Origin of the sequence: Streptomyces milbemycinicus (assembly GCF_002154605.1) — a bacterium.
Lineage (GTDB): Bacteria > Actinomycetota > Actinomycetes > Streptomycetales > Streptomycetaceae > Streptomyces > Streptomyces milbemycinicus.
On sequence record NZ_MUNE01000369.1, the window covers coordinates 1 to 43879 of the forward strand.

The window sequence follows — 43879 nt, forward strand, 5'->3', positions numbered from 1 at the left end:
TGCGCGGCGGCTAGGGCCGCCCGGCGGTCGCCCTTCCGCAACTGCTCGGCGAACACCGCGAACGCCGCCCGATGCGCTTGGTAGCCGCTGTCCACCCCCGACGAACCGTCCACCACTGCCCCTACCTTCGTGATCCTGGTTGTGTGCTGCGCAGAGCGTAGGCGACAGGTCCGACGGCGGGGTTGCGGCGGCGATCAGAGGTCATTCCCAAACCCCGAAACAGCAGGTCAAGCAGTGGCAGCCCGATAGGTGGGGCTCGTGAAAGCGTTCGTGGATCGGTCATGGGGACCGTTCCACGAAGGGAAGTCATGGAGCGGGTGAGGCACCTGAGAATGAGGTGACAGGCACAGTGGTGCCCTCGGCCGGCGGCTCACGAGGTCTGCTCACCTCCGGTGAACATGTTGATCAGGCCGTGGGGTGCGTCGTCTCCGTAGAACAACTCGTGGACGTAGGTGCCTCGGTGGCGGCCGCAGCGCTGCGGGGGAACATGGCCTGCTCGTATTCGGTGAGCGCGGTCTCGACGTCGTCGGGGTGTGCGGCGAGGGCCTTGCCGAGTTCGGCGGCGTCGTACATGGCCAGGTTGGCGCCCTCGCCGTTCGGGAGCGAGAGGTGGGCGGCGTCGTCCGCGAACCAGTCCCGTGGTCGGGCGAGCATCACGTAGGTGTGCAGGGTGCCGCCCTGCTCCCGGTGAGCCAGGAATCCCTTGCCCGGCGCGAGCGCGAACAGCGACCCGCCGCCGACCGCTTTCGCGCCAGCCGGGTGGTGGGTGTCGGCGTCGAACAGGTAGGTCTCGACGCCCGACATGCCGATGTACTCGGGGGTGGTGTCGGACAGCAGCGGCCGAACTCGGGACCACGCGCCGTCCGCACCGACCAGCAGGCCGGTGGTGGCGGTGGTGCCGTCGGCGAAGGTCACCTGGTGGCGGCCCTCGCCGACGGCACGGGTGCCGCTGACCTTGTGCCCCCACCGGACGGTGTTGGCCGGGAGCGAGTCGAGGAGCATCTGCCGCAGCTCGCCGCGCAGCACCTCGGGGCTGCCGCCCGTTCCGTCGTCGGCCTGGTCGAGCAGAATGCTCCCGGCCCGGTCGAGGACCCGCATCGCCTGGCGGCCCTCCAGGACGAGGCCGCGGAACTCGTCCGTCAGGCCGGCCGCCTGCAAAGCCGACGGTCCGCTGTCCTCGTGGATGTCGAGCATCCCGCCCTGCGTGCGCGCTGTCGCAGAGGCCTCCGCCTCGTAGACGGTGGCCGGGATGCCGTGAACGTGCAGAACGCGGGCGGGCGTGCGGCCGCCGAGTCCGGCACCGATGACTGTGACGTCAGTGGTCATGGTGGTTCCTTGCCGTCGCACGCCTGCCGGATGGACACCTGGCAGGATCTGTTTGAAAGGTTCCAGGCCCCGCCGAAAAACCACCGACAACGGGCAGACAGCCACCGGTATGTGACCGACACCGCGGCTTTCCGTCCGATCACCGCAGTTCAAAGTACTGACCAGCAAGGAAGGCTCAGCGCTTCATCGGCGTCGGTCGGCTCGACGTTCACCATCTACGGCTCCTGTTTGGTGGGGGCCAGCAGGGTGGCGTTCGCTCCAACCGGAAGAGGTCAATCAGGGCATGTGTCAAAAGTAGATCTTGGTCGTGAGATGATCTTCATTCGTGGCGCGTGGAGACCTGACGGACAAACAATGGGCGGCGCTGGAGCCGCTGTTGCCGAGGGTCAAGAAGCCCGGCCGGCCGCCGATTGGACCCGGCCGCAACTGATGGACGGGACGGCACCCGATTCCGGGTCCGCACCGGCGTTCCCTGGCGGGACGTGCCCGCCGAGTACGGGCCGTGGGGTCGGGTGTACGACCTGTTCCGTCGCCGACAGCGGGACGGAATGTGGCACCAGATCTTCATCGCCCTCCAGGCCCGGGCGGATACGAAGGACCTGATCACCTGGGCCATCAACGTCGACTCGACGATCGTACGGGCCCACCAGCACGCCGCTGGGGCACGCAAAGGGGGGCTTCAGAAGGAGCCGCCCGGCGGCTCGCCGCCGAGCCGGACAACCACGGGCTCGGACGCTCGGCTGACCACCAAGTTGCGCTTGGGCGTCGAGCAGGGGCAGAAACCCATGTCCATCGTGATCACCGCCGGGCAGCGTGGAGACTCCCCGCAGTTCGAGGTCGTCCTGGGCCGTATCAGGGTGCCCCGCCTGGGGTCGGGCAGGCCGTGCGCCCGGCCGAGGCGGGTGCACGCGGACAAGGCGTACGCCTTCCGGAAGAACTGCGCTTACCTGCGGCGGCGTGGGATCCGCTGCACCATCCCGGAAAGGGCCGACCAGGCCCGCAACCGCAAAAAGCGCGGCTCGCTCGGCGGCCGTCCGCCGAAGTTCCACCCCGAGGACTACAAGGCTCGGCACGCGGTCGAGTGCGGCATTAATCGGATCAAAAGGCACCGTGCCGTGGCCACGAGGTACGACTGTGAGGATGATCGGGTGCCGTCTCGGGCAGTGGTCTGGCCCGAGGTACGACTGGCCCTGATGCCCTGAGTTTGATCTGCCGACCACCGCTGGGGGCGGCACGTGCTGCCACCGGACCGGTGGGCGTGTCCCGACAGGGGCCTTCGCGACAGGCACCGTACCGTCACAGTCCTGACCGACACACCTGGCCCGGCGTCGGCCACCGGTGTTCCCGAAGCGCTCAGGAGACAGGCAACCGTGCCCAGCATGACCCAGTCCACCCGCCCCCGTCACCACACGCCCGAACCGCTCGAAGATGTCGTGCTCGGCGTGGATACCCACAAGGACATCCACGTGGCTGCAGTGATCACCACAACAACAGGAGCCCTGCTGGACACCCGCAGCTTTCCGACCACCGAGGACGGCTACCGACAGCTTGCCGGCCTGGGCATGCGCCTTCGGCCGCCTGCAGCGGGCCGGCGTGGAGTGCACCGGCTCCTACGGCGCGGCACTGACGCCCTACCTGCACCGCGAGGGAATCGCGGTTACCGAGGTCAACCAACCGGACAAGGCCACCCGGCGGCGACGCGGCAAGACCGACGCGATCGACGCCGCAGCTGCTGCCCAGGCGGTGCTCTCCGGACGTGCCACCGCCACCGCCAAGACCAGCGACGGTCCGGTGGAGGCCATCCGCATGTTCAAAATGGCCAAGGTTTCCGCGACGAAATCCCGTTCGCAGGCGATCAACCAACTCAAGGCCGTCCTGGTCGCCGCCGACCCCACCCTGCGCGAGGCACTGAGTGGCCCGAGCAATCCGAAACTCATCCGGAAGTACTCCGAGCTGGAGGCCGCCGCCGACACTTCCCCGGCAGCGGCTGCCCGCCACACACTTCGGCTGCCGGCCAGGCGCATCCAGCATCTCACCGAGGAGATCAACGACCTCACCACGCGGATTACCAGGGCAATCGCCGACTGCGCACCACGTCTCCTGGACCGCTACGACGTCGGTCCGGACACCGCTGCCGCCCTGCCGATAGCGGCCGGCGACAACCCGGACCGGATGGGCAGCGAGTCATCCTTCGCCGCACTCTGCGGTGTCAGCCCGGTCGAAGCGTCCTCGGGTAAGACCCAGCGACGCACGCTCAACCGAGGCGGCGACCGCCAGGCCAACTCCGCTCTCTACACCATCGTTCTGGCCCGCTTGCGCTGGGATGCCCGTACCCGCGACTACGTGGAGCGTCGTGTTGCCCAGGGCAAGACCCGCCGTGAAGCCATCCGCTGCCTCAAACGCTACGTCGCACCGAGTGCACTGCGGCGTCAGCATGTTGACATCCATAGGGGCATCAAACTCGCGGTCCGCTACGAGGCTACCGTCCTCGTAGCGGCCATCAATGAATGGCTGTGACCAGCGTCGTTGAGAGTGATCCAGTAGCGGCGCTTGACCCCGCTTTCGGTGCTGCGCACATCTTCGAGGACGCCGCCGTTGCTTTCGATGGTGCGCGCCGAGCCGACGTTGCCGTCGTCACAGGTGAGGAGGACCCGGTCCAGACCGAGCGCCGGCGCCTTGAGTAGAACCTCTCCCAGCGCCCACGAGGCCAGTCCGCGTCTCCTGGCGGAAGGCCGAACGCTGTAGCCGATGTGTCCGCCGCCTTCCAACAGAAAGGCGTTCAGATAGTGCCGAAGGTCGATGGCCCCGAGGTACGTCTCGCCGTCGACAATCCACCAGTGGGTAGCGTGGACGCGTCCTTCCCCGACAGGCAGCGACCGGTCCGATTGCTGTCGCAGTCGCTCGACCCATGAGGCGAACCCTTCCGGGCTGTCGAGCTCATCGTCACCAACCAGACGCAGGCCAGCCCCGTCCTGGTGAGCACCAGGCTGCCACTCGTCACGCGCCGTGAGCCACGAGGAATGCAGCCGTCCCGTGGGAGCGATCAGTTCAGCCATGCGAGGGACCATAACACCCGCGCCCCCTGTGTGATCAGGCGCTTTCTGCCAGATCGGGAGCCTGGCCCGTCGGATGGAGTGCAGGTGAGCCAGATCGAGGCGAGATCGCCTCATTTCGCCGCGATTGCTCAGCCACTGCCTTGATTCACTTTCGGCACACGCCCTGGCCTCAGCGTTTCGCTTCGTATGACTGGGCTGGTCTGCCGGTGCTGGGCCTTGGGTTTGGGGGCTCTTTTGCCGAGCCGGCATGCGTGGGGCCCGACGCGCGGGCCGGGTGCTCCAGGTTTCCTTGTCGTGGGCGGGCAGGGACGGCGTTGTTGTCAGGTAGCCGGGCGAGGCAGGGCCGCCAGGCGGGTGAATGCGCTGGTCAGCTCGTGTCGCCAGGACCAGGTCGCAGAGATGTGTAAGCGGAGGCGGTGTCCGCCGCGGGTGATGCGGGCGGCGGCGTGCAGGAGCCTGTAGCGGATCTTCTTCGGCTCGGCGGTGGCCAGTTCACCTTCCAGTAGCAGGGTGCGGGCCCAGGCGAGCAGGTCGATGGCGGCGAGTGCGAGTTCGAGCCATGCGGCGTTGACGTGGAAGTGGCGGGAGAGAAAGCGGCCGAAGCCGGTGGTCTTCTCGCTGCGGCTGCAGTCTTCGACGCCGCCCGCACTATCGCGTTCCCGCCCAAGATCCGGATGCCTCTCAAGCGAAACGGCGAGGCTAAGCCCGGGTGATCTCGAGCGGGGAGGATGCCGGAACCAGCAGGACTCCGGTCGGCAGCTCCCAGCGTGCCTTCGGGTCCGCGGCCCACTGCGGCTCGTCCGGCCAGCCGCTCAGGTAACGCCGTCCGAAATAGACCATCGCGAGCGGCTGTCCCAGATGGACCGGCGGATCCTCCTCCATGAAGGACAGATCGTCATCGTCGTCGGCGGTGACGAACCCGAGGTACGTGCCCGCGTACTCGGTGACGATGCCGATCAGCTTCGCCAGGGCGTCGGTGTTGCCCCGGTACTCGTCGAAGTCCTCGGCGAGCCGGCGCTCGTCGACGGCGATCTGCACCATCCAGCTGTCACCGAGGTGGACCGAGGCCGCGAACTCCGACGGGTCCGGCAGCCACACCTCCAGCGACGGCCCGAAGTCGGCGGGCGCCGTCCGGAAGCCCTGCCCCTCCAGGACCTCGGCGAGACACTGCTGGTCGGCTGGGGCAGACGCGTCACGATCGTCGTCGTAGGGCAGACCGATGAACCAGATCTTGTCGTCCATGGTGGCAGCCTGTCATGTGCGGGGCGGACATCAGCAGGGCGCCCCGTTGACCGTGCTGTGCTTCTTGTCGATGTCCCACAGCTCCTGCGGAACTTCGAAGAGCGCTGATTTGAAGACGAGTTCGAGTTCCGCATCCGGCCACCGAGTGCCACCGCGAGCGCGATATCGACAGAGACCAGGTCCAGGTACTCGATGGTGTGCTCAATCTTCCGCACAGCCGGAGTGCGTTCGCGGATCCGGTCCTGGACCTGCTCGGAGTTGTCGAACTGAGCCCAGTTGACCAGCAATCCTGGCGGTGTCATCCCGCATGGCCTCCCGCGCGACGGCCGGCCGCCGCACAGCAGCTCGGCGGTGGCCTGCCGGACGACGTTCTCGCCCCGGGTCAGCTCGCCCACAACCCGCAGCTTGTCCTGCGGGCTGACCTGGTCGGTCACCGTAGGCCGCCGCAGCAGATTGGCACTGTCCTGGGTCCAACGACGCTGACCGGTGCGCTGGTTGAACGGACGGTTATCAATCGCCGCTCGCCGTTCCTCCTCGTCGTTGATCGGGGCCAGGATCCGGTGAACCCCGAAGGCACGGCGCCCTTGCGCTTATCGATCGGCCACCTGGAGGCGGTCCACCGTCAGTCCTTCACCGTGGACGGGGCCACTTCAATGTCTTCGGCAAACAGCGCGAACGACTCCTCGACCGTGAACAGGTCCTCGGTGCCGTTCGGCATCGCCCCGCCCACTGGCCGCATCGGCTCGATCTCCAGGGTCTTGTCTCCCAGCGTGAACTGGGTCCGCGTGATCTGCGCGACCAACTGCCGGGCCGCGGCAACGATCTGCTCGTAACGCTCCCGCGTGACATTCCCGACGCGCTCCGGCACGGTTCCCACCACCTCACCCCGGCCGGGCACCGCCGCCGGGCAGCGGTCGGATAACCGGACGGCCCGACCAAGCTCGGGCCACCGTGATGCGAACGCGTCATTACGCGCAGGGCGCGAACCTGGGGCGGTCGAAGCACCCGGGCGCGAGCCCGCGAAACCCGTGCGCAACGGGAGTGTCTTGTGGTGCTGAAGTGGCGTTCCGCTACGGCGTTTCCCCAACGACGTCGACGAATTCGTCTGTCGTGAGGATGGCGTGGGCGTACAGGGGCGCGTTCAGCTCGAATGTCGCTGTCATCTCCTCCCAACTGAAGGAGGCGATGGCGTCGCGGATGAGGGTCACGTGGTAGCCCAGCTCCTGACCGAAGCGTGCGGTGGTGTCCACACAAGTGTTTGCCCGCATACCGATCAGCACGATCTTGCGGATGTGGTGCTGCTTGAGCATGAAGTCGAGGTCGGTGTTCGCGAAGCCGCTCGAAGCCCAGTGCTGGCGCATGACCAGTTCGTCCTCGCGAGGGTGGAGGTCGGGGTGCCACTCGGCCCCCCAGCTGCCCTCGGCGAAGGTCTGCTGGGTCACGATGCGCTGCTGGGTCGGGGACAAGTGGTCCCACGTGATGTAGTCGTTCGGCGTCGTCTGGTGGTGGGGCACGATGAAGACGCGAAACCCCTGGCTGCGGGCCGTGGCGAGCATGGTGCGCATGTGGTCGAGCAGGCCGACGCCTTCCGCCACTTCCTTCGCCCGGGGCCACAGCTTGCCGCCCTCGGAGAGGAAGTCGTTGTACGGGTCGACGAGCAGAAGAGCGGTTTCATCCGGGGAATACGGCGCTACAGAAGTCATGAACAGTTCCCATCTGGTCAGCGAACGGATCGATCGCTGCCGGGATGCGAGACGGAGTGGACGCCCAGGGCAGCCCCCAGCTCCTCTGGTGCAGGCCGCCGACTCGACCTTCAGTCTGTCACTCGTCCGGCCGAACGGCATCCGCGCCGGTGGACCCGGACGCGCCGGGATGGGTCCACCTGGACGGCAGGCGCATCCTCTCGTGTCTGGCACTCGCCGACCGGTGCGACGGGCGAGAGGTGACAACCATCAAGGGGGTGGGCGATGACGTGCGAGCCCGCCAGGTCTCCGAAGCGCTGCCCGAGGCGGAGGCGGACAGCCGATTATCTCGCCGGCGGCACCACGCAGCTCGACTTGATGAAGGACGGCGTGTGGCTGACGCGGTAGCCCTTCATCGCAGCCTCGGTGCCCAGCACGATGAGCATGTGGGACTTGCCGGTGCCGGAGTCGCCGACGGCCTGGATACGCCGTCGCCGCTGCGCAAGGAACACGCCTGGCCGCCCCTCCTCGCCCCGCACCTTCCTCTCCAGAATCCCCGTCCCACAGCGTCCTGGCGAGCCCGCCGACCGCACCCCCGGCTGCGCGCCCCGCGGAGGCGGCCGTCGCCCTGGCCGCATTCCTTCCCCCGACTGCCCGCCCCGACGGAGCGCACGCAGGCCGAGACCGCGGTGGCCCCCTGGCCGACACCGCCGAACACTTCACCCACGAGCTCGTCTCAGCCACCGAACCGGGGCTGATTCGCGACCCGGCCTGCGACCCCGCCGCCGCTTGGATCCTGCTGCCGGCCGGCGCCGTCGACCGCGCTCCACGAGACCGACCAGCCACGCCCGGACGCCGCGACCCCACGCCGCACCCGCGACCGGGCGGTGCTGCGCGCCTCGCCGGCATCCACATCGAAGACGCCGGCGTCCATGGCCGCCCCTAAGGCAAGCCCATCTTGGTTCCTGCTTCTGAACCTCGAAGAGGCAGGTCAAACCACAGCTGCCCAAAGAGCGAGGCTGCTCGCAGAGCGGTCGCCGTGACCATTCCGCGAGATGCCGGCCAAGACGGGCCACGCACTGCGGCCAAGCTCAGGCGGGCAGCTTCGTGTCGATGACGAAGCTGATCTCGATGACCTGGCCGGGGAAGGTCAGTTCGGTGACGCCGAAGACCGTGCTGGCCGGACGGTGGTGGCCGAAGTACGCCAGGTTGCCCTCTGCCGTCGCCGCGGCATTCTGGCGCAGGTTCACCACGTACAAGGTCTGCGAGACGACCTGGTTCCGGGTGACGCCGTAGTGGTCCAGGACCTTGTCCAGGTTGACGTAGGTCTGCTTGAGCTGGGCGTCGAAATCGTCCGCGTAGAGGAACTCGCCCGCCTCGTCGAGTGAGAGCTGTCCGGAGACGTGGATCAGATCCCCGGACTTGATCGCCTGCGAGTAGCCGAAGTCACTCTCGGCAGGCACATTGTGGTTGAAGACATCGATGGTGGCCAACGGTGCTCGCCCTTCTGTCTACTATCTCTTGTGGTTACTCAGGAACTGTAAGAGAGTGATAGCGGACCTGGAAGAACGCACTTTTCGGTGACTGAGGAACCTTATGGTGACCAAGCAGCTACTCAGGGGCCTGCCCGAGAATGCAGACCTGAGGCGCGCGGATTCCCTGGCGCGGGAGATCTTCTCGGACGTCGCCAACAAGTGGGCGCTCCTGATCATCGAGATGCTCGGTGAGCGCACCCTGCGCTTCAGCGAGCTGCGGGACGAGGTGGAGGGCATCAGCCACAAGATGCTCACCCAGAACCTGCGCATGCTGGAGCACAACGGCTTGGTCGAGCGGACGGTGTACCCCACCGTGCCGCCGCGGGTCGAGTACACCCTCACCGAACCGGGCCGCGCACTGCGCACCACGGTCGACGCCATATGCGGCTGGACCCACCAATACCTCGGTCACATCGAGGACGCACGCCGTCGCTTCGGCGACTGACGGCCGCACAGCGCCACGCCCCCGTTGTGCGGCGGCGCTGGGCACGCCGGTCGACCGATCGGAGCCGACCCCTCCTGCTGCAGACCGCCGTGCCGGGACAGCGACCAGGGGGCATGCAGTGGGGGTTCGCCCACCCTCGTGGTGGATCAGGACAGGTCGAGCGGGCCGTGAGCCACGTACCGCGGACCACCACTGTCAGTGAGGACGAGCGGCCCGGCCGGCTCGTACCCTGTTTCCCGTGCCGTCCTCCCGCCTGCGCCGAGTCGCCGTCCTCGTACTCGAGGGTGCGAAGCCGCTCGATGTCGGCATCCCCGCACAGGTGTTCACGACCCGTGCCAGCATGCCGTACGAGGTGCGGGTGTGCGGCGCGGCGCCCGGGCTCGTGACCGGCGGCGACGGCCTGGCCTACCACGTCACCCACGGTCTCGACGCGCTTGGGTGGGCCGACATTGTCTTCGTCCCCGGCTATCGGTTCCCGGACCGCGACGACCCGCCACGGGCCGTCGTCGACGCGCTGATCGCCGCACACGACCGAGGTGCACGGCTTGCCGCCATCTCGACGGGCGCCTTCGCGCTCGCCGCCACGGGCCGGCTCGACGGCAAGCGCGCCACGACGCACTGGCACTACACGCGGGCGCTTGCACAGAAGCATCCGCTCATCCGGGTCGACGAAAACGTCCTGTTCGTCGACGAGGGCAGCGTGCTGACATCGGCCGGCGCCGCCTCGGGCATCGACCTGTGCCTGCACATCCTGCGCGGCGACCTCGGGGTGGCCGCGTCGAACCACGCGGCCCGGCGCCTGGTCGCGGCCCCCTACCGCAGCGGCGGCCAGGCGCAGTACGTGCCGCGCAGCGTGCCCGAGCCGCTCGGTGAACGGTTCGCCGCCACCCGCGAATGGGCCCTGCACCGGCTCGACGAACCCCTCAGCCTCGAATCCCTCGCCCAGCATGCGGCGGTCTCACCGCGCACGTTCTCGCGGCGCTTCGTCGAGGACACCGGGTACACGCCGATGCAGTGGGTCATGCGCGCCCGCATCGACCTGGCCCGTGAACTGCTCGAGCGTTCAAAACGCAGTGTCGAGCAGATCGCGAACGACGTCGGTCTCGGCACCGGCGCAAATCTGCGGATGCACTTCCAGCACATCCTCGGCACCACCCCCAGCGAGTATCGACGTACCTTCACCCGGGGCGAGTAGCCCGCCGCCCGGCGTCTGGCGCGATCCTTGCGAACCATGGCGCTCACGCCACGGCCATGGCCGGATCACGCACGCGAAACTGGTGACGAACCGAAGGGACACCACGACACATGACTCGCATCGCCATCAACGGATTCGGCCGCATCGGACGCAACGTGCTGCGCGCCCTGCTGGAACGCGGCAGCGACTTGGAGATCGTCGCCGTCAACGACCTCACCGAGCCCGTCACCCTCGCCCGGCTCCTCGCCTACGACACCACAGCCGGACGGCTCGGCCGTCCGGTGACCGCCGACGGGGACGCCCTTGTCGTCGACGGCCGACGCATCACGGTGCTCGCCGAGCGGGAGCCGGCGCGGCTGCCGTGGGGCGAGCTCGGCGTCGACATCGTGCTGGAGGCGACAGGCCGCTTCACCTCCGCCAAGGCCGCCCGCGCCCACCTGGACGCGGGAGCGAAGAAGGTGCTGGTCAGCGCGCCGTCGGACGGCGCCGACGTGACGCTCGCGTACGGGGTCAACACCGACGCGTACGACCCGGACGTGCACACGATCGTCTCGAACGCCTCGTGCACGACCAACGCGCTTGCGCCGCTGGCCGCGGTGCTCGACGAACTCGCCGACATCGAGCACGGCTTCATGACCACGGTGCACGCCTACACGCAGGAGCAGAACCTGCAGGACGGTCCGCACCGCGACGCCCGCCGCGCCCGTGCCGCCGCCGTCAACATCGTGCCGACCACGACGGGCGCCGCCAAGGCGATCGGCCTCGTGCTGCCGAACCTCGACGGCAAGCTGTCGGGCGATTCGATCCGCGTGCCGGTTCCGGTCGGCTCGATCGTCGAACTCAACAGCACCGTGGCCCGCGACGTGACCCGCGACGACGTGCTGGCCGCGTACCGCGCCGCCGCACAGGGCCCGCTCGCCGGCGTCCTCGAGTACTCCGACGACCCGCTCGTATCGTCCGATATCGTCGGCAACCCGGCCTCGGCGATCTTCGATGCGGCCCTCACCCGCGTCGACGGCCGCCACGTCAAGGTGGTCGCCTGGTACGACAACGAATGGGGTTTCTCCAACCGCGTGATCGACACCCTGGAACTCCTCGCCACACGCTGACCGGATCGAGTGACTTCTCGACCGGAGCGGTGCCGGTGGGAGTGTCCGCAGGGAAGTAGAGCCGGGTGACCGTAGGGCCAGCCCTTCACCCGCGCCGCGGAGGCGATTGATCGGGTGTGCGTTGAAGACGAGCCGGTAGTTCGTCACGTGCAGTCGCCCGCCGATCGCCTCCATGCCTTGCATGCGGATCGTCCGCATCAACTGGTCGTGGGGGTAGCGTTTCAGCCCGGCTGCGGCCACCCTCACGACGGTATGCGCGTTCTTGGTGACGTGCGGCAATCTCGCCAGGTAGAAGGCCGTTCGAGCTCAATGCCATGGCCCCCACCCCTGGTCAGCGCGGCACGGCGCATGGGGCACCAGTCCGGCCCTCGGCCCTTGTCCTGCCCTGGAACCGGGATCCAAAACAGCTACGAGGATGCCCGGCTCTTGGGGACGGGCATGATCAGCATCGGCCGACAGGGGGTGCTGTCCAGCGTTCTTGCCGGTCTTGATGGTCCGCTTCTTCGCGATCTCGGGGACGGGGACGCCGCGGTCCTTCAGCGCGGGCCAGCAGGAGGGAGTCGTCGTCGATGGCCTTCGGCCGTCCGCCGTGGTTGCCCTTCGCAGACGGTGAGTGACACGGCGACGGTGCCCATGCGTTGAGCCGGTTCTCCGGAACGTTTCCCGCAGAAAACCTGGCTGCTCAGCGAGCGGCGTTCTCCCGACCGGGATCCGTACGCCCCGCCCTAGCGCCACGGCTCGTCGGGTTTCGGGAGCGGGCCGTTGTTCGGTGTGGATCCACCCAGGTCGTAGTGTTTGACCGAACTGGACCCCGACACGCTGAACTCCTGGGCGAGACCTGTCGTGTGCAGCCGCGACGGCTGTCCGTCCGGGATGTGGATCTTGCCGATGTCCACGCCCTTGCCCTTGTCCCAGTTGTAGCGGTCCCAGGCGTTGGTCTGGTAGTCGAGGCCGACCTTGGGCTTGCCGCTGGCGTCCGGCTCCACTGTGACCACGCCAGTCACGTTCGAGCCGGTGGATCCGACGGCGAAGAACCAGTTGGGGTTCTTCTCCCGGTCGAAGGTGTAGCCCCTGTTCCCGGTCTGCACCGGGATGGCGACCGGCCTGCCGCCGTTCCTCCAGAACTCCGCGAGCGCCTTCTTGCGCCACTCGTTCTGGTTGTCCCTGATCTGTTTTTCGATGTGGGCCTGGAACCCTTTGTCGTCGGACAGCATCTTGTCGACAGGCAGGAACATGGGGCTGCCGGAGTTGCTGAGGTAGTGCGCCATGTGGCGGCCCGCGTCGGTCATGCCCAACGCGTCGGCCCTCTCGGCCAGCAGCTGCATCTTCGCCCCGGTCATCACCTCCGTCATGCCGGGAGTCTCCGCACCGTGCGGACCCGAACCGGCGTCCGGGGAGAGTCGCTTGATCGTGGTTTCCAGCAGACCCGCCGCCAGCAGGTCCTTCTTGTGCTCCTTCCACAGCTGAGCACGCGCCTCCGGACTCAGCGACTGCCACAGGCGACCCAGTTCGGCGCGCTGCCTCGGGTTCGCGTCGCCGCCGAGCGCGGCCAGCTTCACGGCTCGCGGCAACTGGTCCTCGTCCAGCGAGGTGTACTTGGCGTGGCCGGGGTTCAAGGGTTCGCCACCGTGGCTGTTCTTCAGGGCGCGAGAGACGGCGGCGTCGATCTCCGAGGCGTGGGCGACCAGCCCGGTGAGGGTGTCCGCGTACCACTGCTCCAGGTCCTTGCTCCGCTGCGAATAGAGCGGGAATTTCTTGGAGCACAGCGCGCGCACGGTCACCGTGCCGTTGCCGTTGTCCGACACGGACATGCCGGGGTCCACTTTGCCGCCCTTGCGCGCCTCCTCGTCGAGCTGCTTCGCCCGCTTCTGGACCGCCGACAGCTCGGTGTGGGCGTCCTGGAGCACGTTGTGGATGGACTCGGCCTCCAGGTGCAGATCGCCGAACTCCTTTGCCGTGCTGCGTACGAACTCCCGGGTGACGGTGGCGTTCACCCCCTCCCACCGTGCCGCCTCGGATTTCGCCACCAGTCCCCTGGAGACCTCGGTCTTGAGCTTCGCCAGGTTGCCGACCATGGTCTTCCAGTCGGTGACCGCGGTGCCCAGCTTGCCGAGGTCCATCGTGAGGAGGTTGGTGTATGTGAAGGTCGCCACCCTCGCTCGCCCCCCGTCTGTTTCACGTACTTGCTATTTGACGTACTTGCTACTTCACGTACTGGGAGATCTCCGAGACCGAGACCGCTGCGCCGTCGCGATGGCGCAGCGATGCCGCGAGGTACTCGTCGTCCTTCGTATGTGCCTTCTTCGAGTAGTCCAGGTGGTTCGAGATGTGGGCACACATTTGGAGGACCGTCTTGACCTGCGTGTCCCAGACCGAGACCGTGGTCGAGAGCTCGTTCCCCATGGTCATGTTCTGCGCGGACAGCTCCCTGGCGGCCTGCAGAGTGGAACCCGACCCGCTCTTGTCCATGCCGGCGCCCTCGATGTCGGCCTTCTTCCGCAGCACATCGTGCAGCTCGTACGCCTCGTGGCCGACGGCTCCCAGGTCGTCCTGATGGACGACCAGGTCGTGGTTGGCTCCGCCACCCGGGCCGGGGCCGGGCAGGGCCTGGTTGAGCCGCATCCCGGCCGACTGCCGCTCCTTGGCCGCGGAGACAAGCTCCGCCCACTCCTGGTCGAACGTCACCTTCACCACCATCCCCCGGATATCGCTTTCGGTGGTCTGATGTGCATCCTGCCTCGAAGTGGCGCGAAAGTCCTTTGCATGGAGTGCCAACTCCTTGACTGTGAGCGCAACGTCGGCTCGGCCCGCAAAGGGAGGCGAACACACAGGTCCGAGCCCCGTGGCTTTCCGGATACCGCAGGCTCAGCCCGCGCTACGAGCGTCATCCCCGCAACTACCTGGCCCCTCTCGGACTCGCCGCAGCCATGTGCTGCTACAAACGCCTCGTCCGCCTCACCACACAGGACAGGGTCTTGGTAGTGGCAACGTGTCTCCGGCATGCCCCTTTCGGCCACCTCGCGCACCCTGAGCCTCGGTCCACCGGTCGGACGTCCAGCATTCCCGATGTGTCAATGACCTGACGGATCGCCCGGCCCGAGGCCAGCTCCTCCATCGCCGTGCTGATGCCGGTCAGCGGCAGGATGCCGGTGTGCATCCGCTCCACCGGCATCTGGCCCGCCCGCCACAGGTCCAGGAACCGGGGAATGTCGCGGCACGGTACCGCGTCGCCCATGTACTAGCCCGGCAGGGACTTTGCCTCGCCCGCGAACGTCAGCGCCGGGACCTGCAGACCCGGTCGAGGGCGGGCAGGCCCACCGAGACGGCCGTGCCGCCCCGGGCCACGGCCGTCAGGCATACGGCCATCACCTTCGGGCTGCCCACTGCCTCGACCGCCAGCTCGGCACCACCGGAAGTGAGGTCATGAATCGCCTCGACCGCCTCGCCGGGGGTGTACGCGTGGGTCGCGCCCAGCTGGAGGGCCCGCTCGCGCTTCTCCGGTACCGGGTCGACCGCGATGACCGGGTACGCGCCTGCCGCGCGGGCACCCAGCACCGCGGCCAGGCCCACGCCGCCCAGGCCGTGGGCCACCGTCGACTGGCCGGGGCGCAGGGACGCCGTGTTGATGACGGCTCCGTCGCCGGTCAGGACCGCGCAGCCGAACGTCGACGCCACCGTGAACGGGATGTCCTGCGGTATCGGCACCACCGGCTCCTGGGCCAGCACCGCGCGTTCGGAGAACGCGGAGACACACAACTGGTGGTGGACCGGGTTGCCGGAGGTGTCGGTCAGCAGGGACGGGCCGTGCAGCAGCGCTCCCGATCCGTTCGCCGCGGCGGCCTGTGCACACAGGGCGGGCCGGCCGGCCGCGCAGTCGGCTCAGAAGCCGCTGCTGGGCACGTAGAACAGGGCCACGTGGTCACCGGGACGGACCCGGGCGACGCCCGGTCCGGTCTCCTGCACGACACCCACCGCCTCGTGCCCCAGCGTCCTGGAAGACCTCGCACTGCCCGGCCTGTTCGGGCCCTGGTGCTGCCTCTGGCAGGGTGGTGCGCCGACATCTTGCGTTCCCAGGCCGATGCCCTGCCGGCCTGCGACTTCATGGACCTTGAGGACGCGGGCTGCTTGGCGCGGTTCCTGATCCGGGACCGGGATGGGAAGTTCCCCGCCCTTTTCGATGCCGTCTTTACCGATGCGGGGATTTACTTTGTTCTCAGCGATGTTCGGATCCCGAGAATGAACTCGGCCATGGAGCGGTGGGTGCAGACTTGCCGACGCGAACTGCTGGACCGGACTCTGATCTGGAACCAGCGGCACGACGCGATCGCCTCCGCGGCATCCTCCACGAGTACCGACATGCCGCATTACGCGGACGGATGAGAGCGGATGAGATTTTCGGCAAGCACAGCCGTTACCCCCACTCACTTGGCACACTATCTATTCTTGCGAATCCCGCGGGGGGGGGCTGTCGCGGCGGGTGGCAGGTGCCGTGCGCGAACGGAGAGCACGGCACGATCAGCCCATGAGAGCTGCGGCCACTGTACCTGCCGGCGCCCCACAGCGACCTCATGGTAGAGCAGTCACAGACCCACGATCACTGATCATGCCCATACTTGGGCGATCACAAAGCCCAGGTCAACCACCGTACGGCAATAAAGACACCTTTCAGGGCTATTCGTGGGTGGATTGAGGTGCGGTGGTGGTAGCTGTCTGGTCTCCTGTCGCGGGCCGCAGCCGTGCAACTCGCGCCGACTGTAGGCTGATTGACGCAGACGCGTCATAGTGAATTCGTCGCATATTCGAGGGGTGCGGGGATGAGGGCATTGGGGTCGCTGGGCGCGGACGACCCGGCCGAGGTGGGGGCGTACCGGTTGCTGGGGGTGCTCGGGCACGGCGGTATGGGGCGGGTGTATTTGGGGCGGAGCCAGGGTGGGCGGCTCGTTGCCGTGAAGGTGGTGCACCGGCATCTGGCGGCGGATGAGCGGTTCCGGGCGCGATTCGCGAGCGAGGTGGCGGCGGCGCGGCTGGTGAGCGGGGAACAGAACCACAACCGCACCGCCCCCGTGCTCACCGCCGATCCGGAGGCCGAGGTGCCGTGGGTGGCGACCGGCTACGTGGCGGGCAGCGACCTGGCGCACATGGTGGAGGAGCATGGCCCACTGCCCGAGCGCACCGTACGTGCGCTGGGTATCGGGCTGGCCGAGGCGCTGGGCGCCGTACATGCACAAGGGCTGGTGCATCGGGATGTCAAGCCGTCCAATGTGCTGCTCGCGCTCGACGGCCCGCACTTGATCGACTTCGGCATCGCCCGCGCCGCCGAGGCGGCCACCCGGCTCACCTCGACCGGCGTGGCTGTCGGCTCGCCTGGCTTCATGGCTCCCGAGCAGGTCACCGGCGAGGCAGCCGTCGGCCCTGCCACGGACGTTTTCTCACTCGGAACCGTGCTCGCCTACGCGGCCAGCGGCCAGCAGCCATTTCCTGGTGAGAGTGCCGCCCAACTCCTCTACCGGGTCGCTCACGCCGAGCCGCGGCTTGACGGTGTTGCACCGGATGCCGTGAAGGAGCTGGTCTCCGCCTGTCTCGCCAAGGATCCTGCCGCCCGTCCGACACTGCCGGAAGTCGTGCGGGCCTTGGCCGGCGAGCAGGATGCGGGCGCATCACTGGATTCCTCCCGCTGGCTGCCCACGGCTGTCGCCGACGACATCGGTCGCCGGGCTGTCGAACTGCTCCAGCTGGAGTCCGGACCGGCGGACCCCGGGCTGCCCGCGCGGCCCCACTCGCCCACCCTCGTGGACTCCGCACCGGCCTCCGGCCCGAACGCCGCGACAGTGACGGTGACCGCCCAGCCGAAGCCGGAGACCACGGCCAAGCCTGAGTTGGCGAACAAGCCGGAACCCCCGGATGCCCAGGCGAAGAAGCAAGGCCCGTGGCTGGCCGTGGGAGCCTCTGCGCTGCTCGCTGTATTGATCTTCGGTGTCTGGAACGCCTTCCAGGACGACGACAAAACCGCTGCCCTCCCCAACAGCTTCGTCGGCCATTGGAGCGACTCGGCGAACGGCTACGGCAACCAGCTCGAGCTCAACGCGGGCCGAGTCGGCGAAGAGGTGGGTAGGCTCACCGCCGATGTCGACGCCTGCCGCCGCTCATCGAGGCGCGTATGGGCGCTACTGCCGGCAGCGCGGATGCGAAGGCCCGCGCGGTGGTCACGACGGCGTTCGCCTTTCTGGATGCCGCATCGATGACGTGGGTCGACAACGACGGCAAGGGCGACATCATGGACCTGTACGACGAGTGCCTGGCTGCCGTGCGTGGCTGACCCGCGGCGACCAGCCGGCCCCAAAACTGTGGGCCGACAGCGCCGAATTCATCGGCCTGACCCACATCACCAGTAACGCTGAGACCGGTCAGGACCACCCCGAAACCGTTTCCGGTCACAGTTGGCCGCGCGCCCGTACGCGCTGCTGCGCGACGCGATGCGACTGAGCGCTTCAGTTGACGGGTTTCGCCGGACAGTGCGCTCAGCACGTGTCCGGGCGCCCCGCCGGCAACTCGTTGGCATCACATAATCCTGAACGCGTCATTCACGCTCCAGGCAGGATGTCTCTGTGCATCACATCCTGTGCGGGCTCGCCGCCAACCCCGCCTTGTCGTCCGAGCTGGTCGACCGGCTGATATCCATCGCGGACGACGACATCGCCGCGGGCCTCGCCTGTCGCGCGGACCTCAGCCGTGCACAGGCGGTCGCGCTGGCCGAGCGCGTCGACGAGAGCGCGGTGCGGCTCGCGTACGAGGGTCGGCTGACCGCCGCCGACATCGATCCCGCTGTCTGGCCGGATGCCGCCCTCGCCCTGCTCGACCAGGGTGTCGGCCGCCCGGAGTGGGCGCGTCGCCTTGCGGCGGATCCGGTCCGTGAGCGTCGGGAGCAGCTGGCGGCCTGCCGCGGCCTCCCGTCCGACGTGGTGGACACGCTCGCGGCGGACCCGGACGTACGTGTCGTCGCCGAGCTTGCGTTGTGGACCACCCCAGATGTGGCCGCGAGACTCGCGGCGCATCCGCACGCCGAGGTCCGCCGCGCGGTGGCGAGCAACGAGGCGACACCCCCGGCCGCACTGGTAGCGTTGGTGACCGGGGAGGGGCTGCCTGCGGCGCGACACTGTCTGGTCTGTGACCGCGAGGAGACCCCCTTCATCCACGATCCGCAGTGTCTACGGCCCGACTGCGATCTGCTGCCGGGCGCCTCCTGCGACGGCTCCCACGAGTCCACCGTCCACGCTATGCGGGAGGCTGCACTCCGTAACCCTGCCACCCCCGTCGAAGCCGTCGTCGGCTTCGTGGATTATCCGTCGATGCAGTTGCGCTGGGCGCTCGCCGCCCGTCAGGACCTGCCCCAGCAGGCCTGCGCACGGCTCGCTTCGGACCCCACTCCCGGTGTCCGCGCCGACGTTGCCGAAAATCCCGCGATCGACGATGCCCTGATCCGTGCGCTGGCCGGCGACCGTGACCCCGACGTGCGCCGCAGGCTCGCACACCATCCCCGCGTACCGCTCGACGTGCTCACCCACCTGGCCCGAACTACCAAGATCGGCGCCACCCTTCTGCCCCGTATTGCCGCCTCCTCTCCCACCGAGGTCGAAGAGCTGGCCACGTCGCCGGACCCGGCCACCCGAATGCTCGTGGCCCAACGACGCGATTTGCCGCCCGAGATACGCGACCGGCTGGCCGACGACCCCGACGCGAAGGTGGTCAAGGCCCTCGCTCCGCACCCGGGCCTCACCGAAGCGCAGTTGCGCACCATGGTCGACCGACACGGTGTCCGTGTCCTGGCCAAGGTGGCGGCCAACCCAGACGCGCCCCCGGCGCTGCTGGAGGACCTGCTTCGGCACGAACCAGCGGCGCAGAAGGTGTTCCGTGAGGTTGCCCGACATCGCGGGGCGACGGCCTCGGCGCTGCTCGCCTGCCTGACGGACAAGCGGGCGAGACCCGTAGCCGCCGGCCACCCAGCACTTCCGCCACCGGTCATCGCAGAGCTGCTCGCCGACACGGACTGGCAGGTAGCGGAAGCAGCAGCAGCCAACCCGTCCCTGCCGCTCGCCGTGATATCGGATCTGGTTGGCCGGCAGTGAGCGCACCGCCCGCCAAGTCGACACGGACACCTGCCGTTCGATCGTCTTGATTCTGTTGAACCAACGCTCGGTCGGCAACGGGTAACGCGGCAATGTGCCGTCAGTATCGGCTGTGGGCTCGCGTGGCAGGACACTCGCACCAAGGACACCTGCCGGGCGAGCCGCAGGGCGGGCCGCGCCCTGCCGCGTCGACCACCAAGTAGTCGTCCCACCCTCGTGACCCGGCGCGAACGGCCGGACCCCTCCCACCGTCTGCCCGGCCCATAATCGCCTTTCGTGCCCTGCCGAACGGGGGCTAGTGTTCGTGCAGCGAGTGACTCACGAGGAGCGAAGACATGGTCGGTCGTCCGAGCACGCGTTGACGTTTGAGGCCGTCAGCGGCCTGTCATCGCGTGCTGCCCTTAATGCGCGGCACAGCGAGCCTTCCTTTCCCGCTGCCTGAAATGGTCGGTGCACCTGTTGTGCGCCGGTTGGCGGGTCTCGTCTTCGGTCATCCGAGGGGTCCCTGTGCCGTCTTCTTCCTCCGCTGTATCCGATTCCGGTCAACCCGTTCCGTCCAACTTGTGGCGGGACCGCGACTTCCGCAGGCTCTGGGTGGGCCAGACGGCCTCCCAACTGGGCGAACATGCATGTCTGGTGGTTCTGCCGCTCTTCGCCGTCCTGACGCTCAACGCCGGTGCCGGCCAGTTGGGCGCCCTGCGCGCGGTGGGGCAGGCGCCGATCCTGCTGCTGTCGCTCTTCGCCGGCGCGTGGGTGGACAGGTGGCAAACCCGCACGCTGATGGTGCTGACGGACGCCGGCCGGGCCCTGGCACTGGGCGCCGCCGCCGTGGCCGGCCTCCTCGGTGGGCTCGGCCTGCCGGCGCTGTTCGTGGTTGCCTTCGCCATCGGGGCTCTGTCCGTGTTCTTCGACGTGGCATACCAGGCGTCTTCGGTACGGCTGGTGAAACGCGATCAGTTGGTACGGGCCAACAGCGCGCTCGAGGGCAGTCGGTCCGCGGCACAGATCGGCGGTCCCGCCCTCGGCGGTGCGTTGGTGTCTGTGCTCTCGGCGCCGATCGCTGCCGCCTCCAGCGCAGTGTTTTTCACGCTGTCGTTCCTGTCGATCCGACGGATCGGTCGCCGCGAATCCATCCCGAAACGCTCGGAACGTCCTCCTCGGGTCTGGCGGCGGATCCATGAGGGCCTCCGCTTTGTTGCCCGCGACACCTCGCTGCGGACTGTGTGCCTCGCATCAGCCGCCTTCCAGTTCTTCTTCGCGGCTGTGATGACCGTCTATCTGCTGTTCCTGCCACGGGACCTGCACCTGTCGGGCACCGCCGTTGGGCTGGCACTCGCGGCGACGGGGCCGGGCGCGCTCCTGGGCTCGCTGCTGGCCGCCCGCCTACCGAGCCGCTTCGGATATGGCACTGTGCTCGTGTCCGCGGCAGCACTCGGCGACGGCGTGTTCCTGTTTGCGCCTGCACTGCACGGCACCTCTGTAGTGACGGTTCCCGCGCTCCTTACGGTCAACTTCGTCTTCGGGACCTTCAGCCAGCTGGTGAATGTCACGGTCATGGCTGTCCGGCAGACCGTTACTCCGGACGGGATGCAAGGCCGCGCGGCGGCGACGATCAACTTTGTCGGCATGGGGCTGACCCCGCTCGGCTCACTGCTCGGCGGCTTTCTCGCGGAAGTGTGGGGGACGCGCACCGGCCTCCTGGTAACAGCCGCAGGCATGCTGCTGTCGCCGGCACTGATGGCCCTGTCCCCACTCGCCCGCCTAGGACGGACGCTTCCCGCCCCGCCGGAGACTCCGGTCCCGTCTGCGTGACGGCTTCCGTCGCCGCGAATGGCCGACACAACTCCGTCGGCGGTCGTAGCCATCACGGAGTCGCGGGCACAACCAACGAGGGTGCTCAGTCACAGTTCGCTTGATAGATGCGTTTCTGCTGGTCGCGCGTAGGGGCGGCGGCTCTGTAGGCATAGTGGCTAGTCGCCTTCGGTGGTTGGGCTGCTGGAACAGCGCGAGCTGGATGCTCGCCGTCGTGGCGCTGGTGGTGCGCAGCTCCTAGTCGCGTACCAGGCGGCGGGTGAGGGGTGTCGTCGAGGCTCCGCGTCAGGACGGGGCGAGGAGGCAGAACTCGTGGCCCTCCGGGTCGGCGAGGACCGTCCACGGCACTTGGCCCTGGCCCGCATGGGCGGGCGTCGCACCGAGAGCCTGGAGGCTCGCGACCAACTCCGCCTGGTGGGCCGCAGAGGTGGTGGCGATGTTCACCTGGACAGGTCGCAGTGCCATGCCGGCGATCCTATGCACCCGTTCTGCCACGACATCCGCAGGTACCGTCGCCAAACAGAGATCAACCGCTCACCAGCCGCAATGGTCAGCTCGCCAACTGACCATGGGAGCGGCGGCCGTTGTCGCGACAGTACACCTCGCCCAGGGCGGCAGCGGTGATGTCGCGCAGTTGCTGTTCGGTTGCGTCGGTGGTTCTGGGGGGCGGCGGTGCGACGGCCTGCCGTATCTCGCAGCTGGCTGAGCGCTCCGGCATCCCCGCGGCTTTGGCGCGGCAGGGCTCGCTGCTGACGCGACCGCGGAATCTCTCTGAGTTCGTCACTGGGGCTCGGCCTGAGACGGCCGATGAGGGTCGGTGCGTACGTGCGCACGCAGCCCTTGCAGGCCGAACAGGATGAGAAGCTCGACCACGCCGCCATCGGCGCTGCCCAGCCAGTGCGGCAAGGACGTGTCGAACTCGGCTGCCTCACCGGGCGGCAACGTCAGGTCGCGCTCGCCGATCACGAGTCGCAGGTGGCCGTTGAGCACGTAGAGCCATTCGAAGCCTTCGTGGGTCTGCGGGGTCGGTTCGAGCGGTTCTGGCCGGGCGGGGATGATCATCTTGAAGGCGTGCACCCCGCCCGGTCGCCGGGACAGGGGCACAAAGGTCATTCCGTACCGTCTGATCGGCTTGAGGTGGATCCGGGGGTCGCCGGTGCGCGGGGCACCGACGAGGTCGTCCAGCGGAACGCCGTAGATCCGGGCCAGTGGCAGCAGCAATTCCAGGCTCGGCCGGCGCTGCCCGCTCTCCAGCCGCGACAGAGTGCTCTCCGACACGCCGGTCGTCGCGGCGAGGTCGGCGAGGGTGATGCCGCGGTCACGACGCAGTGCACGGAGCCGCGGCCCCACAGCGTCGAGTACGTCGTCGTCCGTCTTGGGGTCCATGAGGCCCATCTTGCCGTTACCGCAAGTTTTCGTGCCAGGTCGTGGTGTGCCTGGCAAGACTGGGCACCTACCGACACAAGGAGTCTCGATGACCACCACCGATGCGGTCGCATTCTGGGATGGCGTCTATGCGGCCCGGCCGGCAGCCGGCAACCCGCAGCCGAATGCTCGCCTCACCGAGACGGTGACGGGCCTGCCGGCCGGTGACGCGTTGGACCTCGGATGCGGCGACGGCGGCGACGCGCTGTGGCTCGCCGGCCAGGGGTGGCAGGTCACCGCCGCCGACATCTCGGCCGTGGCGGTCGAGCGGCTCGCGGCCCTCGCCCGCGCACACGGCTTGGGCGATCGCGTCACCGCCGTGCGGCACGACTTGCACACGTCTTTCCCGCCTGGCGGATTCGACCTGATCTGCGCCCACTATCTGCACACCCCCTGTGACCTGGACCGGGCCACCGTCCTGCGCTCGGCCGCGCACGCACTGCGCCCGGGCGGGCGGCTGCTGGTCGTCGACCACGGCTCGGCCGCGCCGTGGTCGTGGAACCAAGACCCCGATACTCACTACCCGAGCCCGCAGGAGGTCGCCGCCGGTATCGATCTGGCTCCGGAGACATGGACGGTCGAGCGGGCCGACGCACCCCGCCGGATCGCGACTGGACCGGGCGGGCGCACCGCCGAGGTCATCGACCATGTCCTCCTCATCCGCCGCACCGCCTGACACGGTGGCCGGCGCCCCCGCGACGAAGGAAGGCGACCACTGTTGCCCAGCGCCACGCGCCACAACCGCCGCAGCGACACCCCGCCGCCCCGGACCGGAAGCAGCGAAGTCGAGGTCCTGCGCACACTCCTCGACTACCTCCGGACCTCGATCTCCGCGAAGGTCGACGGTGCCCCCGAGCCGCAGGTGCGAGCCGCCGCAGTGCCGTCGGGCACGAACCTGCTCGGCCTGCTCAACCACCTGACTTTCGTCGAGCGCTCGATGTTCCTCGGGGACGACGTCACCGACTGGCAGGCGACGTTCCAGGCCGCACCGGCGGACAGCGTGGCCGATATCGTGGCCCGCTACCGAGAGACGGTCGAGCGCGCGAACGACGTTCTCGACGGGTGCACCGATCTCGGCGCCCCGGTCCCCCGACCGCGGCCGGGGCGCCCCGCTCCCAGCGTCCGCTGGGCACTGACCCACATGATCGAGGAGACCGGCCGTCACGCGGGCCAGGCGGACATCCTCCGCGAACTGATCGACGGCTCGACCGGCCGCTGATCCGCCTTCTCCCCCGGCGAAGTGAGGGGGCGCTCAGCAGCTGGGCAGGCGCGGAGCGTTACGCGGGCCAAGGCCACGGTGTGGGTGCTGGTGTGGGTGCTGGTGTGGGTGCTGATCGTGGTCGCCGTGCCGCTGACCTGGTGTGGCTGGTCCAGGTCGGCTACCGGGCTGCCGGGCAGCAGCTGCCCGGCAGCGACGCGGCGCTCTGCCCACGTGCCGGGCCCGGGTACGTAACCGGCGCCGGGCGCGGGACGTTGGGCACGTCGACGTGTGCATGAACATCCGCTACTGATACCAATTAGCCTGCCACCAGCCAGCGTTGTACGGCGTCCAGGTGTCGGCGCCATCCGATTCAATGCGTTCATGCACGAAGACATCTGGGGTGACCCCACACGCTACCGCTACGCCGCCGCTCCGCGGACGGGGTTGAGCCTGCCGCTCGACGACTCGCTGGAACGAGCGATCCAGGAAGCAGCGGAGGCCTCAGGCAGCGAGGACCAGGTCGAATTCCTGATGGTGGAGGGTCAACGCCTCACTGATCTGAGGCCCCTGGCGCGGTTGCGCGGGCTGCGGGAGCTTGTCGTCCATTCGCCTGTCCTGAAGGATCTCGGCCCGCTGGCCCTTCTTCCCACGCTGCGGCGGCTGTCCGTCACCGCACCCGTCTCGGATCTGGGCCCGCTGTCCGCACTCACCTCCCTCACCCACCTCGACCTGGAACAAACCATGGTGACGGACCTCGCGCCGCTGGCTTCGTTGGCCAAGCTGCGTGACCTGTCCGTGACGCAGGGCCCCCTCGCCGATCTCGGCCCGCTCCGCAGGCTCGGACTCATGCGTCTGTACGTCTACCGCACCCAGGTCACCGACCTGACGCCGCTGGCCGACGCGCCCCTGCTGTGGGTGCTCGGCATCAACGACTGCCCGGTCACCGACGTCTCCGTACTCACCCAACTGCCCAGCCTCACCCATGTGCTGATGCGCCGCACCCGCGTCAAGGACCTCGGCGACCTGCCGACCCGCGCCCCGCACATCACCTTCGAGGGGTACGACGAGAAGTCACCCGAGCCGACCGTCACGCCCGACACCCCCGGCGACCCCATCGACCCCATCGACCCCGCCGAACTGCTGGCCCGCTACCGCGCCGCCGAGGACAAGGAGCGTTACAGGCTTGGCCTACGGCTGCTCGGCAGCCGGGACGCCGTAGCCATCGAGGCGCTGATCCGAGAGCTACTGTCGGACAGCGACAGGTTCACAATGCGCGGACTGTTGCTCGACGGCGGACACGGGAGCATTCCCTTCCCCGCCAACCCCTGGGGTATCCCGGCCGATGCCGACCTCGACGCGGCGATCGGGCACATATGGGCCCCGCTCGCCGACCATCTGCCAACCTTCCTCGACATCCTGCGCCACGAGACACTGGCTCTCGGACTGCTCACCGACCAAGACGGCCAGCCGTCGCTCGCCTACGTGTTCGTGGGCTGGAACCCGCTCCCGGGCCGGGTACGCCTTGACGACCTGTCCCACTGGCGGGAAGACGAGGGCGCGCTGCGCATCGTGCACGGCGGAGCCCCGCGCACGGACATCGATCCATACCTGGTGGTGCCGGTCCTCGGCGGTCCCGTGCCGACGCCGCTGCGCGAGCTGTGGGCCGTCCACCGTTTTCTCGGCGACGGCTTCCAGGCGCAGTACGACGACCGACTGACCACAAATCTGGGCGCGTTCTGCTCGCGCAACCTCCCCGGGTTCGCCGAACGCAACAATGGCGCCCAGCCGGATCGATTCGTGCTGTTCGCAAGCCAGGACTACTACAACGCCGTGCTGGATCTCGACATCCTCGACCAAGCCGGCAACCCGACCATTACCACCTGGATCGACTGGGAGATCGGCGCCCGGCAGCAGTTCTGGGACTGGTTCGACGCCGAGCTGCCCGACACGGCCCTACTCGGCCTTCGACGGGAAGCACGGTAAGTCACACGAGCAGATACACCCGGTCAAGACGGGCACTGTGACACCGGTACGACGCTGGTCCTCGATGGGCCGCACGTGACCAGGAGCCGTCCCGTTTCTTTCTGGATGCGGGCACGCAGGATGTGCCGCCTCGACCCCATGCCCTCCGGCTGCGCAGGTCGCGACTTCGGACGCACTTGCCGTCGCATCGGCGGCCCCGGCGCCGCCCGGAGCGTTGATTGCTAGACCTTGAAAGTCTAGTCTTGGCGGGACGCGCCGTTACCGGTACCCGATGGAGGAAGCGTGAGAGCCGACGACAGCACGGCGCGCCCCGGCCGCCTGGTCTGGATGGACACGGACCTGTGGAAGCAGCAGGTGAAGCGGCGAGCCGAGGACGACGGCCTGGCCCGCGCCCGCTCGCGGGTCCTCGAGGCGCTCCTGACGGCGTACGCCGAAGGGTCGCTCGACGCGCCCGTTCCGGCCGGCAGCACATTCGGCACGGCGGAGCGGGGCGGATGCCGCGTCTACCTCGCTGAGAGCGTGTGCGAGAGGGCCGAGACCAGGTGGAAGAGGCAGGAGCAAGCCCGTCGAGGAGGCGTTCCCGGGTTCGGGCTGCTGTGTGAGGTGCTGCTGAGGGAGTATGCCGAGGGACGCGTCGAGCTGCGGATCACCGCGGCTCCCGCCGGAAGCACAGGGAGCACGGGGAACACAGGGAGCATGGCGGCATGAGCGAAGCAGCAGCGGACGGGCACAGGCCCCTGATCCCGCAGCCCAAGACCACAGCGGAGGACCTGCGCGCGGCTCTGGTGCAGATTGCACCGAACCAGGTGGCCGCGTTCGACGCAGAGCGGACGACGGCGGTGGAGGCCGCCCGCAGCCAGGTCGACGCGGCCCCCATGCGCCGGTTTCTGCGGCGGTGGGCGCTCGCGGTGGCGATCGAGCGCGTTCCTGCGCGGGCCGCACGCCTGAGCGAGCTGGAGGCCCGCGCGGGGCAGGTGGAGGATCTGGCCGAGGGGCGTGCCATCGCCGCCGAAGTGGCCGCCATCCATGCGCAGGCGGCGGCCGAGGCCGGAGTCGACGGGCGGACCGCCGAGTGACCGAAGACGCCGGACAGGGGTGGCGCTGGGAGTACGAGCCCGACTACGAGTACGTGGCGAAGGGGTTGCCCAAGCGCGTGGTTGTGGAGGTGGAGCGGCTCGCCGGGCAGCTCGTGGACCTGGCCGAGATGGGCATCGACGTCACGGCCGTAGGGGACGGCCCGAGGCCGGGAGTCGCAGGCGGCGTACGGCGCCTGTCGGTCCTGGAAGACGGGTTCATGCTGGTCCTGCCTCTCCCCCGGCTGCGCCTCGTCGCCGTCACATACATCTGCCCTCCGTTCGCCGACCTGTAGCCCGCCCCTTTCGTGCATCCGAGGGCCGCAACCCCGTTCCCGTCCCGGGAACGGGGTTCTGCTGCGCATCGTGCCCGTGCGACGTCGCCGGTGCGTTACCGCAGCGGCCGGTGCAGGCGCTCGTCGACTCCTCGTCGAGCTCGCAGCCGAGCGCATCCCCGGATCTGAGGGCGGCGGCGAGCGGGGCGCCCGGATTGGTCTGCGGAGTGATCTGCCCCAAGGGGGCGGTCCCGCGCGGCGGGTGGACTGAGCGCGGGACCGCCATCCGGCCGTCCTGTCCGGCCGATGATGACCGGGGGCCGGCCTCCTTCACCGCCTTCAGCACCACCCGTGCCGGATCAACCCCGGACAACTGCCGCCCACCGGCCGCCGCCGGGCAGGTCAGCGGCGCAGTGGGCGGCGAGGAGTGGTCGACACGGCACCCGGGACGGGCCGCTGACCGGGGTGACGGTCACGGCCGTTGGCGACCACCTCGGTCACTTCGACTACCTGCCCAAGCGCGGCGAGCAGCCCGACGCAGCCACTACCGACGACGCCTCAACGACCCATCCCGCACATAGATCGCGAACCAGACTGGAGTACTAGGAGCGCGTCCGGCACAGCTCCTGGTCCACGAGCGTGCTCATGGCCTGCTGGGTGTTCCGGCCGCCGTCACTGGTGACGTACACCACGGCGGTCCGGGTCCCGTCTCGGGTGACCCCACCCCAGGTGCGATAGCCGAGCAGTTCGCCCGGGTGGCCGAAGTAGCTGCCGCCACAGGACAACGGGATCTCGCCCAGGCCGAGTCCGTACCTCACGCCCAGCTCGGGCGCGGGCTTGGTGGTCGTCATCTCATCGAGCTGCGCCGGAGCCAGCAGACGGCCGCCGAGCAGTGCGGTGTAGAACCGGTTCAGGTCGTGCGTGGTGCTGATGATCGAACCGGAGCCGACGGCCATACTCGAATTGAGCACCGTGACGTCAGTGCGGGTGTGGGTGCCGAACGCGGCGTAGCTGTGGGCGTGCGGGCCCAGGATGGACGGGAAGGCGCCGGGCATACTGGTGTCCCTCAGGCCCAGTGGGCGGATGATCCTGTCGTTCACCTCCTGCGCCCAGCTCCGGCCGGTGACCTCGTGGATGATCATCGCGGCGAGAATGTAGTTGGTGTTGGAGTACGACCAGCCGTCGCCCGGGGGGAAGTTGGGACGGTGCTGAATCGCCAGCCTCACCAACTCCTCGGGGGTGTAGGTGCGGAACCGCTCGGCTCGATAGCCGTCCGCGCTGTTCAACGCGGGTATCTCCGGCAGGACGTCACGGATGCCGCTGGTGTGCTGCAGCAGCTGCCGCACGGTGATCTGGCTGCCGTCGTTGTCGTTACCCCGGACCACTCCCGGCAGCCACTGCTCGACGGTGTCCTCCAGGGACATTCGCCCCTCGCCGACGAGTTGCAGCACGACCGTGGCGGTGAAGGTCTTGGCGGCGCTGCCGATCCGAAATCTGCCGTTCCGTGGCATCGGCCTCCCGGTGCCCAACTCGGCCGTCCCGGCGCGCGCGCTGTCACGTGTGTCCGGTGACGTCACCTCGGCGAGCACACCGACGGCCCCGGTGTCGTGGATCGCGTCCACCTGCTGTTGGAGCGGATCGGCCTGCTGCGGCTTCGCCGCCGCCGTCAGCCCGGTCGACGCGGCAAGGAGAACCGCGGCCAGGCCGGTCAGGACGAGCGGGCCTCGCCGACGCCTTCCTAACACATGCATGATGATCCCTTTCCTGTTCGGGCTGCCTGTGCGTTCAGGGACCGCGCAGGCTGTGACCCGCGGCTGTTTCGCCCCCGGAGCCGGCGGTCGGCGACCATCCCACCAGCGGAGAGGGGATCGGCCCATCCGGCTCTCCCCCTGATGTGCCGATGCGCTGCCCTCAGGGCAGTGCCTGGGGTTACCCCCCGTAGGGACGCGAAGGCTTCCCCCGGCCGGCCCTGCACAGCGCCGGCCCTGAACAGCGGAGACAGCGATCCGCGGCTGGAGTACCAGGTGATCAGCACGCCAACGTCAGCGCGGCGCGAGTCGGCTCAGCCGGCGTTCTGCGCGCCGAAACGCAGGCCGTCGAAGAGGATCGCCGTGATGCGCACGGCTTCGTCCTGCCAGCCCTCCGTGGCGTGCATTCCGCAGATGCCTCCCAGCGCGCGCAGGAGTGTGTGTCCGCTGACGCCACCACGGATGGTGCCGGCCGCTGCGCCCGCCTTGAGGAGCTGATCGAGAGCCTGCGCCATCTGTGTGCGGGCGTCGTCGAAGATCGGTGAATCCGTCGCCATGATGCTCTCCAGCGCGACAGCCATTCCCTTGCCCACGGCTGCGTGCTCCACGAGCAGCAGCAGGAAGCGCCGCAGGGCCTCGTCCGGGGCATGGCGGTCAAGGAGCTCCGCGGGTGCGGCGCACAGCTCGTCGACCTCCTGGCGATAGACCTCCTCGACGAGGGCTTCGCGTGTCTCGAAGTGGCGGTAGAGCGTCCCGACCGCCACTCCGGCTCGCCGGGCGATCTCTTTGACGTGAGCGTCGGTCTCGCCAGTGAGGAATGCCTCACGCGCCGCGGCCAAGAGCGCCTCGCGGTTACCTCGCGCATCAGCGCGCAGCGGACGTGACGACGGCAACAGTACCCGGCCAGGCGACTGCCCGTCGATTCGCCGCTGCAGGCGCGACGGTGCTGACCGCCTCGCGCAGCGCGCCCCCGGAGGATCTGCCGGCCATCTTCATCCCTGCGGACCTCGCGACTGATCAAGGAGTAGCGGAGCTCGGCCGACGGGTCATCGACAGCGTCGGTGGGGTGGATGTCCTGGTCAACAATGCGGGCGCCGCGAGCGCCCCGACGCCGACCCTGAAGCGCTCCGACCAGTCGTGGCATGCGGACCTGGAGATGAACCTGCTCAGTGCCGTCCGGCTCGACCGGGCCCTGGTCCCAGGGATGGTTGAGCGGGGTTCCGGCGTCGTCGTGCACGTCTCGTCGATCGCCAGTCGTCTGCCGCAGCGCACCGAGGCGTCCTACGCGGCGGCGAAGGCGGCGCTCAATGCCTACAGCCGCGAGCTGGCGACCGAGGTGGGCGAGCACGGGGTGCGCGTGGTGTGTGTCATGCCGGGCTTTGTGGCCACCGAGGGCGCCGTCGAGCACCTCCAGCGGATCGCCGATCGGCAGGGTGTTGGCGTGGAGGAGTACAGCAGCAGGTCGTAGATCACCTGAACGTGCCGATGGGTCGGCCCGGCGATCCCGAGGACGTGGCAGAGATGATCGCGTTCCTCGCATCCGGCCGCGCGAAGTGGCTCACGGGAGCCGAGTTCCGGGTCGACGGCGGCATCATCCCGGTGGTGTGACTTCGAGGCCGAGCAGGAGCAGGAGCAGGACAGAGAACAAGCATGAACATCAACCTCAGCGCAGTGATCATCGATGCCGCCGACCTGGAGCCCGAGAGTGCGTTCTGGCACCGGCTGCTGAGCGGCTCGATCGTGAAGACCGCAACCCACCACTTCCTCCGGATCGACGGATTCCCGGTGTTCGTGATCCAGCTGGCTCCGGGGCATGTCCCCCCGCAGTGGCCAAAGGGCAACTCGCAGCAGATGCACGTCGATCTGACGACGGACGACCTCGCGGCCGCGGACAGGCTGGCGCTCGAGGCAGGTGCACGTCGGCTGCATCCCACTGACGATGTCGACCCCGCCTCACAGAAGGGCGGCCGGGTCTACGCCAGCCCGGCCGGACATCCCTTCTGCCTCCGGTCGGGCTGAGCCGCGCCGAGCGCCTGGGCCTGCTGCTCCCTGCTGTCTCCGAAGCCACTGGTCACCGCGACGACCCGCGACCGCCGCGACAGCGCCCAGGTGCCGTCGCTGTTCAGCCGACACCGAACATGGACGTGCGAGGACACCACGCACAACGCAACAGCGGGCCGAACGACATCAGAACTCGTCGATGTTGATCAAGTAGATGACCTCTGAGTGACTCCTAAAACCATCGACAAACAACTCCCGCCACATGCTCACCCGCCTGCAAGGCGACCAGCTACCCGAATGGACCGAAGCAGCCGTCCGCCACCACCGAACTGCCCAGTCTCCGCCGGTTCGCCCAACACCTCGAACACGACGAACTCCTGCGCAAACAAATCCTGTTGGCGTGCCCGAGCATGTGGCACCTGAGTATCGAACTTGGTGCCTATGCGAAGCCACCGTTGCTCATCAACAGCTGGCCGTTTATCCACTCGCCTTCCCTGGAGCACAGGAAGTCCACGAGGTGGGCGGTATCCCTCGGAGTGCCCAGACGGCCAAGCGGGGTGCCGCGGACGCAGCGCTCCCGGATTTCTTCGGACATCCAGCCGGTGTCGACCGGTCCGGGGTTGATCGCGTTGGCGGTCACGCCGAGGTGGGCGAGTTCGCGGGCGGCGGCCAGGGTGATGCGGTCCAGGGCTCCCTTGCTCGCTCCGTAGGGCAGGTTGCCGACGGTGTGATCGCTGGTGAGGCTGATGATCCGGCCGGTTCCCGGGGCCGCGGCAAAGCGGCGTCCGAACTCGCGGATGAGAAGCCAGGTGGCGCGCGCGTTGACGGCGAAGTGCCGGTCGAAACTCTCGACGCTGGTGTCGAGTAGACCGGAATCGACAGACTCGCAGTGGCACATCACCAGCGCGGCGACATGCCCCAGCCGCTGTTCGGCTTCATCGAAGATGCGTGCCGGGGTGTCCGGGTCGGAGAGATCCGCCTCGATCGCGGCGGTGGCTGCACCGTGTTCGGTCAGGGCTTGGCTGATCTCATCGGTCGCACCGGGCTCCCTGCCCCAGGTCATGCGGTCGTCGTAGGGGGCCCAGTAGGTGAAGGCGATGTCCCAACCCGATGCGGCCAGCCGACGAGCTATGCCTGCGCCAATACCGACGGTACGGCCCACACCGGTAATGAGGGCGAGCGGGCGGCCAGCCGAAGGAACCTGTCCGTGGGCGGGCTGATCATGATCGGTGCTCATCGTCACGGTCCCGCATCGTTCACGAACAGCACCGGAGCGTCAATCGCTTTTGCTGCGACGAACCGTGTTCCGGTGATCGCTCGGCTGGTGCAGGCCGGAGGACACAGTGCGGGAGGTGATCCACCGGATCGACGAGATCGGTCCGGCCTGCCTGGACTCTCGATGGGCGGGATGCCGTCCCCGCCTGCTCGGTGATGACGACGAGGACTTCGTCGTCCAGACCGCGACCACCCGTCCCGCCAAGCTCGGCCAGTCCTTCACCCGCTGATCGATCCGCGAGCTCGCCACCTACCTGCGCCACGTCCACGGACGCGTCATCCGTATCGGCTGGGAAGCCTTACGCTGTCTGCTCCTGCGGCGCGGCATCGCCTTCCAGCACACCAAGACGTGGGAGGAGCCGCCCGGTCCCGACCGCGATACCAAGCTGGACCGGATCGAGCAGGCGCTGGAACGCTTCCTGGACCGGGCTTCGCCTTCGACGAATTCGGGCGGCTGGGGATCCGGCCCACCCACGGCTCCTGCTGGGCGAGGCATGGCAAGCCCAACCGGCCCCGGCGACGCACGGTCCGGCACAGCCGTCGGGCCGGAGGGCCCCGCCCAGTTCCACCGCGATTGACCGCAGCCCGCCTGTCAGCCCGGCACTGGAGCAACGGTGCCGCTCGGTCGGGCCACCGTCCTGCTCAGCTACGCGGCGACATCGGCCCCGTCCACCGCCCAGGTGCATATCCCGCAGGCTGTCATCCAGCAGACTGCGGCAGGCGATGTCCGCTGGACTGGGCGCGGGCGACCCGGTCGTCGAACGGTGGCTCGCACCCCAAGTCAGCTGCGGCGTCCCTCGCGGTCGGCCTGTGTGGCGTGTGAAGCGAGGATGCGCAGACGGTCGTGGCTGGGTGTGCCGGGCTCGGCGGTCAGGGTGATGAGCTGCTGGTCGGGGTCGTCGGCGCAGGTGAGGAACGACCAGTCGAGGGTGAGCCGGCCGACGACGGGATGGTTCAGGGTTTTCGTGCCCGTGCCCTGGACGGCGACGTGATGGGCGCCCCACCACCGCCGGAAGTCGGGGTCCTGAAGTGACAGCTCGCCCACCAGTACGGCCAGCCGTGGATCTTTCGGGTCCCGGGCGGCCTCCATGCGCAGCTGCGCCAGGCTGATCTGTGCCACCCAGTCCCAGTCCGGGTACAGCGTTCTGATGGCCGGTTCGCAGAAAACCAGCCGTACGAAGTTGCGATTCCCTTCCGGGATCCGCGCGAAGTCGGTGAACAGGGCGGCGGCCATGGGGTTCCAGGCGAGGATGTCCGTGCGCCGGCCCAGGACGACGGCCGGCGTGGTGGGCAGGTCGTCCAGCAGCCGCTGCAGCTGTGGATGGACCTTCTGCGTGGCGCGCCGACGGGGCCGGGCAGCGTCCCGACCGGACAGCTCGAACATGTAGGCACGTTCGCCGTCGTCGAGCCGGAGAACACGCGCAAGGGCGTCCAGCACCGGTTCGGAAGCCTGGCGACGGCCCTGCTCCAGGCGCGTGTAGTAGTCGGGGCTGATCGACGCCAGCAAGGCCACTTCCTCCCGGCGCAGCCCCTTGACCCTGCGCCTGCCGGCCGAATCGGGCAGCCCGACCTGGGCCGGGCCCAGCTCCGTGCGCCGCGCCTTGAGGAAAGCGCCCAGTTCGCTGTGGTGCGCGTTGCTGCTGCTCATAGGCCAAGTCTTACATCGCACCATGCCAGTGACAGGGGGCCTGGCCTGTCCCAGGACAGCGTTGTCCGGGGACACAGGACGCCCCTTACCCAGCCGCGTACTGCGTGCGAGTGTCGGTGACGTGACCGGGCGGACGGGCCGCCCCGAGGCGGGGCCTTTGCCGGAGGAATCCGTCGTGTCGGCGGTCACAGCACTTCTCATCTGCACCCAGGAGACACAGAACGTGAAGACCAGCGTCACCTTCCCCAGCAACAATCTCGCCGTCGCCGGGATTCTCTTCACCCCCGATGACCACATTGACGGCCGGTTGCCGGCCATTGTCATCTCCCATCCGGGAGGCGGCGTGAAGGAGCAAAGCCCGAGTATCTACGCCGAGCGCCTGGCCCGGGAGGGATTCGCAGCGCTCGTCTTCGACGCCGCCTACCAGGGCGAGAGTGAGGGCGAGCCACGAGGCATGGAGAACCCCTTCCAGCGGGCCGAGGACATCAAGTCCGCCGTGACCTACCTCACCACCCGTGACGACATCGCCCCGGACCGTATCGGGGCTCTGGGTATCTGCGCGTCCGGCGGTTACGTCCCCTACGCCGCGCAGACCGACCACCGCATCAAGGGCATCGCCACGGTCAGCGCCGTCGACCTTGGGTCAGTGTTCCGTGAGGGACTGGGCCGCACCCAGGACCTGGCGGTCCTCAAGGCCATGCTCGACCGGTCCGGTGCACTGCGCACCGAGGAAGCACGCGGCGCGGCCCCACAGCTGGAAGCATGGATTCCCGACAACGCAGAGGAACTGCTGGAGACCGCCACCAGACAGTTCCGGGAGACATTCGAGTACTACCGCACCCCGCGCGGCTACCACCCCCGCGCGGTCCAGGGATGGGTGCTGCGCAGCATCGACCTGATCGCCCAGTACGACTCGTACGCAATGATCCGGCTCATCTCGCCCCGTCCCCTGCTGATGATCGCCGGTTCGGAGGCGGAGAGCGCCTACTTCAGCAGGGAAGCGATCGAGAAGGCGGCCGAGCCCAAGGAACTGGTCGTCATCGACGGCGCCACTCACATCGACCTGTACGACAAGGATGAATACGTCACACCCGCCGTCGCCAAACTCACCGAATTCTTCGGCAAGCACCTGGCCGGCTGACCGCCTGCCGCGCCCGCGACGGTGTGGCAGGCCGGTGGGTCTACCGCGAAACCACCTACGTATTCCAGGCTCTGGTGTGTTGCTCCAACTCACGCTACTACAGCGGTTCATGGCTGAATCGAGGATTGCCGGTGTCCATCGCCGACTGCCCCGCCGGCACAACAGCAACCAACTGGTGGGTCAGCATCCCCGGCTGATCCCGGAAAACAGAGCCATACCTGCCGCCCGCAAGCGACACGACGGCCCCTACCGCCTACGGCAACTGGCGCGGCGGTATGCCGGTCTCGTCGCGAGTGAGCGGCTCGCAGAGATGCTGAAGTGCCCACCGTCGGGTGGCGCAGGTGTCGTAACCGCCCATCGGCGGCGCCCAGGATGTGTGCGGGGATGCCCAGATGGCGCTCCTCCGCCTCGCCGGTACGTTCGCCGAGGCCCCGAAGTCGACGCCGACCGGATCGGACTGTAGGTATCCGGCTGTGCCGGCGGACACGCGATCGTGCTCGGAGCCACCGACCGCCGCCTGAAGGCCGTCGTCGCCCAGGTGCCCACCATCAGCGGGTTCGAGCAGTCCAGGCGCCGCGTCGCCCCCGACAACATCGCCGCCCTGGAAACCGCCCTCGACGCCGACGAGCGTGCCCAGCTGACCGGCGAGGCACCACGCACCCAAGCCCTGGCCAGCGCCGACCCAGCCGTCGCTGCCTCCTACCGCGCACAGGATGCTGTCGGCTTCTGCCTTCAGGAACTCCCCCAAGAACACGCTGGGACAACTGCGTCACCGTCCGCCCCACCCGCAAGGCACATGTACGAACCGGGCGTCTTCATCGACCGTATCTCCCACACCGCTGCTGAAGATCGTCGGTGAGCAGGACACCGTCACCCTCACCGACCCAGGAGTGCCAGGACTACGCCGACAATCGCGAGGTCCCTGGCCGCGGTAAGCGCTCGGGGGAGCCGTTCCAAGGCCGATCAGGACCCCGGCCAGTGGCTTCCCACCGGATTCGGGAGTCCGCGGCCGGTGCATCGAGGATGGACCGTGGTGAAGTCCCGCTGGGGACTGTCGGCGGACCGGAACAGAGCAACCGCTCCAGCCGATCTCGCCGACAGCTACCCCGGCGCCCGGATCACCTAGCTGAAGCCAGTAGACCCGCAGCCACCGCGTAGATGTACCATCCAGCACCAACATTGATTGCGCCCCCAGACGAGGGAGCTTGTGGTGGACACCTCTACCGATAACACCAACCTGAAGTCCCAGTACGCGGCACAGATCACCGCAGATCTCGAACGCAACTCCACCGAGCACGAACGCCTCAGTACCGAAATCTCGGCGCTGCAACGGCAATTGTCGGTGCTCGAAAACAACCGGGTGCTCCTGCTCAGCATGCGACAGACCCTCGGTGGCGGAACCGCCGCCGACGTGCCGGGGAACACCGGCGTCAGCAGCTCTGAGGATGAGTCGTCCGCTGCGCGGGAGTCCGCAACACTGCCGGCAGCACGCAAGCCAGCGAAGAAAACCAACACGGCCACCGGCAAGCGGAAGGGGGCAGAGTCGGACGGGAGCCGTCCCAAGCGGGTGCGAGAAACCGGTGTGCCAACACTCCGGGACCTCATCCGTGATGACCTCATCCAGCACGGTGAACCGCGCTCCGCAGCCGAGGTCACCACTGCCCTCACCCAGGCTCTTCCGGACCGCGAGATCAAGGCCACCGTCGTGCGCAGCACTCTCGAGTCGCTCGTCGCCAAGGGGCAAGTACACCGCACCAAGCAGCAGAAGTCCGTCTTCTACTCGGTTACCGCCCCGGACACGGCCGCCGGTACGTCTGAGCCCAGCACGGCATCCGCTTCCTGAGACCTGTAGGACGACCGCACGGGGCTCGAGAAGAGCCGACCCGACGCCGCCTTTTGAGAAATTGGCACGCGCGGGGATGGTGAACGTCGTCTCCTGTGCTGCGCTCCAGCCAGCCTGCCCGGCGCACGACCTCCCGCGTGCCGGGAGGTACTCCTCCCGGCACGTCGCGCTACGTCCATGTATGGATCACGGGTGGGTTATGGCGCCGGCATCAGCGTACGGTTCACCGGCTGGCCGGAGCGAGCCATGGACGTGTTACTGCACCTGCCGGGCCAGCCCTCAAGCGCGGTGCGCCAGCAGGGCCCCCCACGAGGTGATCCGTCCGACCACTCTCGCACGGACCTGCTGGCCACCGCTCACTGATCGCTGCCCAACCCCTCGGCTGCGACGACTGGCTCCACACCCCTGAATCCATCGGCAAAGTCCTCGCGGCCGCCGACGACCTGGACCCCATGCTCACATGGCTGATCCGTCACGCACGTGAACAGCTCCGCCTGACACCGGAAGCGCTCCGCCCGCGCCGTACGCGTACTTTCCCCCCGCTGTGCTGTTCGACCTGACAGACGCGCTGTTACGCGCCGACGGCTCCGTCAGGTACCGCAGCGGTCAAGAACCGTCACGGCCTGACGGACTCCACGAGTTCAACCCGAGAGGTCACATCGGTGTGATGCCCGGGCTCATGGGTGTGTGCGAAGGGCGCACTCGATGAGGAGGACATGATGCGGTTTGTGTTGGTGATCCACCAGGGCACGTATCCGTTGCCGGGCACTCCGCAGGCGGAGTTGGTGTCGGAGGAGGACAGGAAGGCGGCGTACGCCGACTGGGCGGCGATCGGCAAGATGGAGAACGTGACCGGTGCGCCCCCGATGGGGCTGCCCAAGGACGCGACGACCGTCCGTGTGGAGGACGGTTCGGCTGTTGCCACCGAGGGTCCGTTCGACAACACCTCGGTGGGCGGGTTCCTGGTGGTCGAGGCCGAGGATCTGGATTCCGCGATCGCGATCGCATCCCGCGTACCGCAGGCGCGACTGGGTGGCGCGGTCGAAGTACGACCGTCCGCCAAGTACTGGTGAGTTCCTGGCCCGGTGCGCGCCGCGCACCGGGCCGGACCGCTCACTCGGCTTGGCCGAGAACGCTGGACGCGAGGCTGCGGACGCGGTCGGCGTTGCGGATGACGTCGATCCTGACGATCTTGTCGCCGGTGACGGTGAAGGCCATGACGGAGTACGGTTGTCCATCCCGGGTGACCAGTGACCAGCACGCCGACCGTGCCGTTGACCAGGACGGGACGCAGTTCGCCACCGCGGGGCGCACGGGCCTGTTTGGCCACCGCCGCCGCACCACGGACGACGCTTGGCTGCCGGGTGGCACCGAACTCGGTACGCTGCACGACATCGGGGTCGAGGACCTGGATGAGGGCGTCGAGATCGGCAGTCCGCGCCGCCGCGTAGAACGCGTCGACCACCTTCCGCTGACGCGCGAGATCCCGATCGGGCCGGGGAATCTCCGCGCCGTTGACCCGACGCCGCGCTCGGCTGGCGAGCTTCCGTGCGGCCGTGGGGTTTCGGTCGATGATGTGGGCGATCTCGTCGAAGGGCAGGTCGAACATGTCGTGCAGCACGAACGCCAACCGTTCTGCCGGGGTGAGCCGTTCGAGTACGACAAGCGGCGCCAGGCCCACCGCGTCGGCCAGCAGTGCCTCCTGCTCGGGGTCGGGGTCTCCAGCCCGGACGACCGGGTCGGGCAGGTGCTCGACCAGCGGGTCTTCCCGGCGGCGCCGTCGGGATCGCAACTGGTGCAAGCACTCCCGCGCGACGACGGTGGTCAGCCACGTCTTGGAGGCCGTCCGCGGCTCCTACGACCAGGCCAGGGCGGCGATCGATGGGCGATGCGGGTAGGTACTGGGCAAACGGCAGGCCGAACAGCTCGTCATCGCCGCAGCACAGGACATCGACGCCTTCTACCGGCAGCGATTGCGCTGCCGACGACCGCCAAGACCACCTTGGTCCTGCAGTTCGACGGCAAGGGCATCGTGGTACGGCCCGAGACCTTGCGACCCGCCACCCTCAAAGCGCACCGCACCAGACCTCCCTGCGGGCGATGAGCACCCGGCTGCCCCGGGAGAGAAACCGCATCGCAGGCGGATGGCCACCCTGGCCACCCTCTTCGACGCCGACCCCGCACCTCGCCGGCCGTACGACATAGGCTGACGCTGTCGGCGTCAGCGGGTCGACCGGCGGATGCCGCGGGCTACCACGAGCAGGCCGACGGTCAGTACCGCCACCGCAGCCGCTCGGCGCGCACCCGAGCCTCCCAATCCTGGCCGCCACCCCGCTGAGGCTCGCCCGCTCACTGGCACCGGTCTTGGCCGCCCTGAGAAAAGTCGGCCCCTCTGATCCGTCGTCACATCCGCCCGGACCTCCCAGCCGAGTTTCCTGGTGTAGAAGTCAAGCGCCTCGTCCTGGTCGTGCACTCAGAACTGCACATTCGCGATCTTGGTCGTACGCCTGCGGGGTCATCCCGCACATCCTGCGGAACTCGTCGTGAACGAACCGATGCTCCGCACGCGGTGTGGCCCTCGATGGCGCCCCGGTTGGAGTCGTAGATCCAGCACAGGGAGCTGGGCGGCTTCTGAACCGCTTCAACTTACGGCCGGGTTTGGGCATCGGGTCATTCAGGCCTCGTCCGCAGGTCTCTCCGGCTCGGCGTCGTCGTGCCGCGGCCACGGTGCGGGGCGCCGCTGTCGGCCACGGCGTGGCCGGCGCCGCGGCCTTCCGCGTGTGCCACGATCAGCCCGTCACGCACCCGGATCGCGATCTCGGTGAGGTCGTCGACCGAGGTCCTGCCGAGGGCAGCGGGAACCGTGCCACCGTCGTCGAAGACGATGCGCGGCCGCGGTAGTTCCTCGGCTGCGAACACCCGTCGCAGGCAGGCGACGAGATCGGCGATACGGAGGCGGGCCAGTCGACCGGTCTCGGCCGGGTCGCTCGTGGTGACGACGATCGTCACCGCGTCGCGTGGCCGGGCCGAGCGGACCGCTTCCTCGGCCGCGGACAGGCGGCTCACGCCCAGTAGGACGACCACGCCGTCGTCAGTGAGGTCGACCGCGCGGCCGGTGATCTCGTCGGCGAGGCCCCGGGGTGCCGCCCATGGGTCTTCGGCCGGCTGTGCCCGGGGGATGAAGGGCAGGTGCGGTGGCTCCGCGTCGTCGTTGAGGGCGATGTCGGCCAGGTGCTCGGCGGCGCGGGCCAAGTCGAACGGATCGCCGACCCCGGGGGCGTTCTCCGCGAGACCGGCCGCTCCGTGGAGGAGGGTCAGCGCCAGCTGGGCCGGTCGCACCATCCTGCCGCGCGCCGCGGGGCGCGACTCGAGTGCCAGGGCGAGCAGCAGGGCTTCGAACCGGACGAGTTCGGCCAGCGCGGTCCTGGCCGGCTCGGTGTCGAGCACTCCGGACAGCGAACGCAACTGGAGATGCCCGCTTCCTGGTGTGTCGCCGGCGAGGGGCAGTCGTTCGAGCCAGACCCGGGCGAATGTGCCGAGCGCTCGCCCGACGGAGTCGGGCGATTCCATCGGCGGTTCGGCGCGGGCCCTGGCCCGTTCGGCGGCGTCGGCGAGCACTGCGAGGTAGAGCGCGCGCTTGCCGGTGAAGTTGGAGTAGACCGCACCCCTGGTCAGTTCGGCTCGCTCGGCGATCCGGTCGACCTTGGCCTCGGCGTAGCCGTGCTCGGCGAACTCCTCCCGGGCCGCGACCAGCACCGCCGCGCGGGTGCGCTCCTGCTGCTGGGCGCGCGTCAGTCTCGCCATCGTGTCCCCTTCCACTTCCGCATCATGATACAAACAACATCCAGATGACGACGTCATCCAAAAAACGCGACCATCGGAGATTGGTCATGGACGGCAAGGGGCTCGATGTCGACGAACTGGCCAAGAGGTTCGGCCGGACAACCGCGGTGGTCAGTGTCCTCGTCAGGAGCGCCGACGCCGTGCCGGCGTTCAGCTGAACGGGATACAGGAGTGACGATGCCGACCCGACGGCACCCAGCCAAGGCGCAGCAGCACCGCGAACCGTCGACATCCCGACTGCCGGGGCCGGGCGACGACCGGAGGACCACTCATTTCGCGCCGCGAGCCACCGACAGCCTTCCCATGAACCGAACCGCACACCCAGGGGACAGGACATGACCCGGTCCGAAACTCACACGACGAACGCCAACTTGTTGGTGCTGCATGCCCTGCGTTGCGCCGGCGCCGCCGGCCCCGCCCGCCTCCACGCGTTCACGGGACTCGACGAGTCCGATGTCGAGTCCGAGCTCATCGATCTCGGGGCCGAGGGCCTCGTCACGCGGATGTCCGGCGACATGCCCTGCTGGCTGCTCACGGATACCGGCCGCGCCGCCGACGCCGAGCGCATCACCGACGAACTCACCTCGGCCAACGCCCGCGGAGCCGTTGAGGCGGCATTCGATCGGTTTCTCGTACTCAACCCGGAACTGCTCGACCTCTGCGCGGCATGGCAACTCCGCACCGTCGACGGCATCATGAACGCCAACGACCACAGCGACCCCGTCTACGACTCCCGGGTCCTCGACCGATTCGCCGATCTCGACCGCCGCGCCGCCCCCGTCTGTGCCGAGCTGTCCGCGGCACTGCCCCGATTCGGCCGTTACCGCGACCGCCTCGCCGGAGCCCTCGATCGCGCCGCCTCCGGCGCGCTGGAGTACGTGACCGACAGCACCGCCTCGTATCACACCGTATGGGCGGAGCTGCACGAAGACCTGCTCGCCACCCTCGGGATGCGGCGATGAGATGGGTTCGCGCGATCTCCTCCCAGGTCGAGGAGGCGGCGGAGACTCTGGGAGGCAAGGCAGTCGGCCTGGTCCTCCTGCACCGCCTCGGGTTGCCGGTGCCGGCCGGGTTCGTCATCACCACACAGGCATGCCGTGCCTTCCTACGGGACGGACGTCTGCCCGACGGACTCGACGACGAACTCGCGACGGCCATCGCCGACCTCGAAGTCACCGCCGGGCGCTCCTTCGGTGGACCGAGGAGGCCGCTGGCGGTCTCCGTGCGCTCTGGGGCCGGCGTGTCGATGCCCGGCATGATGAGCACGATCCTCAACCTCGGCCTCACGACCGAAGCCACCGCGGGCCTTGCGGTCGAGACGGGCGACCGGCCGTTCGCACTGAACTCGCGGCTGCGCTTCCTGTCGAGCTTCGCCTCCGCGGTCACGAACGCGGACGCGGGCGGCGTAGGCAACGCGAGCGACGCGGGCGACGCGGGCGACGCGGGCGACGCGGGAGTCGGCCACGGAGAAGATCCCGGGCGAGGAACGAAGGACGAGGAAACGCGCCTCGCCGATGCGATGAAGGCAATCGAGGAATTCGTTCGACAACGGAGCGGACAGCCGATCCCCGACGACGCGACCCGCCAGCTGGCGTCGGCGGTCGAGGCCGTGTTCTCGTCCTGGGACACACCACGCGCACGAACTTATCGCGCGTTGCACGACATCCCGCACGACCTCGGAACGGCCGTGATCGTCCAGACGATGGTGTTCGGGAACCGCGACGACCACAGCGGCACCGGAGTCGCGTTCAGCCGCGATCCCAACACCGGTGAGAACATCCCATTCGGCGAAGTCCTTTTCGGGCACCAAGGAGAAGACGTCGTCTCCGGCAGATCGACGACCCGCCCGCTGCGCGAACTCGCCGAGCGGGAGCCCGCGGTATGGGCGGAGCTGCTCGACGCCCTGAACCGGATCGAAGGACACTACCGCGACTCCTGCTACATCGAATTCACGTTCCAAGCCGGGGAGTTGTGGGTCCTTCAGGTCAGGCCCGGCCGGTTCGTCGGAGGTGCCGCGGTGCGCGTGGCCACCGAACTCGCCGAGGAGCGGGTCATCGGACGGCACGAAGCGCTGCTCAGGATCTCGCCGAGACATCTGCGGCAGGTCCGCACGCCACGTATAGCGTCCTCCGAGGAGGCCGACGTCTTCGCCCGGGGCCTCGGCGCCTGCCCCGGTGTCGCGGTCGGCCACGTGGCGACCACGGCGGACCGAGCGGTACGCATGGCCCAAGGCGGTGCCCTGGTCGTCCTGGTGCGCCCGGAGACCTCTCCCCATGACATGCACGGCCTCGCCGCCGCCACGGGAATCGTCACCGCTCGCGGCGGCCCGGCCAGCCACGCCGCGGTCGTCGCACGAGCCATGGAAAGGCCCGCGGTCGTGGGCATCGCCGGCCTGACCGTCGATGCCGGCAACGGCACCGTCACGGCCGGCGGGCGCACCATCGGCGACGGCACCCTCATCACCATCGACGGGACGAGTGGCGAGGTCGTCCTCGGCCGCCCCCGCATCGTCGCGAACGCGGCCGACGAGCACCTCCACCGACTGCTGGCATGGGCCGACGACACATCGGGGGACCACTCCCGACGCGGCGAATCCCAGCGGCTCGAAGCGGCCCATGCCGCACTGCGAGCGTCGGGCGCCTGATGGCCAGGAAGACATGGAAGACAAGGAAGGCCCTGAAAGGAGATCGGCGATGCCGACTCGGCACGTGTATCTGGTACGGCACGGAGCAGCGGACCCGTTCGGCGAGCTGACCGACATCGGGCAGTGGCAGTCGGAACTGCTCGGGCGGCGCCTGGCCGCACTTCCGATCGACGCGGTGTGGCATTCCCCCCTCCCCAGGGCGGTGCGGTGCGCGCAGATCGTCGGCAGGCACCTCCCGCACGCCGGCGTGCGGG

Annotated in this window: 38 protein-coding genes and 10 pseudogenes; 26 read left to right on the forward strand and 22 right to left on the reverse strand. The window is 68.6% G+C overall.

The genetic code is table 11. The features are described 5' to 3' along the window. Positions 1 to 370: 370 nt before the first annotated feature. A pseudogene (locus CCN51_RS28295) lies at positions 371 to 1326 on the reverse strand (FAD-dependent oxidoreductase). Positions 1327 to 1736: 410 nt separating this feature from the next. On the opposite strand from CCN51_RS28295, the gene CCN51_RS28300 reads away from it, so the two are divergent. Both CCN51_RS28300 and CCN51_RS28305 read left to right on the forward strand, forming a co-directional pair. Further along, complete coding sequence (locus CCN51_RS28300; RefSeq protein WP_238545234.1) at positions 1737 to 2528, forward strand: IS5 family transposase; 792 nt, start codon at positions 1737 to 1739, stop codon at positions 2526 to 2528. A 168-nt stretch (positions 2529 to 2696) separates the two neighbouring features. Further along, a pseudogene (locus CCN51_RS28305) lies at positions 2697 to 3843 on the forward strand (IS110 family RNA-guided transposase). Here the strand turns inward: CCN51_RS28305 and CCN51_RS28310 are convergent. From CCN51_RS28310 to CCN51_RS28340, 8 genes and pseudogenes are all read right to left on the reverse strand, one after another. Beyond that, complete coding sequence (locus CCN51_RS28310; RefSeq protein ID WP_014172633.1) at positions 3798 to 4382, reverse strand: GNAT family N-acetyltransferase; 585 nt, start codon at positions 4380 to 4382, stop codon at positions 3798 to 3800. The pseudogene CCN51_RS28305 and the gene CCN51_RS28310 overlap by 46 nt on opposite strands. A gap of 320 nt (positions 4383 to 4702) precedes the next feature. Further along, positions 4703 to 5020: pseudogene (locus tag CCN51_RS28315) on the reverse strand (transposase); the annotation flags it as partial. A gap of 61 nt (positions 5021 to 5081) precedes the next feature. Further along, positions 5082 to 5624, reverse strand: coding sequence for a hypothetical protein (locus CCN51_RS28320; protein ID WP_014172634.1), 543 nt, complete (start codon positions 5622 to 5624; stop codon positions 5082 to 5084). Positions 5625 to 5773: 149 nt separating this feature from the next. Beyond that, positions 5774 to 6187, reverse strand: a pseudogene (locus CCN51_RS60140) (DUF6192 family protein); the annotation flags it as partial. A 59-nt stretch (positions 6188 to 6246) separates the two neighbouring features. Next, positions 6247 to 6492: a hypothetical protein gene (locus CCN51_RS28325; protein ID WP_014172635.1), complete on the reverse strand. Its 246-nt coding sequence runs from the start codon at positions 6490 to 6492 to the stop codon at positions 6247 to 6249. 202 nt (positions 6493 to 6694) lie between these two features. Beyond that, complete coding sequence (locus CCN51_RS28330) at positions 6695 to 7327, reverse strand: cysteine hydrolase family protein (RefSeq protein ID WP_014172636.1); 633 nt, start codon at positions 7325 to 7327, stop codon at positions 6695 to 6697. Positions 7328 to 7695: 368 nt separating this feature from the next. Further along, positions 7696 to 7782 (reverse strand): annotated as a pseudogene (locus CCN51_RS53565) (IS21-like element helper ATPase IstB); the annotation flags it as partial. A gap of 615 nt (positions 7783 to 8397) precedes the next feature. Continuing rightward, on the reverse strand, positions 8398 to 8799 hold the full coding sequence (locus CCN51_RS28340; protein ID WP_014172639.1) for a RidA family protein: 402 nt from the start codon (positions 8797 to 8799) through the stop codon (positions 8398 to 8400). A 103-nt stretch (positions 8800 to 8902) separates the two neighbouring features. Between CCN51_RS28340 and CCN51_RS28345 the strand changes: the two genes are divergently transcribed. The 3 genes from CCN51_RS28345 (at position 8903) to gap (ending at position 11590) form a co-directional block, all read left to right on the forward strand. Then, positions 8903 to 9286 carry a winged helix-turn-helix transcriptional regulator gene (locus tag CCN51_RS28345; protein WP_086860222.1) on the forward strand — a complete coding sequence of 128 codons (384 nt, stop codon included), beginning with the start codon at positions 8903 to 8905 and terminating at the stop codon, positions 9284 to 9286. Between the two features lie 238 nt (positions 9287 to 9524). Continuing rightward, positions 9525 to 10481: a GlxA family transcriptional regulator gene (locus tag CCN51_RS28350; protein ID WP_014172641.1), complete on the forward strand. Its 957-nt coding sequence runs from the start codon at positions 9525 to 9527 to the stop codon at positions 10479 to 10481. Positions 10482 to 10591: 110 nt separating this feature from the next. Next, on the forward strand, positions 10592 to 11590 hold the full coding sequence (gene gap, locus CCN51_RS28355; protein WP_014172642.1) for a type I glyceraldehyde-3-phosphate dehydrogenase: 999 nt from the start codon (positions 10592 to 10594) through the stop codon (positions 11588 to 11590). 725 nt (positions 11591 to 12315) lie between these two features. On the opposite strand, the gene CCN51_RS28365 is transcribed toward gap, so the two are convergent. Next, complete coding sequence (locus CCN51_RS28365) at positions 12316 to 13743, reverse strand: hypothetical protein (RefSeq protein ID WP_014172643.1); 1428 nt, start codon at positions 13741 to 13743, stop codon at positions 12316 to 12318. A 49-nt stretch (positions 13744 to 13792) separates the two neighbouring features. Next, positions 13793 to 14275, reverse strand: coding sequence for a hypothetical protein (locus CCN51_RS28370; protein WP_106436498.1), 483 nt, complete (start codon positions 14273 to 14275; stop codon positions 13793 to 13795). Between the two features lie 104 nt (positions 14276 to 14379). Between CCN51_RS28370 and CCN51_RS56555 the strand changes: the two are divergent. Beyond that, positions 14380 to 14553 (forward strand): annotated as a pseudogene (locus tag CCN51_RS56555) (IS5/IS1182 family transposase); the annotation flags it as partial. Between the two features lie 310 nt (positions 14554 to 14863). Here the strand turns inward: CCN51_RS56555 and CCN51_RS57975 are convergent. Then, complete coding sequence (locus CCN51_RS57975) at positions 14864 to 15295, reverse strand: zinc-binding dehydrogenase (protein ID WP_238545235.1); 432 nt, start codon at positions 15293 to 15295, stop codon at positions 14864 to 14866. A gap of 174 nt (positions 15296 to 15469) precedes the next feature. Continuing rightward, on the reverse strand, positions 15470 to 15562 hold the full coding sequence (locus CCN51_RS60145; protein WP_014172647.1) for a hypothetical protein: 93 nt from the start codon (positions 15560 to 15562) through the stop codon (positions 15470 to 15472). A gap of 9 nt (positions 15563 to 15571) precedes the next feature. Between CCN51_RS60145 and CCN51_RS57980 the strand changes: the two are divergent. The 4 genes and pseudogenes from CCN51_RS57980 to CCN51_RS28400 form a co-directional block, all read left to right on the forward strand. Beyond that, positions 15572 to 15907: pseudogene (locus CCN51_RS57980) on the forward strand (integrase); the annotation flags it as partial. Between the two features lie 497 nt (positions 15908 to 16404). Further along, positions 16405 to 17832, forward strand: coding sequence for a serine/threonine-protein kinase (locus CCN51_RS28385; protein ID WP_078610255.1), 1428 nt, complete (start codon positions 16405 to 16407; stop codon positions 17830 to 17832). A gap of 363 nt (positions 17833 to 18195) precedes the next feature. Then, positions 18196 to 19713: a hypothetical protein gene (locus CCN51_RS28395; RefSeq protein ID WP_014172650.1), complete on the forward strand. Its 1518-nt coding sequence runs from the start codon at positions 18196 to 18198 to the stop codon at positions 19711 to 19713. A gap of 507 nt (positions 19714 to 20220) precedes the next feature. Continuing rightward, complete coding sequence (locus CCN51_RS28400; protein ID WP_043485891.1) at positions 20221 to 21525, forward strand: MFS transporter; 1305 nt, start codon at positions 20221 to 20223, stop codon at positions 21523 to 21525. Between the two features lie 291 nt (positions 21526 to 21816). Here the strand turns inward: CCN51_RS28400 and CCN51_RS28405 are convergent. From CCN51_RS28405 to CCN51_RS28410, 3 genes and pseudogenes are all read right to left on the reverse strand, one after another. Then, positions 21817 to 21975 (reverse strand): annotated as a pseudogene (locus tag CCN51_RS28405) (VOC family protein); the annotation flags it as partial. 100 nt (positions 21976 to 22075) lie between these two features. After that, the gene (locus tag CCN51_RS56560) at positions 22076 to 22243 is read right to left on the reverse strand and encodes a hypothetical protein (RefSeq protein ID WP_193383687.1); all 168 of its coding nucleotides are present in this window, start codon (positions 22241 to 22243) and stop codon (positions 22076 to 22078) included. A 62-nt stretch (positions 22244 to 22305) separates the two neighbouring features. Next, complete coding sequence (locus CCN51_RS28410) at positions 22306 to 22911, reverse strand: helix-turn-helix domain-containing protein (protein ID WP_043488421.1); 606 nt, start codon at positions 22909 to 22911, stop codon at positions 22306 to 22308. 88 nt (positions 22912 to 22999) lie between these two features. Between CCN51_RS28410 and CCN51_RS28415 the strand changes: the two genes are divergently transcribed. The 6 genes from CCN51_RS28415 (at position 23000) to CCN51_RS28440 (ending at position 27503) form a co-directional block, all read left to right on the forward strand. Then, positions 23000 to 23626, forward strand: a complete 627-nt coding sequence (locus CCN51_RS28415; RefSeq protein WP_014172654.1) for a class I SAM-dependent methyltransferase — start codon at positions 23000 to 23002, stop codon at positions 23624 to 23626. A 42-nt stretch (positions 23627 to 23668) separates the two neighbouring features. Then, positions 23669 to 24169, forward strand: a complete 501-nt coding sequence (locus CCN51_RS28420) for a DinB family protein (RefSeq protein ID WP_014172655.1) — start codon at positions 23669 to 23671, stop codon at positions 24167 to 24169. A 363-nt stretch (positions 24170 to 24532) separates the two neighbouring features. Then, complete coding sequence (locus CCN51_RS28425) at positions 24533 to 26134, forward strand: leucine-rich repeat domain-containing protein (protein WP_014172656.1); 1602 nt, start codon at positions 24533 to 24535, stop codon at positions 26132 to 26134. 282 nt (positions 26135 to 26416) lie between these two features. Next, entirely contained in the window at positions 26417 to 26842 is a 426-nt protein-coding gene (locus CCN51_RS28430; RefSeq protein ID WP_014172657.1) for a hypothetical protein, read from the forward strand. Next, positions 26839 to 27210: a hypothetical protein gene (locus CCN51_RS28435; protein ID WP_014172658.1), complete on the forward strand. Its 372-nt coding sequence runs from the start codon at positions 26839 to 26841 to the stop codon at positions 27208 to 27210. The genes CCN51_RS28430 and CCN51_RS28435 overlap by 4 nt, the downstream gene beginning before the upstream one ends. Next, positions 27207 to 27503, forward strand: a complete 297-nt coding sequence (locus tag CCN51_RS28440; protein ID WP_014172659.1) for a hypothetical protein — start codon at positions 27207 to 27209, stop codon at positions 27501 to 27503. The genes CCN51_RS28435 and CCN51_RS28440 overlap by 4 nt, the downstream gene beginning before the upstream one ends. A 581-nt stretch (positions 27504 to 28084) precedes the next feature. On the opposite strand, the gene CCN51_RS28445 is transcribed toward CCN51_RS28440, so the two are convergent. Further along, entirely contained in the window at positions 28085 to 29233 is a 1149-nt protein-coding gene (locus CCN51_RS28445) for a serine hydrolase domain-containing protein (protein WP_014172660.1), read from the reverse strand. Between the two features lie 311 nt (positions 29234 to 29544). Then, entirely contained in the window at positions 29545 to 30123 is a 579-nt protein-coding gene (locus tag CCN51_RS28450) for a TetR/AcrR family transcriptional regulator (protein ID WP_043488426.1), read from the reverse strand. Between CCN51_RS28450 and CCN51_RS28455 the strand changes: the two are divergent. Together CCN51_RS28455 and CCN51_RS28460 are read left to right on the forward strand one after the other, a co-directional pair. Continuing rightward, positions 30048 to 30838 (forward strand): annotated as a pseudogene (locus CCN51_RS28455) (oxidoreductase). The gene CCN51_RS28450 and the pseudogene CCN51_RS28455 sit on opposite strands and share 76 nt — an antisense overlap. Before the next feature lie 42 nt (positions 30839 to 30880). Continuing rightward, positions 30881 to 31249 (forward strand): VOC family protein, encoded by a 369-nt coding sequence (locus CCN51_RS28460; RefSeq protein WP_014172664.1) that lies wholly within the window; start codon positions 30881 to 30883, stop codon positions 31247 to 31249. A 421-nt stretch (positions 31250 to 31670) separates the two neighbouring features. On the opposite strand, the gene CCN51_RS28465 is transcribed toward CCN51_RS28460, so the two are convergent. Beyond that, the gene (locus CCN51_RS28465) at positions 31671 to 32468 is read right to left on the reverse strand and encodes an SDR family oxidoreductase (protein WP_043485893.1); all 798 of its coding nucleotides are present in this window, start codon (positions 32466 to 32468) and stop codon (positions 31671 to 31673) included. Between the two features lie 42 nt (positions 32469 to 32510). Between CCN51_RS28465 and CCN51_RS28470 the strand changes: the two are divergent. Next, positions 32511 to 33017: pseudogene (locus tag CCN51_RS28470) on the forward strand (COG3415 family protein); the annotation flags it as partial. A 270-nt stretch (positions 33018 to 33287) separates the two neighbouring features. Here the strand turns inward: CCN51_RS28470 and CCN51_RS28475 are convergent. Continuing rightward, positions 33288 to 34154, reverse strand: a complete 867-nt coding sequence (locus CCN51_RS28475; protein WP_014172667.1) for a helix-turn-helix domain-containing protein — start codon at positions 34152 to 34154, stop codon at positions 33288 to 33290. 223 nt (positions 34155 to 34377) lie between these two features. Here CCN51_RS28475 and CCN51_RS28480 point away from each other — a divergent pair, with 223 nt between their 5' ends. The 4 genes from CCN51_RS28480 to CCN51_RS28495 all read left to right on the forward strand — a co-directional run bounded on the left by CCN51_RS28480 (position 34378) and on the right by CCN51_RS28495 (position 38211). Next, the gene (locus CCN51_RS28480) at positions 34378 to 35295 is read left to right on the forward strand and encodes an alpha/beta hydrolase (RefSeq protein WP_043488429.1); all 918 of its coding nucleotides are present in this window, start codon (positions 34378 to 34380) and stop codon (positions 35293 to 35295) included. A gap of 493 nt (positions 35296 to 35788) precedes the next feature. Then, positions 35789 to 36154: a hypothetical protein gene (locus CCN51_RS54460; RefSeq protein ID WP_143675914.1), complete on the forward strand. Its 366-nt coding sequence runs from the start codon at positions 35789 to 35791 to the stop codon at positions 36152 to 36154. 351 nt (positions 36155 to 36505) lie between these two features. Continuing rightward, positions 36506 to 37138: a hypothetical protein gene (locus tag CCN51_RS28490; protein ID WP_238545237.1), complete on the forward strand. Its 633-nt coding sequence runs from the start codon at positions 36506 to 36508 to the stop codon at positions 37136 to 37138. A gap of 719 nt (positions 37139 to 37857) precedes the next feature. Then, complete coding sequence (locus CCN51_RS28495; protein WP_245881700.1) at positions 37858 to 38211, forward strand: YciI family protein; 354 nt, start codon at positions 37858 to 37860, stop codon at positions 38209 to 38211. A gap of 1148 nt (positions 38212 to 39359) precedes the next feature. Here CCN51_RS28495 and CCN51_RS59685 read toward each other — a convergent pair. Beyond that, entirely contained in the window at positions 39360 to 39611 is a 252-nt protein-coding gene (locus tag CCN51_RS59685) for a VOC family protein (RefSeq protein WP_338000795.1), read from the reverse strand. 197 nt (positions 39612 to 39808) lie between these two features. Continuing rightward, positions 39809 to 40942: a TetR/AcrR family transcriptional regulator gene (locus CCN51_RS28510; RefSeq protein ID WP_014172674.1), complete on the reverse strand. Its 1134-nt coding sequence runs from the start codon at positions 40940 to 40942 to the stop codon at positions 39809 to 39811. Between the two features lie 374 nt (positions 40943 to 41316). Here CCN51_RS28510 and CCN51_RS28515 point away from each other — a divergent pair, with 374 nt between their 5' ends. The 3 genes from CCN51_RS28515 to CCN51_RS28525 form a co-directional block, all read left to right on the forward strand. Then, a complete protein-coding gene (locus tag CCN51_RS28515) occupies positions 41317 to 41943 on the forward strand; it encodes a hypothetical protein (protein ID WP_014172676.1) in 627 nt (208 codons plus the stop codon). After that, entirely contained in the window at positions 41940 to 43625 is a 1686-nt protein-coding gene (locus CCN51_RS28520; RefSeq protein WP_014172677.1) for a pyruvate, phosphate dikinase, read from the forward strand. Before CCN51_RS28515 ends, CCN51_RS28520 begins: the two co-directional genes overlap by 4 nt. A gap of 49 nt (positions 43626 to 43674) precedes the next feature. Then, a partial coding sequence (locus CCN51_RS28525) for a histidine phosphatase family protein (protein WP_143675915.1) occupies positions 43675 to 43879 on the forward strand: 205 nt, incomplete at its 3' end.

What these genes read in the sequence shown, in the direction of transcription:
- CCN51_RS28310 (WP_014172633.1), bottom strand. Translation starts at nt 4,382, where the DNA reads ATGGCTGAACTGATCGCTCCCACGGGACGGCTGCATTCCTCGTGGCTC.
- CCN51_RS28320 (WP_014172634.1), bottom strand. Translation starts at nt 5,624, where the DNA reads ATGGACGACAAGATCTGGTTCATCGGTCTGCCCTACGACGACGATCGT.
- CCN51_RS28330 (WP_014172636.1), bottom strand. Translation starts at nt 7,327, where the DNA reads ATGACTTCTGTAGCGCCGTATTCCCCGGATGAAACCGCTCTTCTGCTC.
- CCN51_RS28345 (WP_086860222.1), top strand. Translation starts at nt 8,903, where the DNA reads ATGGTGACCAAGCAGCTACTCAGGGGCCTGCCCGAGAATGCAGACCTG.
- gap (WP_014172642.1), top strand. Translation starts at nt 10,592, where the DNA reads ATGACTCGCATCGCCATCAACGGATTCGGCCGCATCGGACGCAACGTG.
- CCN51_RS28385 (WP_078610255.1), top strand. Translation starts at nt 16,405, where the DNA reads ATGAGGGCATTGGGGTCGCTGGGCGCGGACGACCCGGCCGAGGTGGGG.
- CCN51_RS56560 (WP_193383687.1), bottom strand. Translation starts at nt 22,243, where the DNA reads ATGCCGGAGCGCTCAGCCAGCTGCGAGATACGGCAGGCCGTCGCACCG.
- CCN51_RS28410 (WP_043488421.1), bottom strand. Translation starts at nt 22,911, where the DNA reads ATGGACCCCAAGACGGACGACGACGTACTCGACGCTGTGGGGCCGCGG.
- CCN51_RS28415 (WP_014172654.1), top strand. Translation starts at nt 23,000, where the DNA reads ATGACCACCACCGATGCGGTCGCATTCTGGGATGGCGTCTATGCGGCC.
- CCN51_RS28425 (WP_014172656.1), top strand. Translation starts at nt 24,533, where the DNA reads ATGCACGAAGACATCTGGGGTGACCCCACACGCTACCGCTACGCCGCC.
- CCN51_RS28435 (WP_014172658.1), top strand. Translation starts at nt 26,839, where the DNA reads ATGAGCGAAGCAGCAGCGGACGGGCACAGGCCCCTGATCCCGCAGCCC.
- CCN51_RS28445 (WP_014172660.1), bottom strand. Translation starts at nt 29,233, where the DNA reads ATGCATGTGTTAGGAAGGCGTCGGCGAGGCCCGCTCGTCCTGACCGGC.
- CCN51_RS28460 (WP_014172664.1), top strand. Translation starts at nt 30,881, where the DNA reads ATGAACATCAACCTCAGCGCAGTGATCATCGATGCCGCCGACCTGGAG.
- CCN51_RS28465 (WP_043485893.1), bottom strand. Translation starts at nt 32,468, where the DNA reads ATGAGCACCGATCATGATCAGCCCGCCCACGGACAGGTTCCTTCGGCT.
- CCN51_RS28475 (WP_014172667.1), bottom strand. Translation starts at nt 34,154, where the DNA reads ATGAGCAGCAGCAACGCGCACCACAGCGAACTGGGCGCTTTCCTCAAG.
- CCN51_RS28495 (WP_245881700.1), top strand. Translation starts at nt 37,858, where the DNA reads ATGCGGTTTGTGTTGGTGATCCACCAGGGCACGTATCCGTTGCCGGGC.
- CCN51_RS28510 (WP_014172674.1), bottom strand. Translation starts at nt 40,942, where the DNA reads ATGGCGAGACTGACGCGCGCCCAGCAGCAGGAGCGCACCCGCGCGGCG.
- CCN51_RS28515 (WP_014172676.1), top strand. Translation starts at nt 41,317, where the DNA reads ATGACCCGGTCCGAAACTCACACGACGAACGCCAACTTGTTGGTGCTG.
- CCN51_RS28520 (WP_014172677.1), top strand. Translation starts at nt 41,940, where the DNA reads ATGAGATGGGTTCGCGCGATCTCCTCCCAGGTCGAGGAGGCGGCGGAG.